Origin of the sequence: Legionella maceachernii, from assembly GCF_900167045.1 — a bacterium.
In the GTDB taxonomy this organism is placed as follows: domain Bacteria; phylum Pseudomonadota; class Gammaproteobacteria; order Legionellales; family Legionellaceae; genus Tatlockia; species Tatlockia maceachernii.
The window spans coordinates 1-51,424 of record NZ_FUXJ01000021.1; the positions used below are offsets into that span (position 1 = coordinate 1).

The following is a 51,424-nucleotide window of genomic DNA, read 5'->3' on the forward strand; positions in this document are numbered from 1 at the left end:
CTTAAAGACCTTTTAAGCGTCTGGCACACGGGTGGGAAAGCGCAGCAACGAGCGGTAGAGACTGTCTTATTTGCAAAGGATGGTGTCGAATTTTACCCAAGCCAAATCAAGATACTCACCCTACTCGCCAACGCACCCTCGATTTACAATAGCGATAACAACTATTTGCATGACTTAGCAAAACAATTTGCTGAGAAGATGAAAAACCCTCGATTAAGCTTATCCGAGCGATTACGAGGATTGAAACTACTGGGCACTATTTGGCACGTTCCTCCTCCAGACATTACAGCAATAGTATCCAAACTTAATGATCAAGATCCCGAAGCTTGCCAAGCCGCATTATATTGTTTAACAGACATAGTCTCTGCTTTAGAGGAAAAAACGCTAGCCGCTGTTGTTGAACCGGTTAGTAATAAACTTAATGACGAGTACGAGAATGTGCGCGAAGAGGCATTACATTGCTTAGCAGCCATGATCCCCGCCTTAGAGAAAAAAATCCTAGCAACGTTTGTTGAGCCTGTGAAAAACAAACTCAATGATCAAGATCCTGATGTTCGCCAAGCCGCATTAGATTGCTTAGCAGCAATGGCTCCAGCGCTAGAGAAAGAAACACTAGCAACGCTTATTGAATTGTTTAAAAAATTTCTCAATCATAAAGATCCATCTTTTTGCCAAGGGGCATTAGATTGCATCGCAGCAATGGCGCCAGGACTAAAGAAAGAAACGCTAGCAACCCTTGTTAAACCTGTTACAAACAAACTCAATGCTCAAGAGTGGCAAGTTCGCAAAGCAGCATTAATTTGTTTAGCCGCTATAGCACCGATTCTCGATAAAGAGGCTCTAATAAACCCTGTTGAATTTTTTAAAAATAATCTTAATCATGAAGATCCAGATATTTGCCGGGCCGCATTAAATTGCTTAGCAGCAATGGCGCCAGCACTAGAGAAAAAAATATTAGCAACGCTTTTTGAATTTTTTAAAAATAATCTCAATCACCAAGATTCGCAAGTTCGCGAAGCTGCATTAAATTCTTTAGCAGCAATAGCGCCTGCTTCAGACAAAAAAACACTAGTAACGCTTATTGGACCTGTTAGAAATAAACTCGAAGACGAAGATGAGGATGTCAGCCAAGCAGCATTAAAATGCTTAGCAACAATAGCATCTATTCTAGATGAAGAAACACTAACAGCGCTTATTGAAAGTATTAGAAATAGACTCGGTGACAAAGACCCTGATGTGTGCGAAGCAGGATTACATTGCCTAGCATGCATGACAACTGCTTTAGAGAAAGAAACTTTAATAACTCTTGTTGAGCCTGTTAAAAATAATCTGAATAGCCAAGATCGAGATCTTTACCAAGCCGCATTACATTGCTTAAGCACCATGGCACCTACTTTAGAGAGAGAAACGTTAGTAATACTTGTTGAATCTATTACAAAGAAACTCAATGACCCAGATTTGTATGTTCGCCGAGCAACATGTCATTTTCTTTTCTTTTTATTAGCCAACCTTGATAACAATCTAAAAATAGAAATCGATAGTACTTCACTGAATACCAGTGAGGCATTACTTATTCATGCTGTCTCTGGCTGGATTAGCCAAATTCATCAAGTTTTAACTCAAGCAGAGGTGGCAATGCAACCAGAACAAGAGAATCTCCAAATGAATAGGTTTTGAGATTTAAACCATTTCCCTGCCCTCTGCCTCAAGCAGGAGAGGGGATTTGACTGATTTAATTACTATGAAAGGTACCACTTCATGACAAAGACGCTGACTGACTTTTTTTCGCCATTACCCCAAGAAGTTTTAGTACGCATTTATTCCAATCTAGGCCTTAAAGACCTTTTAAGCGTCTGGCACACGGGTGGGAAAGCGCAGCAAAGGGCGGTAGAGACTGTCTTATTTGCAAAGGATGGTGTCGAATTTTATTCAAGTCAAATCAAGATATTAACCATACTCGCCAACGCGCGCTCGATTTGCAATGGCGATGACAACTATTTGCATGACTTAGCAAAACAATTTGCTGAGAAGATGAAAAACCCTCAATTAAACTTATCCGATCGATTGCGAGGGTTAAAACTCCTTGGCATGATTCGGCACGTTTCGTTAGATATTACAGAGATAGTATCCAAACTTCATGATCAAGATCCGAAGGCTTGCCAAGCAGCATTAAATTGTCTAATAGAGCTAGTCCCTGCTTTAGAGAAAGAAACGCTAGTTACGCTTGTTGAACCCATTACCAATAAACTCCGTAACCCAAATTGGAAAGTGTCCCAAGCCGGATTGGATTATCTAATCACCGTGGCCCCCGTTTTAAAAAAAGAAACGCTAAGAACACTTGCTGAACCGGTTATAAGCAAACTCCATGACTCAAATCCGATTGTTTGCCAAGCCGCATTATATTGCTTAGAGGCCATAGCGACTGCCTTACAAAAAGAAACCCTGGCCTCATTGGTTAAATTAATTACAAATAAACTCAATGACCAGGATTGGTTGAAAATACGTAATGCAGCATTCGATTGCTTAAAAACACTAGAATCTGCTTTAGAAAAAGAAGCTCCGGCCGTGCAGATTGAACCAATTACCAATAAACTCAATGACCAGAGTTTTCATATCCGCAGAAAAACATTTGTTGAATTTATTACCAACAACCTTAATAACCAAGATCCAATTATTTGGCAAGCAGCATTATATCGCTTGTCCGCTATAGTCCCCCTTTTAGATAAAAAAACGCTAACAACGATTGTTGAGTCTGTTATCAATAAACTCAAAGACCAAGATTCAGATGTTTGCCATGCATTAAATTGCTTAAGCACTATAGCGCCTGCTTTAGAAAAAGCGACGCGAGTAACGCTTGCTGAGTTTGTTACAAACAAACTCAATGACTCAAATCCAGTGGTTTGCCAAACCGCATTAACTTGCTTAGCCACTATGACACCCGCTTTAGAGAAAGAGACGCTAGTAACGCTTGTTGAACCTGTTATCAACAAACTCAACGACTCAAATCCACTGACTTGTCAAACAGCATTAACTTGCATCACCACTATGACACCCACTTTAGAGAAAGGGACACTAGTGGCGCTTGTTGAACCTGTTATCAACAAACTCAATGACCCAATTGAGTATGTTCGCAATGCAGCATTCACTTGTTTAGTTACTATGGCGCCTGCTTCAGAGAAAGAAAAGCTCGCTTCTATTGTTGAGGCTGTTAAAAATAAACTCGATAACCAAAATGAAAATGTTTGCTATACGGCATTAAATTGCTTAGCCGCCATGACCCCTACTTTAGAAAAAGAAACGCTAGCGACGCTTGTTGAGCCTGTTGCAAACAAACTCAATGACCAACATGATCATCTTTGCTATGCAGCATTAATGTGTTTAACCGCTATGGCCCCTGCTTTAGAGAAAGAAAATCTAACAACGCTTGTTGAACCTGTTACCAACAAACTCAATGACCTAAATTCAGATGTTCGTCAAACCGCATTAACTTGTTTAGCCGCTATGGCCCCTGCTTTAGGGAAAGAAAATCTAACAGCGCTTGTTGAACCTGTTACCATCAAACTCAATGACCTAAATTCAGATGTTCGCCAAACCGCATTAACTTGTTTAGCCACGATGACATCTGTTTTAGAGCAGAAAACGCTGGCAACACTTATTGCCCCTATTACCAACAAACTCAATGACGAAGATCAGGGTGTTCGCCAAGCAGCATGTCATTTTCTTGTCTTTTTATTCGCTAATCCTGAGAACGATCTAAAAATAGAAATCGCTGGTGCCTCACTGAATACCAGTGAGGCATTACTTATTCATGCTGTTTCTGGCTGGATTAACCAAATTCATCAAGTTTCAATTGAAGCAGAGGTGGCAACGCAACCAAAAGAGGATCCTCAAATGAATAAGCTTTGAGATTTTAGCCCTCTCTCGCTTGCAGTAGAGGGGATTTTTAATCCAAACCTATACAAGATTTGATTTAACTGACTTAAAAGGTACCGTTCATGACAAACAAATTGGCTGATTTTTTTTCACCATTACCTCAAGAAGCTTTAGTACACATTTATTCCTATCTAGGACTTAAAGACCTTTTAAGCGCCTGGCACACGGGTAGAAAAGCGCAACAAAGGGCAGTAGAGACTGTCTTATTTGCAAAGGATGGTGTCGAATTTTATTCAAGTCAAATCAAGATATTAACCATACTCGCCAACGCGCGCTCGATTTGCAACGGCGATGACAACTATTTGCATGTCTTAGCAAAACAATTTGCTGAGAAGATGAAAAACTCTAAATTAAGCTTATCCGAGCGATTGCGAGGATTGAAGCTGCTTGGCACCATTTGGCAGGTCCCTCTAGACATTACAAGGGTAGTATCCAAACTTAGTGCGCAAGATCCGGAAGTTTGCCAAGCAACATTCAACTGCCTAACAGCCATGGTACCTGCTTTAGACAAAAAAACGCTAGCAACGCTTGTGGAACTTGTTAATAACAAACTCAAGGATCAAAATTCAGATGTTTGCCGAGCAGCATTAGGTTGTTTAACTGCTATGGCAACTTCTTTAGAGAAAGGGGCACTGTCAACGCTTGTTGACCCCATTACAAATAAACTCAATGACCATGATTCAGGTGTGCGTTATGCATCACTAATTTGTTTAGCTACTATGGCGCCTGTTTTAGATAAAAAAACCCTGAGCATACTTATTGAACCTGTTATAAACAAACTCAATGACAAAGATAGGGATGTTTGCAAAGCGGTAGGAACTTGTTTAGCCGCTATGGCACCTGTTTTAGGGAAAAAAACATTAGCAACGCTTATTAAATTGGTTACCAACAAACTCAGTGATCAAAAATGGTATATTCGCGAAGCAGCACACGATTGTTTAGCAGCCATGATACCTACTTTAGCAAAAGAAATCCGAGCCACTTTGATTGAACCTGTTACCAACAAACTCTATGGCGAAGACTGGACAGATCGCAAAGCAGCATTAAATTGTTTAGCCGTTATGGCGCCCGCTTTAGAGAAAGAAAAGCTAACAACGCTTATTGAATCGGTTACCAACAAACTCTATGACCACCATTCAGAAGTTCGCAAAGCGGCATTAAATTGCATAACCACTATGATACCTGTTTTAGAGAAAAAAACGCTAGCAACACTTGTTGAGCCAGTGAAAGACAAACTCAGTAACGAAGATTGGGGAGTTAGCAAAGCGGCATTAAATTGCTTGGCAGCAATAGTCCCTACTTTAGAGAAAGAAACGCTAACAACGCTTGCTGAATCTGTTAAAAATAATCTCAATTACCAAGGTTGGCAAATTCGCGCAGCAGCATTTAAGGGTTTAGTAGCAATAGCGCCGGCTTTAGAAAAAGAAACACTGATATCTCTTGTTGAGTCTGTTAAAAATACTCTGAATCACTTAAGTCCATCTTTTTGCGAAAGTGCATTAAATTGCTTAACCGAGATAATACCTGTTTTAGAGAAAGAAACACTGGCAACGCTTCTTGATCCTGTTAAAAACAAACTCAATGACCAAAATCGAGATGTTAGCCAAGCAGCATTAAATTGCTTGGCAAGAATAGTACCAATTCTCGATAAAGAAACAATAGAAACTCTTGTTGAGCACATTAGCAATAAACTCAAAGACGAAGATAGGGATGTTTGCGAAGCGGCATTAACTTGTTTAGCCAAGATGCTACCTGTTTTAGCGAAAGAAATGTTAGTAACTCTTGTTGAACCTGTTATAAACAAAATTAATGACCAAGATTTTTTTGTTCGCGATCAAGCATTAATTTGTTTAGCAGCTATAATGGCTGCGTTAGATAACGAAACACTATTAATATTTTTTGAACCTATTAAAAATCTATTAAATAGCCAAGAGCAAGATGTTCGTCATGCAGTATGTCATTCTCTCATTTTTTTATTAGCTAATCCTGATAACGTACTAAAAATAGAAATCGATGGTGCCTCACTGAATACCAGTGAGGCATTACTTATTCATGCTGTTTCTGACTGGATTAACCAAGTTCATCAAGTTTCAACAGAGGTGGCATCGCAACCAAAAGAGGCTCCTCAGATGAATAGGCTTTGAGATTTAAGCCCTCTCCCGCAAGCGGAGAGGGGATTTTGATTTAACTGATACGAAAGGCACCGTTTCATGACAAACACACTGACTGATTTTTTTTCGCCATTACCCCCAGAGGTTTTGGTACGCATCTATTTCCATCTAGGCCTTAAAGACCTTTTAAGTGCTTGGCACACGGGTGGAAAAGCGCAGCAACGAGCGGTAGAGACTGTTTTATTTGCAAAAAATGAGTTCGAATTTTACTCAAGCCAAATCAAGATACTCACTCTTCTCGCCAACGCGCGCTCGATTTGCAATGGCGATGAGAACTATTTGCATACCTTAGCAAAAAAATTTGCTGAGAAGATGAAAAACCCTCAATTAAACTTATCCGAGCGATTACGAGGATTGAAACTGCTTGGCAACATTTGGCACGTTTCGTTAGAAATTACGCAGATAGTATCCAAGCTGAATGATCAAGATCCGAAGGATTGCCAAGCAGCATTAAATTGTCTAACAAACTTGATCCCTGCTTTAGAGAAAGAAACGCTAGCAACGATTGTTGAACCGGTTATCAACAAACTCAATAGCAAACCTTTTTTTGTTCACCAAGCAGCATTAACTTGTTTAGCCGCTATGGCACCTGCTTTAGAGAAAAAAACGCGAGCAACGCTTGCTGGATTTGTTGCAAACAAACTGAATGATCAAGATTGGTATATTCGCTATGGGGCATTAAGGTGCTTAGCCACTATAGCCTCTGTCTTAGAGAAAAAAACCTTAACAACATTTACTGGACCTGTGATCAATAAACTCAATGACTCCAATTCACATGTTCGCGAAGCAGCACTCGATTGTTTAACAGCCATGATCCCTATTTTAGCGAAAGAAATCCGAGCCACTTTTATTGAACCTGTTAGCAACAAACTCAGTGACCAAGAGTGGGGAGTTCGCAAAGCGGCATTAAATTGTTTAGCGTTTATAGCATCCGCTTTAGAGAAAGAAACGCTAATAACGCTTGTTGAATCGGTTACCAACAAACTCAATGACCCCCATTCAGACGTTCGCCAAGCTGTATTAAATTGCATAACCACTATGATCCCTGCTTTAGAGAAAAAAACGCTAACAACACTTGTTGAGCTAATAAAAAACAAACTCAATAACAAAGATTGGGGAGTTAGCAAAGCGGCATTAAATTGCGTAGCCGCTATAGCACCTATTTTAGAGAAAGAAACGCTAAAAATGCTTGTTAAATCGGTTATCAATAAACTCAATGACCCAAATTGGTATGTTCGCGAAGCAACACTCGATTGTTTAACAGCCATGATCCCTACTTTAACGAAAGAAATCCGAGCCACTTTTATTGAACCTGTTATAAACCAACTCAATAACGAAGACTGGGGAGTTCGCAAAGCGGCATTAAATTGTTTAGCCGTTATGGCACCTGCTTTTGAAAAAGAACTGCTAACAACGCTTATTGAATCGGTTACAAATAAACTCAATGACCAAAAGGGAGATATTCGCAAAGCAGCACGAACTTGTTTAGCCGCTATGGCACCTATTTTAGAGAAAGAAACGCTAGTAACCTTGGTTGAATGGGGTAAAAATAATCTCAATAACCTAGATTGGAAAGTTCGCGAAGCAGCATTAAGGAGCTTAGCAGCAACAGCACCTACTTTAGAGAAAGAAACGCTAGCAACGTTTGTTGAATCAGTTACAAACAAACTCAATGACCCAAATTGGGATGTTCGAGAAGCAGCATTCGATTGTTTAGCAGCCATGATACCTACTTTAGCGAAAGAAATGCTGAGAACGCTTGTTGAACCGATTACCAATAAACTGGACGACCAAAATGGGAATATGCGCAAAGCAGCATTAACTTGCTTAGCAGCCATGGCACCCGCTTTAATGAAAGAAAGGCTAGCAATGCTTGTTGAATCTTTTAAAAATAGTCTCAACCAAGATTGGCAAGTTAGCGAAGCAACACTAACTTGTTTAGCTGCTATGGCACCTATTTTAGAGAAAGAAAATCTAACAACGCTTGTTGAACCTGTTACCAACAAACTCAATGACAAAAAGCAGGATGTTCGCCGAGCAGCATGTCATTTCCTTGTCTTTTTATTAGCTAATCCTGATAACGAGCTAAAAATAGAAATCGATAGTGTTTCACTGAATACCAGTGAGGCATTACTTACTCATGCTGTTTCTGGCTGGATTAACCAAATTCATCAAATTTCAATTCAGGCAGAGGTGGCAATGCAACCAGAACAAGAGAATCTCCAAATGAATAGGTTTTGAGATTTAAACCCTCTCCCGCAACCGCGAGAGGGGATTTTGATTGATTTAACTGATACGAAAGGTACCGTTTCATGACAAACACGCTGACTGATTTTTTTTCGCCATTACCCCCTGAGGTTTTGGTACGCATCTATTTCCATCTAGGCCTTAAAGACCTTTTAAGTGCTTGGCACACGGGTGGAAAAGCGCAGCAAAGAGCAGTAGAGACTGTTTTATTTGCAAAAAATGAGTTCGAATTTTACTCAAGCCAAATCAAGATACTCACTCTACTCGCCAACGCGCGCTCGATTTGCAATGGCGATGACAACTATTTGCATACCTTAGCAAAAAAATTTGCTGAGAAGATGAAAAACCCTCAATTAAACTTATCCGAGCGATTACGAGGATTGAAACTGCTTGGCACTATTTGGCACGTTCCGTTGGATGTTACTCTGCTAATATCCAAACTGGATAATCAAGATGAGAGTGTTTGCCAAGCAGCATTAAATTGTCTAACAACCATGGTACCTGCTTTAGACAAAAAAACGCTAGCAACGCTTGTTAAACCTGTTACCAACAAACTCAATGACCAAAATTTAGATGTTTGCCGAGCAGCATTACATTGCTTAGCCGCCATGATACCTGTTTTAGAGGCAGAAACGCTAGCAACGCTTGTTGAACCGGTTATCAACAAACTCAATAGCAAAGCTTTTTTTGTTCACCAAGCAGCATTAACTTGTTTAGCCGTTATGGCACCTGCTTTAGAGAAAAAAACGCGAACAACGCTTGCTGAGTTTGTTGCAAACAAACTGAATGATCAAGATTGGTATATTCGCTATGCGGCATTAAGATGCTTAGCCACTATAGCCTCTGTCTTAGCGCAAAAAACCTTAACAGCACTTGCTGAACCTGTGATCAATAAACTCAATGACTCCAATTCACATGTTTGCCGAACCGCATTAGATTGCTTAGCAGCAATGATACCCGCTTTAGAGAAAAAAACGCGAGCTCCCCTCGTTGAACTTATCACCAACAAACTCAATGACCAGGATTGGCAAGTTCGCAAATCAGCATTAACTTGTTTAGCCACTATGGCATCTGCTTTAGAGAAAGAAATGCTAACCACCTTTGTTGAATCTATTAAAAATAATCTCAATAATCAAAATTCGAAAGTTCGCGAAGAAGCATTAAAGGGCTTAGCAACAATAGCACCGGCTTTAGAGAAAGAAACGCTAATATCTCTTGTTGAGCCTGTTAAAAACAATCTGCATGACCAAAATCCATATTTTTGCGAAATAGCATTAAATTGTTTAGCCGCGATAGTACCTACTTTAGAGAAAGAAGCACTGACGACTCTCGTTGAACCTGTTAAAAACAAACTCAATGACCATTGCCAAGAAGCATTATATTGCTTAGCAGCAATAGCACCAACTCTAGATAAAGAAACGCTAACAACTCTTGTTGAACTTGTTAGAAGTAAACTCAATGATCATTGCCAAGCATCATTACATTGCTTAACAGTAATGGCACCTGCTTTGGAGAAAGAAACGCTAATAACTCTTGTGGAGCCTGTTAAAGACAAACTCAATGACCATTGCCAAGCAGCATTACATTGCTTAACAGTAATGGCACCTGCTTTGGAGAAAGAAACGCTAATAACTCTTGTGGAGCCTGTTAAAGACAAACTCAATGACCCAAAGCAGAATGTTCGCCAAGCAGCATGTCATTTTCTTGCCTTTTTATTAGCTAATCCTGATAACGAACTAAAAATAGAAATCGATAATGCCTCACTGAATACCAGTGAGGCATTACTTATTCATGCTATTTCTAACTGGATTAACCAAATTCACTACGTTTCAAGTCAAGCAGAGGTGGCAATGCAACCAGAACATGAGGATCCCCCAATGAATAGGCTTTGAAAAGTAGCCCTCTCGCAAGGAGCTGTCTCTTGATCTTGCTTACGGCCAGTGGCTTGTCCGCCTAGTCTAAGCCTTTTAGCGCAGTCACCTGGTTCCTGAAGACAAGCCGCGGACCTCGAGAGCTGAGCTGGACTGGGTTTTCACAGGATGTGTAGAAGATTCGGCACAAAGAAGGAGAGAGAAGATTTTGAACCCAAACCTATACCAACATTTGATTTAACTGATTTAAAAGGTATCGTTCCATGACAAACACACTGACCAATTTTTTTTCGCCATTACCTCAAGAGGTTTTGGTACACATCTATTCCCATCTAAGTCTTAAAGACCTTTTAAGCGCCTGGCACACGGGTGGGAAAGCGCAGCAACGAGCGGTAGAGACTGTTTTATTTGCAAAAAATGAGTTCGAATTTTATTCAAGCCAAACCAAAATACTCACCCTACTCGCCAACGCGCGCTCAATTTGCAATGGGGATAACAACTATTTGCATGCCTTAGCAAAAAAATTCTCTGAAAAGATGAAAAACCCTCAATTAAGCTTATCCGATCGATTACGAGGATTGAAACTGCTTGGCAACATTTGGCATGTTCCATTAGATGTTACACTGATAGTATCCAAACTTAGTGCTCAGGATCCGGGAGTTTGCCAAGCCGCATTCAATTGTCTAACAGCCATGGTCCCAGTTATGGAAAAAGAAACACTAAGAACATTGGTTGGACCTGTTAGAAATAAACTCAATCACTCAAACCCCTTGGTTTGCCAAGCCGCATTATATTGCTTGGCCGCCATAGTCCCTGCTTTAGAAAAACCTATCCTCACAACCCTTGCTGAATCCGTTAAAAATAGATTAAATGCCCCAAATGAATATGTTCCAGAAGCAGCGTTAAACTGCTTAAGCGCAATGATACCGTTTTTAGAAAAAGGAGCATTGGCAACACTTATTGACCCTGTGGTCAACAAAATCATCGACAAAGATCCTGAGGTGCGCTTAGCGGCATTAAATTGCTTAGCCTTTATAACGACTCATTTGGAGAAAGAAACACGAACAGCGCTAGTGGAATTTATTAAAAATAAACTCAATGATGAAAATGCGGATATTTGCCGAGTAGCATTAAATTGCTTATCCGCTATAGCCCTTATTTTAGATAAAAAAACGCTAGCAACGCTTGTGGAACCTGTTAAAAATAAACTCAATGACCAAAATGAATATGTCCGCTACGCAGCACTAACTAGTTTAGGCGCTATGGCACCCGCTTTAGAGAAAGAAACACTGGCGACACTCGTTGAATGTGTTAAAAATACCCTTAATGATCGAGGTTCGGATATGCAAATCGCATTAGATTGGCTAACCGCAGTGATACCTAATTTAGAGAAGAAAGCTCTCGCCTCACTTATTGAACCTGTTATCAACAAACTTAATGACGAAGATTTGTTTATTCATCTTGCAGCACTGAAGTGTTTAGTAACTATGGCCCCTGCTATCGATAAAGAAACGCTAACAACGCTTGTTGAATGGGTTAGAAATGGCCTAAATGACGAAGAGGAAGAGATACGCGAAACAGCATTACATTTGTTAGGCGACATAGCACCTGCTTTAGAGAAAGAAACGCTAATCGCCCTTGTGGAACTTGTTAAAATTAATCTGAATGACCCCAATCCTGATGTTTGCCGAGCAGCATTAATTTGCTTGGACACCATGGCACCTGCTTTAGAGAAAGAAAAATTAGCAACACTCGTTGAGCCTATTAGAAACAAACTGGGTGACGAAGATGGGGATGTTCGCAAATCAGCATTAAGTTGCTTAGCCACCATGGCCTCCGCTGTAGGGAAAGAAATGCGAGTAATTCTTATTGAATCTGTTATAAATAAATTCAATACCGAAGAGGAGGATGTTTACCAAACAGCATTAGATTGCTTAGCGACAATAGTCACTTCTTTAGAGAGGGAAAATATAGCAACTCTTGTTAAACCTGTGACAGACAAACTAGACGATCCGTGCCCGGCTGTTCAACAAGCAGCATTGTATTGCTTAACCACAATGGCCCCAGCTTTAGACAAAGAAATTCTTATAACGCTTGTAAAACCTATTGTTGGCAAACTCAATAGAGAAGAATGGCATGTCCGTCAAGCAGCCTGTCGTATTCTTTTCTTTTTATTAGCTCATTTTGAGAATGATCTAAAACTAAAAATAGATAACGCTTCGTTGAATACAAGCCAAGCATTGTTTATCCATGCTGTTGCTGATTGGATTAACCGCATTAACGACGGCTCAATTCAAGTAAATGAAGTAGAAAAAGAAAAAACAGAAACAATGATAAGTGAACCTCCGCCAAAAAAAATCAAACTCTCGGAGACAGCAGTGTATCCGTTTGTAAAGGAATGGCAACTACCTAATAACACCCGTGAAAAGAATGTGAAAGAAGAATTAGGCCCCTACTCTTTACCCAATGGATAAGAACCGAAGGTAATTGAAAACATCCAAATTTCTTATTAATTAATCCGGATAACGATGTAAAAATAGAGCTTAATAATACTTCACTCAACACGAGTGAAGTATTACTGGTTCATGCTGTCTCTGATTGGATAGGAAAAATTTATAAAACAACATTAAAGCAGACAGAAATCACTCTGCAACCTCAGCAAGAGTATCTTTAAAGGCTCTTTCTTAAGGTTTTTAGATTGGATGCTCAGTAACTATAGAGCAATAAAAGATGTAGGTGAGGCATTGGATCAATCTACTGCAAATTTGTTGTATTATGAATTGATTCAGTCTTTTTAATATCCAACTTATCAACAGCTTGTTTTTTGACTAAATTATCGACATGTTTTTTTAATAGGGAATTGATAATTGCGGCTTGAGCAGGATTGGGGTCGAAGTTCATTTTGTTAAAAGCCGCCGTTAAATTCTTTTCCAGTCGATGTTTTAAGTAAGAATGGCTAATCCAATGAGCAAGCTGCTCTTCATCTTTCTTCAGGAGAATTTGAATTAATTTATTGCCCTTTAGAATTTCAATACTATTTTCAGTAAGATAATTACTATACTCTAGCGATTTTATCACATAATGCGCTAGTTGAATTGACGTTAATTTCATATCAACAACATCAGCTGCATATATTGTTAATTATAGATGATAAGTTCTTTAGTTTTGCGGTGCTAATGGAAAAAATTGGCAAGTTCTCCTATATTTTTAGGTGAATGCAGTAGCAAGAGATAAGGGAAATGACTGCCTCTAAACTGCTCGCGGGTTTACTTACACCATTATTCTGCTTCGCACTCTATGCAGATAATCCCCATATGGCATCGCCATGTTCCAAACCTAAAGTCCTTAAACCTTTACTTGATTGGGCTATTAGCGCGCCTAATACGGCCATTATTCCCACAAATCAAGCTTTTACGGGAACAAATTTAACCTTTACGGTAACCGCGCAACCGTTTAACCCCAAAAACATTGTGTCCATTAATCCACTAACAGGAGAGACGCATATTAATGCCAAATTTGAAGATCAATTTAATGTGACAGTCAAAGCGAGTAATTATTGTGGTATGGCCTCAACCACTTTTAATGTGATTATTGATCAAGACGATGAAACAATAGAATAATCAGAACCCAATAAATCAGTGAATCGATCCTATCAATAAATGCAATGGCCAATGCATCGTATAACGTTGCTCAAGCTTTCCCCACGTCGCTTCAAGCGCTTTAAAGATAAAATTAATTGGATTGACTTGATTTTTTAATTGATATTCTTTGACTGCAGACCAGGTATTCAAATACCCAATAAACTCTGAAAAATTCAGATCTTTTTCGATAGTAAGTGATGGAGGGGTCATTTTATTAAATGGAAAAGGAATCGTACGGTATTCTTCGTCAATGTAACGGCGCTCGGCTGGCCAATAGTTATCTCCTAAAATATCATGATAAAGTTTGCCTATGATCTCGTCTAATGGAGAATGAAATTGACCTAAAGAGTAGCACCATGCAGCAATAACAGCCGAAGATTTGCCGACTCTTCTCACCTCGTCATAAAACGCATCGAAATTAAACCAATGCAAAGCTTGCGCAACGGTTATTAAATCAATCGAGTGATCTAAAATAGGGATACTTTCCGCAGGGCAACAAAGATAGCTAATTTTTTTATTTTTCGGCGCTGCCTCAAGTTGGGCGTGATTAATATCAGTAGCAATGACCTGATCGAAGTAATGCGCCAAAACAACTGCTGCTTGCCCATTGCCCGTTCCGCAATCCCAAACGTTTTGGTGCTCTTTCACTAAACTGACAAGGTAATCATACAACGCTGCTGGGTAAGTGGGGCGAAAAAGCAGGTAATTTTCAGACTGCTGATTAAAATGCTTGATGTAATCCTTCACAATAATCCTCCTTTACGGAAAGCTTAAACCGATGACAGTGAAATGCTTGGTTTACCCATAGCATAAGCCTCATGCTGCTCTCGCAGTGCCTCTTTTACTTGGGATTTATCAGCGTGATAAAAATGGAAGTATTTTAACAGCTGTCCCGTTTGTTTGATGTCATGAATTTTAGCCTTTGAAGCAGTGTATGGAACGCTTTCATTGGCCAAGGCCGGGTTAAGGCTACGCTCCAATAATTGGTGCTTTTCTGGTTTATTTTCAGGTAAAAATTTCTTTCCCTTAAGGGTTATGCGCTTGGCTTGGTAGTATTCCTTAATTTCACTATAAGTAAAGGTTTCAGTCATTTGATTGGCATAGATATCCATTTCCCTGTTTCTTGGAAGTTTAGGATCATGACATGTGGCTGGTTTTACGTCATTCCAACCCAAAATGATTTGGATGGCATTTGCTAATTTATAAGCGAAAAACAGGGTTATTGGGATAAGACCTATGGTGATCAATGCAACGGTAGCGACCGTGGGGAGTAAAGGTGGCAAAAAAATACTAGCCAATATAAACGTCAAAATGAATGCTGAGGCTAATTTATTATTTAACACAAAACGAATCGTGGGTAGAACAAAAAGGCGATAAGGCTGATGACCCAAATAATAACCAAGCCCGCGAAGCAAGGTAAAAACCCAAAAATTTCGTTTTCTTCGTTCTTCATTGTCCTCTGTAGTATCAACGCCAACAAATTCTGTTTCGGCAAAACCAGCATAATTCAGTGCATGATCCACAAATCCATTAGGTCCTCGTTTATCTGGAGGAGGTTTAACGTGAAGGATATGCCAATCTTTTTTCCAAAAACCATATTCTGAAACGACATCATCACCTTGCTTTTGCACATAAGTAGGCGGTTTTTCTTCTTCATTAAATTCATCCCAATTGTCAAAGCTCGAATCCCAGCACCAAGGTTCATGCAACCCGGGGGGATTCAATGCATCCACACGAGACAGTTTATTGCCTTGATCGATTGCCAAGAGTAAGGACAAAGCTCCCCCTAAACTGGTACCACAAACATGCGGTTTCTTCTTTTGCTGCACTTGCCGATTAACCCATGCGAGAATCCTATCCCGCCCATTTTCATATAAAAAATGACCCGGCGTCTCCCAAGCCTCTAAGTCGGTATTCACCTGTGTAGTAAAGCCTTGACCCGCAGGATAAGTTGTCCCCATAAAAATGAGGTGCGGTTCACCTTTATTGTTGTTAATCGGTTCAAGTCCGTAGGCAAAAACACGATCCTCATCTTCAATAAATAACTTGCTAAACCCTTTGTTGGGTGTGAGCTCGATGGGAGTCACTTTGTATTCGACCATCTGCCATTCGCCGTCGATCCGCTGAGGAATAGTAAATGATTCATAAGGATTGGGATCGGAAAAAGGTAAAAGCGTCATGCAATTGGAGATAAATAATTGCGCTTGATTTAATTGTTCTACAGAATGGTTTTTGTCCTTTAATTGCTCAAAAACATGATTAAAACCTTGTTGAAAAGCAAGGCGCATACCCCTAATTAATTCATGATCGCGTTCAAAAAAAATCGCCTTTAATACACGTTTTGATTGCAGGTCCTGCCAATTTTCTTTCCATCCCATCATTAGGATTCGTAAGGCATCACGTGCGATGCTTGCTGAGTCTTCCTTGTTGTTTTCGAATTGGGCCGATTCAAAAAAATTTAACTCCAACCCAACCGCATACACTTCACCTTTCTTCATTCACAAGTACTCTTTTCTCGGTGTTCAAACAAGGTAACAGTTACATTTTGATAACGTGCTAAAAATTAGTCAATTTTCAAATGCAAAAGCTCACGCCATTCAACTACGTCCCGCGACCTGTCAACAGGATCCAGGAATCTTGCATCCGGGAACTTAGGGATAGGATGAACCTTACGCTTAAATGTTCCCGGAAGCGCATTTATTGCGCAATTATTATACAGGAATTTGTGTCAAAAAAAAAGAATAATTGTGTAAAATTTCGCTAAGCAATGATAGAGAGTCCCAAAAGAACTCCGTGTTGAATGGGAATATTAGACACTGAACCCGATTCGGGGAAGGGATGAACATGAAACCGCGGATTACTACCAAAAACACCCTGATACAAAAGATTGAGATTCGTAATCTCGGTTAATGGATAACCAAAACCGGCTTGGACTTCTCCGGCTATTTCAGCCTTATTGTTGATCCTAAAACTATTAATTTGCCAATAGCGATAAGCAATCCCGCCTTTTAGTTGGGTAAAAAGCAGGCTTTCAGTTAAAGGATTTGCATTTGCTGTAACTAATAAATCAAACATCGGTCTCATGGTGGTTTGGACTGCATAACCTAAAGCAGCGATGGGACCTTGCGGAATTGCAAAACGCATTCGATTGCCAGTCTGTACACCTACCTCAAGACCAAAATTAGCTTGGGTTGCGGTAAGTAACTCAGCGGCTAATGCTAATCGCCCAACTGCCGTTTGCCCCTCCGAACGATGCATGTGTTGGTAATCGCTATACCCCAAACTAGCGACCAGAGTCCAGCGATTATCGAGGCTTTCAGGTGGTAAATAAGAATTAGCAAATACATTAAAGGATAAGAAACATCCTATTGTCATTAAGCACATTCTTTGTATCATGCTTTCCCCTTCCTTCACTACCGCTCGGTGAATTTCCGTCTTCACGGAAATAACAGCTTATTTAACGTAACGATGCCCAAATTAAAACCATTCACGAAACAGTTCTCATTTTATACCCAAGATACTTTAAAATGCTAGGTTTTAAGCGACTTGATTTTGAGGTTTCGAAGGCTTTTTCATCGTTGCAATACCAATTAACCTGGGTCTCATACTATACTTATTTTTAAATTTGTCGACACTCGCTGCATACATTCGATTGATCATTAATTATCAAGAGGGAGAAATAACATGAGCAACGCATTAGCAGGAAAGGTTGCCTTAGTAACGGGTGGTTCACGCGGAATTGGTGCAGCGATTGCCAAACGTCTTGCTCGAGATGGAGCAACAGTAGCGCTAACTTATGTCAATAGCAAGGAAAAAGCAGAAACTGTCGTTGCAGAAATTAAAGCAACAGGCGGCAGAGCTTTAGCCCTTTATGCGGATAGTGCAGATCCTAAGGCTATTTATTCAGCGGTGGAGAAAGTCATCGAAAATTTTCACCAACTGGATATTCTAGTGAATAATGCGGGTGTATTTATCATGGGTTCTGTCACTGATCCTACTTATAATCCCATCGATTTTGAAAAACAGTTTGCCATTAATGTCAAAGGAATAGCCGCCGCTGTTTTTGCTGCAGCCAAATACTTGCGTGAAGGCGGGCGAATTATTTCCATTGGATCAATAGCAGGTGATTTTTCCATTATTCCGGGAGTGGGTGATTACTCAGCCACCAAAGGTGCTGTCGCCGCCTATACAAGAGGATGGGCGAGGGATTTTGGTCCTAAAGGAATTACTGTTAATGTCGTGCAACCTGGACCTATTGACACCGATATGAATCCAGCAGACTCCGAGCTGGCCGAAACTCTAAAACCAACCATACCGCTCGGTCGCTATGGAAAACCCGAAGAAGTCGCCGCAGCAGTCGCCTTTCTAGCGAGTCCAGAGGCTTCTTTTATCACAGGGACAACCTTAAATGTGGATGGCGGCGTTTTAGCTTAGTTAGAGTCTTTAAAAGCGCAAAGAGAGTCTTCCGGTCACGTCACTCGCGATTCGCTTGATCTTCCGCGTAAGAAAAGCGATGATTTTCAATTTGGATTAATTTGGGAGACAGTGTGGAGCACGAATCAATGGAGTATGACGTCGTCATTGTCGGCGCCGGTCCCGCTGGATTATCAGCTGCTATCAAACTAAAACAATTAGCCGCAAAGGCAGGTAAAGAAATAACCGTTTGTGTTCTTGAAAAAGGAGCACAAGTCGGCGCTCACATTCTTTCTGGAGCAGTGCTGGAGCCACGCAGTTTAAAAGAACTACTTCCTGAGAATTGGCAAGAAGCCCCTCTGAATACCCCAGTCGCTGAGGATTTCTTTTACTTTTTGTCTAGCCAGCGCGCTTATCGCCTCCCCACACCACGGCAGATGCACAACCATGGCAATTATATTATCAGTCTAGGAGAGCTTTGCCGTTTTCTCGCAATACAAGCCGAAAAGCTCGGTTGCGAAATCTATCCTGGCTTTGCAGCGGCCAAAGTCCTTTATAATGAAAATGATCAGGTGATAGGTGTTGCTACCGGCGACGTTGGAATCGACAAAACCGGAAATAAATCATCCAATTATCAGCCTGGTATGTATTTATATGCCAAACAAACCCTTTTCGCAGAAGGTTGCCGCGGACAACTGAGTCAAATGCTGATGCAGCACTTTCACCTGCGCGATGAAGCGCAACCGCAAACCTATGCCCTAGGCATTAAGGAAATATGGCGAGTCTCAGAAGCTAAGCATCAACCTGGCAGAGTGATTCATACGATTGGTTGGCCCTTGGATAATCAAACATACGGTGGTTCTTTTATTTATCATTTCTCCAATCATCGCGTTGCTCTTGGCTTTGTTATCGGTCTGGACTATCAAAATCCTTGGCTTAATCCTTTTGGCGAATTTCAGCGTTTCAAAACCCACCCACTGGTTAAAGATTTACTCACCGGTGGTGAGCGCATAAGCTATGGGGCTCGAGCATTGAATGAAGGCGGTTGGCAATCCATTCCTAAGCTTACTTTTCCGGGTGGTGCTTTAATTGGTGATGCGGCAGGCTTTCTCAATGTACCCAAAATCAAAGGCACACACACCGCCATGCAATCAGGTATGCTTGCTGCTGAAGCCTGTTTCGAACTGTTAATCCAAGAGCAAAAAACTGAAGTCGAACTTAAAGCCTATTCTGAAAAAATAAAGCGCTCCTGGATCACTAAAGAATTATATAAAGTGAGAAACATTCGCCCTGGGTTTCGTTACGGATTATGGTTTGGATTAGTGAACGCTGCCTTTGAAACTTACCTCAGTTTTGGTAAATCCCCCTGGACCTTGAAAAATCATGAAGATTACACCAGCCTAATTCCTGCCGATAAAGCAAAAAAAATAGAATACCCCAAACCCGATGGCGTTTTAACCTTTGATAAACTTTCATCAGTTTATCTGTCGAATACTTATCATGAAGAAAATCAGCCCTGCCATCTAAAATTACGTAACCCCATTCTCGCCATTAAAGTGAATTATCAACAATATGCCTCGCCTGAAACGCGCTACTGCCCCGCCGCTGTCTATGAAATTGTTGAGGAAGAGAAAGGTCCAAGACTACAAATTAATGGGCAAAACTGCATTCACTGCAAAACTTGTGATATAAAAGATCCGCGTCAAAATATTGTGTGGCAAGCACCCGAAGGCGGCGGCGGACCCAATTACGTTGATATGTAGGTTGGCTGTACGAGAATTGTATGAGGGAAGTTGTTATTTCGTAGCAACAGAGTTAGACTTGCAGCCGTTCGTCCCGGTGGCACAGCTGGATAGCGCAGCCCCCTCCTAAGGGGCAGGTCGGAGGTTCAAATCCTCTCCGGGACGCCACTTAAATCAATGGGTTGCAACTTTAAATCAAGATTATTTTAAGTTAATTATTTTCTGGGGCCTACATGGGGGCCTAAAATTTTTAACTAAAGCAATATTAAAAGGAGTTGATAGACAAATGAATACAAATCTATCAGACATAACATTGGATGATGCAACAAAATTATTAATTAATTGGCTACGCACACCCGATCATGGTAGCTATCTCAAATATGGCTATGACATATATCTACCATCGTTACTTACTGTTTACTTAAACAAAAGATAAATTGATCATTTAGAAATAGATAGAAGATTAATATCTCTTTCTCCTCTCTTTTATAATGCGGCCTGGCGACGTATACCATACATAATCTCATTTATTTTTTTATCTCGTTTCATTCCTTGTCCTATTGATAAATACATTCTAATCGCTTAATTCATATAACTTGTTTTTGAATAAAATCACTCCATGCTATCCAGGCATTTTTTTGCTCAGTTAGATAAGTAGCCCTTTGATATACCGCAACTAATTTATTGACTGGTTGGTGATTCAGCATTCGCTCAATCACATGTGGTTCTGTCTTCAAATACTCGCCCCAAGCAGTCGCAGCAGTCCTCCTTAGATCATGAATACTAAATGGAGCCATATCCGTAAGAAGCGCTGTATCTAATTTTTTCTTTTTGGCACCCTTTGCCACACCACGTAACCGCCCAATAAGCCCTGTTAATGTATCCTCATGAATATGACCTTTACTCGATATTCGACCTCCGTAAAAAACAAAAGGATGTGAACTGGATATAAGGCTTAATTGTTGAATTAGCTCTACTGCCAGAGAAGATAGATATATTGTATGACTTTGGCGATTCTTTGTTTTTTCAGCAGGAAGACTCCATACCCCATCATTGAGATTTAATTCATCCCATCTCATAGAAGCTACCTCCCCACGACGTGCGCCAGTGAGAATTAATAGTTTAATTGCTGTAGCAATAATGATTGAAGTTGTTGATGATTGTTTAGATGTAGAGGTTGTGTCGCTTGCTTGATCTAGGGCTAGCCAGACTCTGCGTAACTCATCCAAAGATAGAACCCTGTCACGAGGTCTATTAGCCGTGGCAGCGAAATCTTTTGGTTTTAAAGTTCGTGCTGGATTTTGCTCTATCAAATTGCGCGTCAAAGCATAATCAAGCATTAAATTAAGTGTTGTAAGCGCTTTCCTAGTCTCTTCCCTAATACCTTTTCTGGTCATTGCATCTAGCACCATTGCCAAATGAGCACGGGTAATATCACGCGCTAAAAGCTTACCTAGTGAATTCTTAAGATGAAGACGCCATCGATCTTCATGGCGTTTAATCCATTTAGCAGTTACTTGTTCTGCTACTTTTTCAAAAGCAATCCAATGCTCAAAAAGGACTTGCATCGTTACCGCTTGCGTATTTTCCGCAACAGCAGCGGCCCGTGCAGAGCGAGGATCGATACCTGAAGCAACATATTTGCGCAACTCAAGCACTTGTTCGCGAGCATCCTCTATAGAAACATCATTTACTGAACCAAGCGTCATCTTATTTAAACGCCGTTCGCCGGGAAGACTAAAAATGAAAATCCAACTTTTAGCACCACTAGGACGCACACGTAAAAATAACCCATTGCCATCGTGTTTTTTGTATTCTTTATCCTTTGGCAGTGCTTCTTTAATATCTTTCTTTTTTAATTTACTCATAACTACCCAACATCATATTAATTTGTGCAAGCCTGCCTTGCATAATTATGGCTTATGTAATTACCCAATTCGGGAGGACACTGTCTCCCGAATCTAGGTAAATATTGCTCATGCCTTATTTAGCTCTCTCTCTAACTCTTCAATTGTGGGTAAACTGGTTTTTATTTCTTCAGGCAAAGCTTCTGTCAGTCTATATTCAGCTAAGCCAATTGGTTTATTGATATCACGCAAGGCGTACTCAGCAACTACGTTGTCCTTGGTTTTACATAAAATGAGACCAATAGATGGGTTATCAGTAGGATGTTTAACGAGGTCATCCACAACAGAGAGATAAAAATTCAATTTTCCGGCATATTCTGGCTTAAAGTCTTTGTCTTTAAGCTCAATGACTACAAAACAACGTAGCTTTAAGTGATAAAAAAGCAAATCAATGTAAAAATCTTTTTCTGCTACCTCAAGATGATATTGCCTACCTACAAATGCAAAACCAGCGCCTAGCTCGAGTAAGAACTTTTCCATATGTTCTATTAAGCCTTTTTCTACTTCTCTTTCGTGAGCTTCTTTGCCAATAGTTAGAAAATCAAAAATATAAGGATCTTTTAGGGTATTATTTGCTAAATCAGAAAATGGCGAAGGTAACTTTGTTTTAAAATTAGTAACAGCCTTTCCCTCTCTATTATATAAATTTGTTTCCACTTGAATAGATAAAATAGTACGGGACCAGCCATGCTCTATAGCTTTGCGAATATAAAACTGCCGTGCGTTTTTATCTGAAACTTGATACATAAGAAGAATGTTATGCCCCCAAGGCAATTGGTCAACAGCCTGTTGACCAATTTCATCCAAGCTATATTCCTCCGCAAAACGTCGCATGTATTTTAAGTTTTGAGGACTAAAACCTTTCATTTCCGGAAATTCATGGCGTAAATCTTTACTTAATTGAGCAATAACTTTTGTGCCCCAACCATGTACGGTCTGGGATTGAATAATTTGAGTTCCAATATGGTGATAAAGTAAAATTAACTCCTGATTAACCTTGAATGCCGCTCTCATACGAGATGCTGCTACTCTATTTTTCAAGTTGCTCAGGAAATCTGTATAAGAGGCATCCATAAATTGTTGTGTCATCATAACTCCTTATGTATTGCAGGTTGGATTAAATGCATTCAGGGCCTACATGGGGGCCTAAAAATAAATAGATTAAAGCGGATCTTACTAGACGAACATGGACAAATCAATCAATAATAGCAATGATTTTAAAGGATAATTAGACAAAGAAAGATAATCGGAGATAATATTTATTGCCCCTCCTAAGGGGCAGGTCGGAGATTCAAATCCTCTCCGGGACGCCAATAAAATTAGGTCTATTCCGAAGACATCGGTTACAAACTATACCGGAGATATCGGTAGCAGAGGTTAAACAAACTTAGCTCATCAAATTTAGTTAAGATTGCAAGAGGCTAACCTCTACCCGCTTTAGGGCCTTTAGGACCTCTGGGCAGTGGAGGAGGAGATGGTGCTGCCGGATTTGTTGGAATTCCATAGCCACCTGCTTCCTTCCCAACGGGTTGGATTAAGTTTATCTTTAATTTTCCACCTGCCAATCGTTCTAGTTTTTTGTCCGATAAATTCCTAATATTCTCTTCAAATGTACATACCAGATGCTGAATAGTTTTTTTACGGTTCATAGCTTCATCCTCATATTTGGGCTATTGGGACATGATTATAATTTTAGTCCAAAAAGAGTATAGAATTGGTAGAAAAGCTGAGGCAATTGCAATGGAGCCTTTGATAAAAAGTCGTAGGGGAAAAAATATAGCTGTTCTTATACAATTTTTTACAGCAAAGTAACTAAATAGCAAGAGTATTTTGATTCACTTCTAGGCGGTTAAGTGAATCCTGGAGACATAAATAACATTTTAGACTAAGGCTATTATTTAAAAATCGTTTCCTTCACCTCAAACACTCTTCTCTCCGCCGAAAATTTATTTTTAAATAGAGTAACTCCTTTTTCCCGCATTATTGGTGCAAATTCGGTAAAATAATGGTCCAACGCTTGTCTATTCTCTAACTGGTACTGAATGGTCAGTTTTTCCTTATCAGAGATTACTTTCTCTGGCATTAGAATACTGGCTTGAATAAATCCTGGAAATTGCACCATTTCTGTAATATGACTCTTTAACCATACTTGAAATTCAGGATAAATGTCAGCATCAATTGATAAATTCACTTCGTAAATAATCATATTTTCCTTATACACTAAGTAATCAAAAACGCTAATTTATATCTGAGAAGATGGTTAAAGTAACTTGGTTTGGCACACCGAGTGACTATGCTTTTCTCATCGTATGTGAAAACACAGCAAAATTCATCATACCAATGGTATGAACCCTCTGTTCATGCTACCAAGAACCCATACTCGGGACATCCCCTGCTTGGTATGAACGGGCAAATTATCGACGCCGAATGGTTTACTGGCCACGCTCACTCTTAGCGGAGTTTGGTACAATTATACCCGACGATTTGGAGAATCAGGACGTAATAATACTTTGATCCTAGCAATCGGCCTTAGCCCAATTTTGATCTGCGCTGCATGGTCAGTTAAATCGAAATGCTTTTGCGCGATTATTCTTTTCGCCCCATTAAATAGAATGGTCTTATCCTTATTTCCGAATGTGTTGATTATAATAGACAGGAATTTTTCCTAATGCATAAGAGGCTGCTGAATTTTGTTTTTGCGATCTTTTCCCAGAAAAAACAACTGTTTCAGAGAATAGAATGGCTTCCGACTTCTTTTTAAATAACCAAGCAAAACAAATGGTACCAGGAGGAATCCCGTCTATAGGCTTAGAACCGGCAATTCCGGTGGTAGCGATGACAATATTTGCATTCGATAATTTCGCAGCGCCGTGTGCCATTTCTTTAGCTACCTCCTCGCTGGTTAAATTAAACTGCTTGATTGTTTTCTGTCTTACACCCAGCACTTTTACCTTGGCTTCTTCTGAATAGACTACAAACCCAGCATCTAACACTTCGCCACTATTAGAAATTTTACTTAAACTATTAATGATATATCCTGCAGTACAGGACTCTGCTGTACTTAATTTTAATTGATGCGTTTTTAAATAAGAGATCAGTTCTTTTAGTTCTTGTTGATTCATTTTCAATCCTTTGATTCATTCTAAAGTTTAGTGAAATTACCATTTTCAACACGATACTAACGGGATTCAAATCCAAACACACTTCGGCCGCCATACAGAAATGAGCTTTCCTTTTCATGAGCAATCATTTCTTCTACCGTGGGGCCACTGAGGATCTGGTGCTCCAATTCAAGTGCTTGTTGATCGAGCCGTTTAATGGCATCCATTTTTTCGCTTTGGCCAAGCTTTGATTGTTGAACAGCCGTTTTGAGGACACGGATGGTTTCATCGTAGACCTTCACAGGAACAGGAAAGGGATATGAATCTTTGCCGCCATGCGCTAATGAGAAACGGGCGGGATCGGAAAATCGATACGGGGCACCATGAATGACCTCTGCCACCATGGCAAGCGCGAGAATTGTTCTTGCACCAACACCGGGTATTAAAAGAAGCTCTGAAAAATCTTCTGGCCCACGGTCAATCGCAGCCGCTATATTGCCGTGCAAGCGACGTAAAGAAATATTTTCCGCTCGCACTTCATGATGAGAAGGCATCTCCAGATGGAGGAGGGGAAGTTGCCCGCTTTTTAGCGTGTTTTTCTCCGGATCGGGCCTCAGATTGGAATCACTTTTGGAAATTTCTTTAAGGATACTCTCAGGAGAACGTGTTTTTAATAGATCAATTTGCATGGTCCGCGACAACTGGGCTCTTTGATCAGTCAGATTGATAATTTTACCTTGATGACGTCCCTCTATTGCAGCATGAGGCGAATCAATGAAACTCTCTAACCCTTCTGATAACCAATGATACCGTCGTGCTTGTTTGTTTGTCGTGTTCATGCCCTGTTGAATGACTGCCCAATTTCCCTCGTCTGTAACAATAAAGCTATGTAGGTAAAGGTCAAATCCGTCTTGGACAGCTGCGCTGTCTACTTTCGCCACCAGTCGGCTAGATTGCGCAAGTTGCTGACCGTCAAAACCCACCTTAGATCCTATGGTTAAAAGTTCCTGAGGAGTCTGGCGAGAATATTTCCCCCTACCCCCACACACATGAATGCCTAGTTCTTTCGACAGAGGATTTAAACCCCGCTTGAGTGCACCAATAACGCTAGTCGTAATGCCTGATGAATGCCAATCCATACCCATGACTGCACCAAACGATTGAAACCAGAAAGGATGAGCTAGACGTCTCAGAAATTCGTTGCGCCCATAATGGTAGATAATGGCTTGGCTTATGACAGTACCTAATTTTGTCATACGCTCCGCTAGCCATGGGGGCACATGACCATAATGCAGAGGCAGATTAGCGCTACCAGTTTTTTGGGCCATAGTCGTAAAAAATTTTGGAATAATGGGATTATAGCGGCGTGTGCTGATTAATTCCAATGCAAAGGCAGGAGAATCCTGCCAAAAATAAAACAAACTATAAACCTCCGATTTGCATCGGAGGTTTATAGTTTGTCGCTCTGGCTTGCATCTCATTCTGAGTTGATTTATTAGGACTTGCCTATAAATCGGGGCGTTTATGACTTGGCTCTTCTGGCTCGTTGGCACTTCTTCCTGGCCAAACTCTATCTAATGGCTTAGGACCCATTAAATGATCTAGACTAAAAATTAGGCCAAAGGTTATTGCAGCTTGAGGACTCCTAACAAGCACTTCTTTTAATAAATTTACCTTTAAAAAGGACATAGTCGCCTCTTTAAAACCTACTGACTTAACATGCAATTTTGCATTATTAAACATAGTAAAAGGAGTCACTGTTAACAAACGGCCATCTACGACTTTCGATGCTAAAACCTTTCTGTCAGAGTAGGAATTAGGAATCGTAGTTAATAACGTTGCCACTACGCCTGAGGTCGCACCTCCTAATAAATTTTTGCAAAACTCGTTATTCAATTTATAGAAAGAACTGATGTAATCTCCCATAAAACCTATAGCAGCAAAATTAATAAAACCGGCAATGGAACGCGAACCCCAATTAATCTTCGTTAATTTCCATGCATTCTCAAAAGACCACCTAAAATTGGTCTTGTCAATTATTCCACCTCCTTGCAATTTAGCTTTGTTAGTCAAAGCGCTACTTAAGCCAATATCAAGCTGCGAAAAAAGAAAAGTCCCAAGCCACCGTTGACTTGTAGTACCCTTTACCTCTTCTTCTGCAGGTTCACGGCTTGTTTGCTTAGCTGTTACAGCCACAGCACCTCGTTTTTGCCCCGCTATTGCGTAAGTTAAAAAACCACGATACAAACCCAAAGTTCCCTTGTTTAATCCTGATTCAGCTTTAGATTGTTGCAATCGCGTCAATGCAATCTGAAAAGGCTGTGTTACCAACGAGACGCAAAAAGAAATTGCCATTGTCTTAAAAGTCAAATTGCCTACATCATATGGTGTGAACTGTAAAGATTGTTTTTTGCCCGAATTATTATCATCTAATTCATTTTTTTGCTTCATCGTTAATTTCTCATACTAATTACCTGAATAGAGATAATAAGTAGTCAATCTTAAGACAACATTAAATAAGTAAAAAAAATACCAATAGTGATCACAAATTACGCTCAAACCTAACTCTGCCTTTTAAAAGAGCGGTTTAAGATTAAATAATTTTTATGTGAATTACTGGAAATAAGAGAGTAAAACTCAAATAGAGAAATGCTTGCTTTCCGCTACAAGCACAATTTATAGAACGAATTATTCATCAATAGGATGTGGTCTTTTATAAAAGAGCTCACACTGTCGGGAGCGCAGCTCTATTTAATCGTTGCATCTATTTGGGCTTAGAAGAGATGGATAGGTCAAGCAGCTATGGCGGAATAAATCACTTATCGCTTAAGTTAACACTTAATAGTATAACCAGATAGCTAGTTGAGCCTGATCCAATGGGTTAAATAGCTGAACCATTTTAAATACACATTACTTTAAAGGGCCCATTCCAGGCAGTGAGTCAGCATCCAAATCTGGTTCATTGATTTGAGAGGTCTGCTTTTTAGGACCAAAAAAGCTATGGTTAGATATCGCATCAAACAAATAGCATCCTCCCCATAGTAGCCCAGCTCCTGCAGATACTCGAGCACCATCTATAACACTTGATTTTGCAGCTTGACTTAAAACGCTAACTGCCGCCTTTCTCCAAATTGATATCATAACTCCCTCCGATCTATTGAAACCAATTAAATTTCCTAAACTTACACGCTACCACAAAAAAATTGGCGCCATTGTAACATAAATCGCATTAATGAACCTAATTAGCCTTTGCCCTAAGAAGGGACCCGCTGAATCATTAAGAAATCGTGTCTAAATTATAAATAAGTAACGGTTGCTTTCTCTTTCGCTCTAAAAACAATTATTGCCATTTTTTATAAAAATTAATTAGTTAATTTAGACATTTTTTTTGCGATTATTTAGCAAAATCAACATTTTTTATGTGATATATGCCACAAATAGTTTATGCAAGAGTATATTTTAAAGAACAACAAGCAGTAGATTATCTACAATAAGATTTATCTGGATATATCGAATTGATAATTGAATTCAAATAACGGATTAGAATTACTGATTTATAATTATAAATGCCTTCAGTTGCATTAATTTCAAAAAAATTTGCGATATGTGCTTTTTTAAGAATAAGATAAGTTTATCACGGACTGTATTGTGATACTTACACATTTATTCCTTTCTTATATGGAGATAAGCATGGACTCATCGATTAGTGTAGGGGAACGACATAAAATCTTAAAAGAATGGAATCAAACTGAATCTCAATATCCCCACAAAATTATATCAAAATTGTTTGAAGATCAAGCTAAAAAAAAATCACATCAAATAGCCTTAATCTATAAATCACATACACTTCTTTACGAGGATCTTAATCATCAAGCTAATCAATTAGCACATTATTTAAGAGAAGTAGGAATCAAAAGAAATACCCTTGTTGCCATCTGTATAGAACCTGGCTTTAAGTTATTAATCAGTATATTAGCTATTTTAAAGGCAGGAGGAGCCTACATTCCCTTAGATCCGAACAATCCAGTTCAACGTCAAAAAATGATATTATCGGATTCAGGTACGGAGATCATAATTACCCATTCGCAGCTAACGGATCAGTTTGAAGAATTACCCATACCTCAAAAGATATATTGGGACGCCATTCAATCAAAATTAGCCTTCTATTCCACGGCAAATCCCAAGCCTATTAACACCATGAATGACTTAACTTATGTCTGTTACACTTCAGGATCGACTGGCAAGCCTAAAGGGGTAATGATAACGCATCAAAACGTTCAGCATTTCGTACACTGGTTTAGTAAAGCTATTCCAATTACCTCGGAAGGTATTTTTGATTTTTCTTCTTCCATTTCATTTGACTTTTCGGTGGCATGTACTTTATTCCCCTTATTAACAGGAATGAAAGTAGCCATTTGTTCTGAAACCGATAAAAAAGATCCCTATTTATATTTAAGCCATTTGCAGAAAACACACACCTCTATTGCCAAACTTACGCCCAGTTATTTTAGAAAAATTAAGAGCATTGTTTTAAATGAAAATAAAACGCTTGATTTAAAATATCTTGTCTTTGGTGGTGAGACGTTGTTTGCAAGAGATATCAAAGATTGGTTAAAAAAATTTCCAGAGCAGAAACTGTTTTGCGAATACGGACCTACTGAAGCCACAGTTGCTTCATCAGGGATTATCATTGATAGCAATAACATCAATCACTATAAATATCGCATCCCCATCGGAAAACCAGTACTGAACACGAAGCTATTTATACTGGATAAAAATAGGCAACCGGTACCTATTGGGACTTTAGGAGAATTGTATATAGGCGGTGACGGTATTGCTAAAGGGTATCTCAATCAAAAAAAATTAACTCAGAAAAAATTCATTGATAGCCCTTTTAGCTCAGGTAAATTGTATAAAACTGGTGATTTATGTCGTTATTTACCAGATGGCAATATTGAGTTTGTTGAAAGACAAGATCATCAAATTAAAATTCGTGGATTTCGCGTTGAAACTCATGAAATTGAAAAATGTTTGCTATCACATCCAGGCATTCAAAATGTTATTATTCGATCAAGATTTGAGAATAAAAAATTTGAAGAAAAACAATTGGTGGCTTATTGCATTAGTAAAGGATCTATAGCAATAGATACGAATGAATTGCGTGATTATCTAAAAAAACAGTTACCAGATTATATGGTGCCAGCTTTTTTTGTATTTTTAGATGAGTTTCCATTGTCAGCCAGTGGAAAATTAGATATTCACAAATTACCTGAACCTGATATAAAAGAAACTCGCCAAATTATAAAACCTCGAAATGAAATGGAAAATATACTTAAAACAATTTGGTCAGAAACATTAAATGTAAAAGAGATTAGTATCAATGATAATTTTTTTGATTTAGGTGGAAACTCATTGTCGGCAATTAGGCTAATCGTTAAGATTCGAAAAATAACGCGAAAGAATATTCAATTACAAGATTTATATAACGCAGGAACAATCAGTGAGCTTTCTAATATTGTTATGGAATCAACTGATATTTCTGAAGATAACAACAAAAAAAACACTCCAACGGACTTAAAAGAAATACCATTAAATGAATTGCAATTTTTATTCTGGTTAATGAGATTGTTTTATCCCAAATCAAAAGTATCTAATATAGTAATTAGAAAGCGATTGGCAGGAAATTTAGATAAAAACAAATTAGCTATTATCTTTGAGCTACTCTGTAAAAATCATCCCATTTTATGCTATCGAATTGCGAAATACTCCCCTTTACAGTATCCACAGGAAAAGATTCGTCAATTTGAGGTCATTGAAAAAGATATTAGTGGGTTAAAGCCGCAAGAGCAGGAAACAAAGCTCCATCTCTCATTAAATAATTTAGAAAATCAGAAGTGGCGGAATGGTTTACCATTAATCACAATAAAATTATTTCGCATGGCAGATAATTTGAGCGAATTACAAATCGCCTTGTCCCATTTTATTAGTGACGAAATCTCAGCCAATATTGTATTAAATGAAATGTCTAATGCCTATGTGGAATATAAAAAAGACCTGGAGCCGATTGTTCAACAGGAACTCGTTTTTCGCGATTATGTCTTACACGAACAAAAAGTGCTTAGAAAAACCTTATCAAAAAACATTAATTTCTGGGATGAATATTTAAAAGACATACCCATGCTTATTTTTCCAATAGAGCAAAGGTTAAATGGCATTAATTTGTCCTGTACTTCTTATTTTGAAATAGCCGAAAACACCGTGGAAAAATTGCATTTAATTTGCAAGAAAAATAGACTCAGTATGGCAGACATACTGTTAGCCGCAACGGGTTATACTTTGACCAACTATCTGAATCATAGTAATAAAACAATCATCATTAATTTTGTTAAATCAACTCGAGACTGTGAAATTTATGATAATGCAGTAGGTCTTTTTGTTCGCAATGAGGTAATAAAAATAGACTTAAATAAATCGCTAAGTTTATTTGAAGTTGCACAGCAAATACAACGCGATAGAATTGAAAACAATTCGCATCAATCTTGTCCGGCTATTATAAAAATTTCATCCATTCTTAAGAAAAATTGGAAGAATAAAAAAATAGGAAATTTTTTTATTCAATTATTTGCAAAAATATACAGCACTGTTTTTTACAAACATCAATTAAATTATGAAATTTTATTAATGTTTGGTCGAGTATTCCTATCAAGAAAAAATAATCATTTTTTTGTTAACGTTAATATCATGAATAATTTTATTCATAATGACTATGAAAAAGAATTTTTTGGGTTTAAACAAAAACCATATGTTCTTTATAAAGGGGATAAATTAGTTGAGAAAAATGTCTTAAACGTTTGGTTTAATCGAGATGAAAAAGGGAAACCCTATCTCATACTATCGGGTAGCTTAAAGCCTGAATTTAGAAATACACTGGGTTCTAATCTGTTAAAAATAATTACCTCGTATACCTTACAGGACACTTTAGAAAGCTAAAATGGCTAATCTTCGGTTAGATAGTTCGTTTTGTCCACAAATGCAATTTTTTTGCCCATTGTTTAAAATGATGTAGGTATTTAAATCCCCTACTCCAGCACTCCAAACGAATATTTGGATTACTTGAAACAGCAGCATAAATAGTCTCTAACGCGAAAACTTTTTCATGAGTAACATAGTAGCATTGATTATTTTGCAATGAGGAAATAGTCTTCACTAAATTAAAATTTTCAAAATGCAGCATGCAATCATTCGGCACAGCATAACCCGATGGTAATAATCCTTGTTTTACAGCAATGACATAGGCCTCCATACGCTCTAAATATTGATTCTTACTGTAATCGCAAAGCGATTTTTTTTTCGAATTCGCATGCGGACAAAAACTTTCTTTTAACCACCCTAAGCCGAGCAATGCTTTATATTGTCCTGGCATAACATCACTTAACACAGAGTAAAAGGGATACATTCCGCCGGCACTTACGCCCGCTAGAACAGGTAATCGCTTTTCGGTTTTGAGTTTATTTAGGACAGAGGTAAATCCTGATTTTTCCCATATTTCCAGCATTTTTTCTGTATTACCGCCCCCAATAAAAAGGATATCTTGTTGAGCAAGATAGCTTTCGAGCTGCTCTTTTGTTAACTGCGATTTTGTCAAAACCAACTCTGAAGTAATAACTTTTTTTCTAAATTTTGAACTTACAAATCGAGTAAAAAATTTTCGCTCGATCAAACTATCATTACTGGCCGTTCCGATATAACAAAATTGAATAGTTGCTTTTTCAATTAAACTGAAAGCATACTCTAGAAATCGATTGAGGGTCCGATTTAAATTCATGATATGACTATCATCAAAGCTCATTAATAGCATGTGACTCATTGTACAGTCCTGAGATGCTTTGCTATCCGGCTTTTATCTGATTTTTAGTATTCGAGAAGAAATAAAATGCGGGATACGTTATCGGGTGCAAACACATTCTTCCAAATAATTATAGCCTATACTGAAACAGTTAGTAACAGCCTCATAACTTGCTAAAGCTTATAGCTGGATGCATGCTATTTACGTTTTGGCAAAGCGATAAATAATGAGCCTGGATCGTTTAGGGCATTAGCCTCGATGCCAGCTTGGATTCCTTCTCCCTTGTAAATGTCAACATGAGCCCCCACAATAGCACCGCCTGCATCTTGGGCCACACACCATGAAGCCATTTTTTTGCAATAATAAATAAAACTCATTCCAAGAGGAATGACCTGGTGATCGGTTGCACATGAAGCGTGTGGAGTGAGAGGAATATTTTCTGAACCATATGGCCCCTCCTCTTCTTTAGAAAAAAACACAAAACTTTGATCCCGATTTCTCAAGTTGGCGGCCTTATGACGATTCAAAGGGTTATCCAGGTATTGGCGAATGAGTTTTTCGGATGCGGCGCTATGTCGAATTTCTTTAGAGACGTTACAGCGTAACTGTGCTTCATCATAACAATTAGGATCTTTAGCACAACGTTCCATAGCGTCAAGATTACCTCCGCATGTGGGATCTTGAGCGCATTGGACAATGCGTCCAAGCATAGTGCGTGGCCTGCCGTTGGCACTATCGTAATTGATATGAAATAATGTGCCATCGAGCATGAGTGAGCCTGCCCCTTGAATCATTAAAAAAGGAGGGTCATTGGGGTCTTTAACGTAACCAATGACGTATTTTGGATTTAAAGCGCCCTGATCAATTTCCTCGCGATCAGGTACGACAGTGTATTTTCCATCCGCACTTTTCATACAAAATCCACGCCCTAGTTTAGTCAGTGGATCACTGCCGCATAGAGGCCCTTTTAAATGAAATTTCTTCGATTCTGAAGCCGCATTCACAACCCCTGGGTTACTATAAATTGGATATAAAAAAGGGGCAGCACGTTTCGTGCGTGCTTCAATAGCAGCCGGGGCGTAATAGGCAGTAAATTGAAATTCACCCTTTTTAAAATCCGCATGATTTTCCGGCCATCCTTCGCTTTTATACCAATCAAATTCGGTTTTAATATTGGATAAAAATTTTTTAAAATCGCCATGAGCAGCTTTTGCAAGAGCGAGCATTTTTTTGTTGGTGCTATGGCACCATTCATGCCGTTTGAATGTATGGCCAGCAATAGTCACTTTTTTAATTTCACCTTGATAATGCTGACAATTTTTAATCTGATTCGTTAATGCCTTGATGACTTCATCCATATTACCGACTGGGTTATCTAGCGGTAATTCAGAGGCCGAAATTTTATGAAACTTAAAGCGAAGCACTCCCGGCTCTTTGGCAGCCATTTTCTGCCTTGTAGTAAAATCAGCGAACCGTCTAATATCTAAACAGCGCTGGATTGGATCAGCGGGCAAGGCTGCGTGAGTAATGAGTGTAAACGTCATTAGGGAAAGGATTAAAATGGATTGAACCATGAGCGTTACCTTTAAAATTACCCTTTTAAATTTGCTTTTTTTATTATTGCCTGAACACATTATTCACTCACATAAATAGCCGTTAAGTATTAAACTCCCTGGATATCGCCTCATAAAACCCGGTGATACTCTTAAACTCAGATGCGATCACAAGACTCATGCTTTCATTATTTAAAAGTTGGGTCATGGCATTTCCTGGACCTAAATCAATAATACGATCATATTGGTATTCGTTAATCAATTCACAGACTTTTTGCCACTCTAATGGGGTATAAATTTCTTGATCCAGCCATTCTTTTTCTTCCTCAAACTCATACACTTTACCTAATTTAATCGGACTTATGATCGGATAATGGAGATTTTTTGGTCCTAACGCATTGATGAATTGATGAAATTGGCCTCGTAGGTTTTCATAGAAAGGGGTGTGCGACGGCAAATGGATATTTAGAAACTGCGTTTTTTTAAGGGGTATATGCGATAAGCGAATTAAAAGTTTTTTTAAATCAGTAACTTTTCCCCCAACCACTACCCGTTGATCCGAATTGATAATAGCCAAATAGCAATGCGCCTCGGTCACTAATGCGCGCATTTCTTCCCCATCAAATGTACCATTAATGTACAGCAAATCATAATCCGATGTCCCATGTTTGTTTATCACTGACGTCATTAGCTTAGTACGATAAGCAAGGACTCGGCTCATTTCATCGGGTGAGGCCTCAATACTCGCCAAAAAGGCAGCTACCTCACCTAAACTGTATCCGGCAAAGTTAAGTTGATGCCCTTCAAATAGAGGTTTTAACCGCGCAAATAAAGTCAGTTGATAACAGCCGATTATCAGTTGAGCATAAAAAGGGTTTTTACTATTTGTGGAAATGGAGTCCTTTGGAAGATTCATTGCCGTAACATATCGATGCAATATTTCCTGGGCAACTGGATCGTCATTAAAGAAGTTGAATAAATTATCCTCTTGGTAACCTTGTCCCGCAAAAAGGCATAAGACATTCATAATGATGTTCCAGAAAAAATAGAATGTAAAAAATACAATACACTGAGCAAGTCTGCGACACCACCCGGGCTGATGTTTTGCTGCGAAAAGACATCATGTAGCTGAATAGCGGCCTGAATAGACTGCTCCCTGTTATCCAAGGAAATGGCCTTCTGGATTTGATCACGCGCAAATTGAAGGCCATTTAAACCTACTCGATACAATACATTAATATCATCAAGATGTATTAAAAATCGTTGGTAAGCGAGCAACCCCAAAAAGACTTTATCATGGTGGAAAGCTTGTAAATTGCAGTAAGTTTCAAAAACAAGACGGTATCCTCCAATAGCAATTTGCTTTGCATCGGCAACGGCATATTTTTCTTTGACTATCGCGCCATGCGTGTTGTCATTGCGATGGTGCAAAGTGAGGTATGTGGCCCAATCCTCAATGATAGCTTGATGGAGATCATCCATCGAAAAGTCATTTTTTTTGACGCTTAATTTACAGCAAGAGGCACATAAAATACCTAAAGCAAAAATAGCACCTCGGTGAGTATTAATCCCTTTAGTAATACGGTACATGATTTGTTCTGCCTGTAACCCCCAACGAACTAATTTTTGCGGAGCATGCCCCAAAGACGCATAGAGTCCCACTTGAAAAAAGTAATGCCTCAAACCAAAAAGACTGCGAAAAAATAAAGCCCCGTCCATATCCTGATGAGCGCCATTATCCATAAAACTCACTAAGCCCGGCTTAGGGTATAAAGCAACTTCCTCGTATAAAGCACGCACGGCCAGTTTGGCGTAAAAACGGGCAACTTTATGAGGATCATGCCCTGAGTGTTGGAACCTGAGCATACAGATAGTCCCTGGAGATAAGTTTTATGTGTTGTGCCGATTTATAAAGAATGGTTGCACTGCTATTAGGTTGAATGAGTTCTAGCCAGGAACAATCACCGAAGTGAGGAAAACGAATCTCCCCATCCAGGCGTGAAATCGCTAAGATTTGCTTGAGTTTCCAATAGAGCTCGGCGAGTTCGGTTAAAGAGTGTTTTTCGTATAAAAGTAAGAGATCAAGATCAGAATTGGGGTGGACGTAACACAGTTGGGTTAGGTGTTGCCAACCATACGAGCCGTACACTTTAATATCTGTATTTAGCTTAAGAGTGACTTGTGGAAAAACCTCTTGAAACGTTGGAAGCGATCTCACTTCCCTAATCATGATTGAATCAAAGTGGGCTCTAAAACGGCGTTTTTCTTGAGAAGATAAATCGAAAAAAGGGAATGCTAACTGCACTAGCCCTGGTTTGAGCTCCTTGGGTTGAGACGTATAAATCAGTGGAAACTGATGCTCCAACCAGTAGTCTAGTAATTCACGCTCTCGCTTTTGAATTGGCGAGAGCGGTTTAGCCCCTTTTTCTAAATAGCATAAGGTATGGCGATGATAAATCATAAGCGTTTAATGGCTCGAATGAGATCATAAGCTTGGGTCCGCCCTCCATATTGTTTACCCAATTCCGCCCGATGATCTTGATTAATTTCTCCAGCCTGTGTCACTTTTAATAGTGCCTCTGCTACATGGTTCAGTTCTAAGACCTCGTGGATTCCACCGAGTTGTTTAAAATTTTCGACTCCTGGGGCAAAAACAGGAGAGTCTTGACTGATGCGGCGTAAGATCTCGATATCGATTTTAGTTACCTTAGCCATACCCTCGAGCCACATCACCGCTAATTGTGCATTTTTTAAGGCAAAAATACGATCTGCCATCATCCCAAAGGCAATAAAACTACCACCGATCGCCTGGTTATAAATTAATGAAATGATTGGATTACCTTTTCTTCTTACAAGATGTAAGCATTTGAGTAAATGGGCAAAGTAGGCATACATGCCTAGCCATTCATCGCGAATGGAAAGTTTTTGTCCAGCCACATCCGTCGGAAGGAAAATAGGATCCGTATTGCTACTCTTCAGTAAATTTAATACATGCTTCGCCATTTCCATGGCTTCGTCAATACCAAAATGGGTGTCTTCTACTGTGCCAATAATATTAAATCGAGTGTCTTTAATCTGGCCAGTACCAAAAACCACGTTTTGCTTGATTTCAGTTTGAGTTTGAGTAAAAACACTGGCAAGCAATTCCTTTAATGCTATTTTATCGCTAGGCATTGTTGATTCCCTTCTTAACTAAGGAAAGAAATTCCTTATCCGTGCAATTAAACACATCATGTTCTTGCAATTTGGGAGCGTGGTGCTCTATCCATTCTCCTTCTTCATGACATTCCTTTGCCGAGTCCATTCGTTGCTGTAATAATTGATGTTCCGCAAGCACCCAATCCGGATTAATAGAGGGCTGTTTTTGTAATTGTTGTAATGCATCGATAATGCTTTGGCGAATATCGCTCATTTGATTTGTCGTATAAGCCTGTGCTGCTTTTTGCATGAACCGAGTTCGTCCGCCATAGACCCGCCAAACTAAGGCCCGATCTTTACTGTCAAACACTTCGGTTCCTTTTACGGCTTGGATTACTTCCGCACCGGATATGCCAATACGAGCCACTTGATTAACAATGAGATAATCGAGGCAACCACTGATAATTCCCATGCCACCATAAGCCCCATTGCTTCCACAAATGACCCCAAGGGTTTTAACACCTGCCGAACGGGCATCAAGAATGGAGCGAATAATCTCTGAAATTTCAATTTCACCTACATTGGCTTCTTGTAAACGAACACCGCCACTGTCGATCAGCAATACGATGGCTGGTAATTGATGTTTCACCGCGTATTGAATTAAGCCATTCAATTTGGCACCGTGCACTTCGCCAACAGAGCCACCGATAAAATCCTTTTGTTGTGAGGCAATTGCCACTTTAGTGCCTGCAAATTGTGCCGTCCCAATGACAATGCCATCATCCGTTTCCACCTGCATTCCCAGCTGAGGCAATGTAGGGCTGGGAGTTTCTTGTTCCAATAAGAACTCAGAAAAACTACCTTCATCCACCAAAGAATTAATGCGGTTACGCGCCGTGGCCTCTGTATAACGGTCTTTTTTGTGATAGCCGGTTTCGTAGGTTTCAATGGCCTGACGCAAGCGTAGTGATACGACAGCGGGGGTAGCACCCGCGTCATTGAGCGTTAGTTCAAGTTCCTGATAGGGATAATCCTCAACAAAACGTTGAATGACATTATCCCAAGTTGCTTTAAATCCGCTGACTATCGTGTGCACCGTGATCTGAGTTTGTATTGAATGGGTATTGGGTTTAATAATCACTTCCAAATTGCCAGAACCAGCGACTCCGACTTTAGTCACAGCACCTTTTTTTATTTTTCTTGCTAATTCAAAAGTATATTCATAGGTGTCCATAAGTCACTCTACCAGTTTCTAAATTTTTTAGGGGGGCAATACAATCCTTTTGAGATCGTTACTAAATCCTGCATGGTTTGTGCTGCGAGTAAATCCCTATCGGCTTCTTTTAGAGAAATGTTCAAATCTTCGGGTCTTTGTATGACACCCCGGGAACGCAGCGCATCGACCATAGCTTTATCCCGTTTTAACCCAATGGGGGTGTATCCTGCGACGCCACGTATCGCTTGTTCTCGTTCTGTTAAACTTTGACATAATAAAAGATTGGCTATTCCTTCCTCAGTAACCAGGTGCGAAACATCATCACCATAAATCATCACGGGTGGCAAATCAGCCTGCATTTCCTTTTGTAATGCCCAAGCATCCAATTTCTCCACGAACGTGGGTTTACCCGCACTTTGAAAGGTTTCAACCATTTGCACCACCAACTTACGCCCGCGTGGCATCGCTGGTGATTGATGACCGTATTTTTCACGGCCCGCTTTAAGCCAAGCATAAGAAGAATGCCTTCGGCCGGTGGTATCGCAACCCATGTTCGGAGCACCACCAAATCCCGCAATTCGCCCTTTCGTTGCTGTAGAGCTATTACCTTGCAGATCAATTTGTAAAGTAGCACCAACAAATGCATCGCAGCCATAATGTCCTGCTAGTTGCCCATAAAGACGGTTAGAGCGTAGGGATCCGTCTCGGCCAGTAAAAAAAATATCGGGTTTAGAGCGAGTGTATTCATCCATGCCTACTTCACCCCCAAACGAGAAAATAGACTCCACGAATCCTGCTTCTATTGCAGGAATCAGCGTCGGTAAAGGGTTCACTACCCAGTGTTTACAGATTTTTCCTTTAAGTCCTAGAGATTGAGCATAGGTGGGCAAAAGGAGCTCGATTGCACAGGTATTAAAACCCACGCCATGATTTAGGCGATTCACTTGATAAGGCGCGTAAATTCCCTTAATAACCATCATGGCCATCAAAATTTTGACTTCATCAATATGGGCTGGATCACGGGTAAATAAGGGCTCAATATAATAAGGCGTTGGTGCTTCAACGACCGCATCAATCCAATCACCAGGAATATCAATGCGTGGGAGCTTAGAGACCATTTTGTTGACTTGAGCAATAATTACTCCATTCCTAAACGAAGTGGCTTCGACAATACTTGTGGTTTCTTCTGTGTTAGCCCCCGTGTACAAATTACCTTGCGCATCGGCTTGCTCGGCAGCAACTAATGTGACATTAGGGGTTAAGTCGATTAAATAGCGAGCATAGAGCTCGTTGTAAGTATGAATATTACCGATTTTGATCTGGTCTTTTTGGATCATCAAAGCCAAACGAGTGGATTGCGGACCCGCATAGGCGAAATCAATTTTTTCTGCAATTTTACGTTCAAATAAATCGAGGTGCTCCGGCAGAGCGACGGCTGATTGGACCATATGAAGGCGATTAATCTTTTTGGGGTTTACTTGACAAAGACTGCGAGCAAGAAAATCCGCCTGCTTTTGATTGTCTCCTTCAAGACAAACAATATCACCCGGTTTAATCGCAGCCTCCAGCAAGCCAACGATGTGCTTGGAAGATACTTTTTTCCCTTGCTCAAAAAAACCGTTTATTTTCGCGATTCTTTGTTCATAATCCTTGAGCCTCTTAGTCCAATCCATGAATTCTCAACGCGATGGTTTATAGTGAATTTACTATAACATGTTTCTTCACTTAGATGTTATTAAAGCAAAACGTAGACATCTTAACGGATAATATTCGATTAGATACGGATATCCTGAATGAGTTAGGTCTACTGAAGGATTTACTTAAATCTAAAAGGCCCATAAAATCCACCTTCTCATATTAGGGAGGATATTGTGAAGCAAATACTTTCAGTCGCATCCATAATTGTTTCCATTTTGGCAACTAGTCACTCTGTTCATGCAATGGATGCCCGGACAACGAATATCCCATGGGCTGGGTATTATATAGGAGGCAATCTCGGTGCGGCATTTGGTGGGTTAAAAAATACCCTTTCTGTGGTGAATACCTCTCCAAACCCATTATTTCATCAGCCCGCTATTCCGAATATTAATGCGTCCGGCTCAAAGACACTGACCTCCTCTCAATTTTCAGGCGGCGCTCAACTTGGCTACAATAAACCTGTCCTTTCCAACCTGCTCTTAGGATTTGAAGTAAGTTACGATTATATTAATTTACATGAATCTTCTGGAGGCATATTTGCTTACACGGCGAATAGTAAACATTATTATTCCTTATTTACTTGCGCTAAGCTTCATCATATAGGCACTTTACGCCCTCGTTTGGGTTACATTCATAAGAAATTTCTACCTTACGTGACCGGGGGCAGCGCTGTATCAAAACTCACTTACAGGCAAGTTTTTACTGATTTACAACACTTAGTGGTTCATCCAATCCCGTTCGATAAAACCATTTGGGGTTGGACAGCCGGCGGGGGATTGGAGTACGCTGCATTTGATCGTTATTCATTCAAAATAGAGTATTTATACTCAGGTTTTAGAGATCGTTCTGCGCACAGGCCATTGATTACTACTGGCCGTTTAGCAGGTCTTAGCGCAAACCTCGATAACACGCTGCATACTATTCATGTTCAAACCGTGTTGTTTGGGATCAGTGCGCATTTTGCATAACCTTCGCAAAGAGTAATAAGGGCATATATGAACATCAAAACCATCATTAAACACTTAGCTGCTAGTGTCGCAAGTACGTGTTTGCTTCCAACCGCCTTACTCCATGCCTCCCTTTCTTTTATACCGCTCACTACAACGACTATCCTCATGCCCAATAACGGGCACACTGTGGTTGAGTACTTGGTCACGAACCAAACAGGAAGTATCCATACTTTTTTCATGTTACCTACCGACATTGGCGTGGTGCAAAATTACTCGGATTTTAGACACTGCACAAATCCTTTCGTTTTGCTCCCTCAATCCTCTTGTGTGCTCTCGGTACTCATTAATCGAAACCAATTGTTACAGCTTAATGGTGGTCCACAGGTATGTATCATGCCCGGCATGTCTTGTGTACAACCTAATCCGCCGCACACATTACAAGTCATGTCACTCGACCCCAATTTTCCTTATGGAAGTTCCCCTTCAGGTAACGTGTGTGTTACTTCTGATAATTTTGCTACCCCTGAAACCATGCTCGGCTCCTGGGCGATGCTCACCGCCGTATCTCTGGATTCAGCAGGAGGTGTTTTGCCCTCTTTTATGACGCCTTCAAATGTCGTTTATGCGGTAGGTACAGCAGCACTCGGCGACCAGCTGGGCATAGCGAATTGTTCAGGGGGCTGTAACCAATTGAATGGCTATTGCTTTGCTCTAAAATTTAACGGCAAATCCACTTACCCCTATATGATTTTTCAATCGGTTAATATTGCTGCGAATCCTAATTCATTTGATATTTACATGGCCGGAGGCGGCTCTGGTGCTTTTCCTCAATTTTGCTCAACTTTCTGGGGCACTGGCTCTAGCATCAATTGGAGTAATAACATCGAAAACTCCCCTTCCCCCTTGTGCGCAAATTATTTTAATAACTTCTCGACTATCAATGCCAATTACTCTGTGACTTACAATGGCCAAACTTATTATGCAGCACAGACTTTACAAAATGCCTGTCAAGTCGCCACGACCACAGGCTTTAACTCCCAAAATTTCAGTAATGTTTCAGTGGTCCCTGTGACTTGCCCCCGATCGCTCACTCAAATTACTGGTATTGAACTCCCTTCAACGATAACCACTGTTGGTAACCAGGTTATTCAAAATCTGAGCACACTTACTGATAATAATTTTGCTACAACAGCGATCACGGGTGTATCAACAACGCAAATGGAAGATTGTAAGACCCCTTCATCAGGATACTGTGGCAACGTTGGCGCTAGCGTTGCTCATTATCAAGCCTCTATCTCTGCCACCACTACTGGCCCTATATTGACCGCCTCGCCCCCAAGCACTAGCTATTGCCAAAGCAATCCTGGTGCAAGCTTTTGTAGTTGGAATAATGGGCAATCGAGTGGCAGTGCATATTGCAATGCGAGCGCCTCCCAATGCATCAGTTGCGGAAATGGAGCAAAATGGTGTACCTGTAATGGGGCAACACTTATAGGCTGTCAATCGAGTATTTTGGGGTAGAAATCAATCGGCCAAACAAGCCAAGCATAGTGGCGTTGTTGGAATTAAAACCTAGCAGATAAAATTGATTTTATCTGCTAGAACTGTCTCTGGAAGTCACTGAATTTGTCAAAGATCATCCCTATCTCCTTGTTCCACATCGAAAGGGGCTAACGATGACATTGCTTCTTTACAAATACGTTCTCTCCGCTAGGGAACAGCGACAGTTGAAGTACTTTGCGAGAAAACCGACTCTTGTCGATATAGAGGCCTCTGCAATAAAAACTCTCTTACATTGTGTTTGACGACATCTTCAAAAGAAGCATTTTGACTAAAAACCTTTTTTTGCCTTTCAGAACTGGTTCCAGATTCCATAATTGTTCTTAGGAAAGAGAAGTAGTGTTGATAATTAAGTTTATCCACATAAGGTTCAAGCTTACCAATCCATTCATAAATATCCTCACGCATGAGTTTAATTTTACCTTCTGTATTCATAATAAGCTCACTATCCAAACCATAGCGAATAGCACGCCATTTGTTTTCACGCGAAAGCCAATGGGGAGGGCACGCGACTGATTCCAACCAGCCTCCATTATCAGCAAACCAGTAAGCAAGGGTATGAATAAATGCAACAAGAGCTAATGTTTCCGCTAAGGTCGCTGTACCATCACAGACTCTTATCTCCAAAGTACCAAAGCTCGGACTTGGTCTTAAGTCCCACCATAGATCTTTTAATGATTTAATTGAGCCACAGGCTTTCAAGCTTTTATAAAGATGTTCAAAATCTTGCCATGACTTCACCTGATAGGGTTGTCCTGCGGTGGGCAACGCTTCGTATGCGGTGGGCCGACAAGAGGCAAGTCCTGTTTCAATGCCTTGCCAAAAAGGAGAGCTGGAGGAAAGAGCCAGTAAGTGAGGCAAAAAATACATAAAAAAATTATTGAATCGGATGCAATCCTCACCACTTTTCATGCCAAGATGAACATGAAGGCCATAAACACTCATACGTCTTGTTAACCATTGGTTGCGATCAATTAAATCAAGGTAACGTGCCGTTGGCGAAACCTGCCAATCGGAATACTTGGAAAAGGGATGAGATCCAGTGGATGCAAATAATAGTCCAAGATCTTTTGTAGCACACTGAAGATCAGACAAAGATGTATAGAGATCATCTTCTACTTCTTTGACGTTATCACACTTGTCTGTGGTGATTTCGATTGTGCTTAAATAAAATTCAGGCTTGATTTTAGGTAAATCAGCAGTTGCATGAAGTACTTCCTCTGATTTTGAAGATAAATTGAGTGTTTCGGGATCAATAAGCTGAAGTTCAATTTCAACCCCTAAAGTGAGAAATCCGTTACTCAAAAATTGAATATCCTCATTGTTAGTAGGCTCTAACGCATTAGCGGATGGGTATATGGTTTGTTGAGTTAATTCATTAGGCATAACCTCTCCTCTTTTTTATGATTGTTTTGAAAAATGTTTTATTGGGTTAACAACCCATGCTTGTAAATTCTCCTCCTCTACAGCTATTCAGAATTGTTTGATAAAGCAGTAATCACTAATCTGTTGAAATACCTCTACAGAAGCAATTTTCGATAGTAACCCCGTATGGAATAGATTGCAAATCCACGAAATCGCTTAATTGGTTGAAATTAAAATGCTTTAGAAGTCACCAGCATCTCGAACCAGTGTTCCATAGAAAATTGCGCTGTATGGTCGCTATAGAGCTAAAAAAAGGTAAATTTAAACCTGCAGATAAGGGACAAATAGAATTATATTTACGTTGGCTTGAAAAGCATGAAATGGAGCGAGGAGAGAATCCACCTATTGGAATTATCCTTTGCTCAAAAAAATCTGATGAACGAGTTGAATTGTTACAGCTAGAACAAAAAGTGGGATTAGAGTTTCCCATTTTATTACGGAACTTCCACCAAAAGAAATATTTGGAAGAAGATTACACGAAGCAATAGAGCGTGCTAGAGAAAGGGAAGTAAGCCGAAAATTGCTTGATTAATTTGCTTTTCTCATTCCGCTTAACTTCAAAGAATAAGTCTGATTATCACAAGTAATCAGACTTAAGATACTTTCTAGCTCTCAGCAAAAATACCCTACTATCAATATGAAAATACCTTTGGAACGCTTTAATTCTTCTTGGGTTTCACCCATTTTTACCAGGCCTGAGCCTATCAAAATGTTAATTGGTGCCCAACTTTAGCCGAAAGATCTCACCTTTCAATTCAATCGTATCTCCTGCAACCATCTTTTTTCTTTTCTGTTTTTCTATTATGCCGTTTACCAAGACAATGCCAGCAGCTATCATATCCTTAGCTTCTGCTCCACTCGAGGCGATACCTTCAAATTAAGAATTTTAAAGAGTTCAACAGTTCTTTATTAATGAAAACATCCGTCATATTATTTATTACATCCAGTAATGATGAGTTGTCGCAATCTTTACTTTTTAATGAAGCAAGATAAAGGCGCAAGAAGATGAGCCGTTATTTATTACACGCTATGGGACGCGCTTACAGACTTTAGATGTTTATCGAATATGCCAAAGGGTGTTAAAGCAAGCCTTAGCATTTTTACCGGACCATGAGAAATTTAACTTTACTCCTCATAAACTTCGACATACTTTTTTAAGGAAAGTCACTGATAAGCATGGAGTGCACTTCGCTCAAGAGCTTAGCGGCAATGTGTCGATTAAGGAAATTTTTCGTTATGCCAAACCGAGCCAGGAAGAAATACAAACAAGTATTGAAGAACTGTTTTGTAATTAGTCTAATCGGAGACAAGAAATGAATTACACAAAATTCTCTATATCAGATTTTCGTTGTTTTTCACAAGAGCAATCACTATGGTTTGGTATACCTGTAGCAGATAAAATTGGGTCTGGCATCACGTATATTGTTGGCTCAAATAGTTCTGGAAAAACCACCCTCATTGAAGGTTTGTGGATAAACGAGCAGGTAAAAATAAGATCCTCGGAGAAAAGAACTCACAGTGGTCCCCGATTTTGTTTATATGATATAGATGAGAATTTAAACAGAGAAGTGAGCTTATTGCGAGAAGACTCATACACATTAAAAGAGGATCCTAAAGTTCCTCCTAATGAATTATTTGAAATAATTTCCTCAAGAAGACATTGGCAATCAACAACCGCTGGGGAGCAATTGAGTTCGGCAGTTCTTGATACCACACGCGAATTGAATCCTCGAAATCAGCAAAATAATATAGCTACAGCTAATATTTTAAAGGATATAGAGAAAGACAGTGAAAAATATGAGCAATTTACGGCTTTAGTAAAAAGAGTAATTCCCGAATTTACTAAGTGGGCAGTCGCTTATGAAGAAAACGAATATATTGAATATACCTCTAGCGAAGGAATAAAACATAAAACAGATTTTTTAGGGGATGGAGTTATTTCAATTATTAGAATTCTTGCCCATCTTTTTGAACCTAGAACGTCAGGTATTATCATAGATGAACCAGAACTTTCTTTACATCCACTGGCGCAGAAGAAGTTAATTAAGTTAATTGCTGAATATGCACAAAATAGACAAATTATTATTTCCACCCATAGCCCTTATTTTGTAAGTTGGGAATATATACAAAATGGTGCTGTGCTTAATCGGGTTGCGAAAATAAATGATACTAGCTCTAAAATTTATACGATAAAAGATTTTAACAAATATAAGAAACTAACGAATGGCTCGAACTGGCAGCAACCATATTTAATGGATATAGTTTCAAGGGAAATTTTTTTTCAAGACAATATCTTATTTGTTGAAGGACAGGAGGACGTTGGTCTTTTAGAGAATGAACTTAAGGATAAAGATATTAATTTTTTTGGTTATGGGGTGAGGGGAATTCAAAATTTTGAATTTGCATTTCAATTGGCAAAGGACTTAGGAATAAAAAAAGCTTGTGTCTTGATAGATTCACCGTCTGATCCCGCGGTAGGTGAGGAGAATAAGGTTAAGGAAGTTTTAGAAAAAAAATTTAAAAGTTACAAAGTGGTACAGTGGGAACGTACTGATATTAGAGATAAGCCAGCTCAAACCAAACCCGCAAAAGAAAAACTAGGTTATTTCACCGCTAAAGGTATAAAAAAGAAGGACGAGGAGTTAGGTGACTTTTACAATAAAATTGAACAAATAATTGATTTTTTTAAAAATTAAAAGTGTCTAGCTTAATATGGTATAGAAAGTTTTCTTATTTTAACAGTTCATCTATTAGTTTAAGCTTCTCCTCATTCCGCCAGTTATGGAAAGCTTTTATCATACTTTGAAAGTCGAGGCGATTTATGGGACTTCTTTAAAACAAGAAAAGAGGCTCAATTGGCTCTGTTTGATTATATTGAAGTGTTTTACAATCGCAAGCGTATCCATTCAACCTTAGGGTTTCTAACTCCTAATGAGTGGGAATGGCTGCATAATGTTGGTGTCCGGTTTTTTGAGGAAGGATCAAGTCGAGATTTGTAAAAACATTGGTACTAAGCTGAAAGAAGGTATGCCTCTTGACGAGTATGAACACCACATTATGGTTGATGTATTATTGCTACATGCCAGACTTGGTTCTTAATTAATATTTTTGCCAGCCTTCCATCTCAATAAATGAAAAATATTTTTACCATTTTGTGCTAGTATGTTAATATGTACATGTACATATTTTTAGGTGATCCATGGAAACTTTGACTTATACTTCTTTCAGAGAAAATCTTGCTGACGCATTAGAGCGTGTAGAGAAAGGAGAAACTATTGAAATTACCAGAAGAGGTCATCAATCTGTGTTTCTTACACCTACTCCTAAGGTTGAAGGCAAATTAGAGGCTAAAAGTATTAAGTTTGCTGACAACGACCGATTTAATGCCTCTCTCAAGCGCATTCAAAAAAAACACGCTAAGAATATTCAGGCTTTAGCTGATAGATGAGTGACATAGAGTTTTTATCTGCTGAGCAAGTTTGCGATATTCAAAAAGTAACTCTTTCTATGGCTCCATCAAGCAATATTGGGTTGATTGAAGGAGCTGTAAATCGAATTATTAATGAATATCTATATAATGGTACATCAGATATTTTCGAACTTGCTGCATTATATTTAATAGCTATAGCCAAAGCACACGCTTTTCCTGATGCTAATAAAAGAACAGCATATCAAGCTGCGTTGATGTTTTTAGATTTAAACGGCATTTTTATTTCCGAAAGTGATAGCCTTATTGAAATAACCGTAAAAGCAGCAAAAGGTACCACAAATATTCAGGAAATAGTAAAAGTACTAAAACATAACACGGAGCAGATGGATTGAGCTAAGAAACATATAAACTACAATACCTCTATTAAGGGTATCAGGAAGAATCGTCCGTAAATACACGCTAAGCTAAAAAACAATAAATTCTATACAAAAAGAAAACTTTTTTCACCATACTCTTTTAACAAATCTTGATAGGGATGTATAAAAAGGCTGCCTCCTGCATGTTCAAAGCGAGCAATGATGGCAATAAGATAATCAGCAGAGGCCGAAATAATTTTCAGTTCATCTGGGGTAAACTTACATTTACGATATTCTTCATAAGACTTAACGAATTCCCGTGCCTCATCTGGAGTTGGCGTTATTTTAAAACCAGAGCCCCAATCAGCTGTAAACTGAGCAGCTGCTCTTCCTAGCATTTCAAGCTCATTCATAGTGCCTAACGAATCCCAATCAAAAATACCTTTTAGCTTTCCTTGTTGAAAAATAGCATTTTTAGTTCCCCAATCTGTATGGGCAAGCTTCTTTTGTAAATTGATTTTGTTTAATAACTTACGAGCTGAGAGGGCTTTTTTAGCAATCCATCCAGCGCCATTAGCTGATTTCTTTAGGTTAAATAAGGCATTATGAGGCATAGGCCAAAGCTTTCTATCATTGGCTTGTTGAAAAATATTTTGTAGTGGCATTAATTGAAATTTGTCTACAATAGCTGAGAAATTTGCTAGCGCTTTAGCAAGCTGTGAGCGAATAATAAATTGATGGCCATTTTCTTTTTGGCCTTCTATCAGTTCATATAATCCAGCATGCGTTTGATTGAATTTAAAGATAGGGCTTAATACTTTGGGTGCTGGAAAATCTTGTTTATAAAAGAGGTTCTGTACCTCGTTCATCTTCTTTAAATAAGTTTCGGGAATTTTAGGCGAATATATTTTCAGCACAATTTTTTGATGATTTGACAAAATAAAACCAAATACGACCCCAATACTGGATTCAATAAACAAAATATCTTCGATACTTGTTTTTAGATGCTCATTAATCAGTTGATATATTAAATGAAATACTTTATTGGAATCATCAAAACCAATGATATCTTTAAAAATCTGTTTTAATTCAAATATCTCTCTAAATATTGCTCTAATTTCAGAGAGAAAGTCATTACTTTTTACCTGCCAATAGATTTTTTCCTGCCTCTTTTAATGAACCATCTCCATTAAGATAGGTGTAAAGTGTCGCGGTTGTGATATTTAATCTTTTAGCAATTTGAGATGCGACCGCTTTATTATCGGACATAACAGACATGGCAATCTGTAAAGTTGATATATCCATTTTCCGGGGACGTCCTCCCATTCTGCCACGAGCTCTCGCTGCTTTTAAACCAGCATGAGTACGTTCAATAATGAGTTCTCGTTCATATTCTGCTAATGCTGCAAATAAGCCAAAGACTAATCGACCATTAGCGGTGGTGGTATCAATTTGTGCGCCATGTCCTGTTAGCACTTTAAAGCCAATATTGTGTTGCCGTAATCCATCGATAATTGTAATCAGGTGCTTTAAATCTCTGCCTAAACGATCAAGCTTCCAGACTATCAATATATTACCTGGCTGTAATGCTTTAAGACAGGCTTGCAATCCAGGTCTGGCTTCTTTTTTACCAGAAACGGTATCTTGATAAATACGCTCTTCATTGACCCCTGCTGCAAGTAGGGCATCTTTTTGTAAATCTAAATTTGAGAGCCATCACTTTTGGATACTCGCATATAACCAATAAGCATAATTCCCTTTGTCGACTTAGAAACTTACTGGCATACTAGCAAACTTAGCTTTGTTTTTTCAATGGGTTTTTAAGCAGAGATTCAAAGTACATAGCCTATGTTTAACAACCGCTAAGAAAACGCTCGTTTTTTGAGTGGTTTTAAAAGAAAAATTATAGGAATAGGATTTGAGTCAACAAGAAGTTATCTTAGCTTTGCCTGAATCGATCATCGTTCAGCTTGCCACATTACCACAACAGGATAGGCTCACTATTCAAAGATGTCGGGGACAGCATAATCGCCTTGGATTTGCCTATCAGCTCATGTTCGCTAAAGTGTTTAATAGATTTCCTAATCAAGTTCCACTTGAAATTCAATCACAGATACTGACTTTTGCCGTTTTGCAGCTTGGTATTAAAACAGAATTGATTGATGCCTATCAAAAACGCCAACAAACCATCTCAGAGCATCAGCAGCAAATTCGGATTTATTTGAATTTAGCAAATTTCGATAAAGACACTATGGCACAAGTCATGGACTTTTTGTTTATCGAAGCACAACGAATAGAACACATTAGCATATTATTGGCTAAGACCGAACAATTTTTGAAAGAGCAGAATATTTTACAGCCTGCCCGCGATACTTTGGAGCGGTTAATTATTACCCAAAGGCAAAAAGCACGACAGTTTATTTATGACAAGATGTTAAATCATTTAACAGAAATACAATGTATCGCATTGGATAATTTGCTTAAAGTGGATGAGAACCGATTATCTTTATTACAGCAATTAAAGCAGCCCCCTTCTCAACCTTCTCCAAAAGCACTCATAGCCTTGACCAAGAAATTAGAATTAGTTGAGACGATTGGCATTGCAAAAATTGATACTCACTGGTTAAACAATAATTATCAACGCACGTTAACAAAATATGTCATGGGCTACTCTGCTAAACGTTTAAGAGATTTACAGCCATCTTATCGATATACGGCCGGTAATCCCCCCATTTTAAGTGATGCTAAAAGTAGAGGATTAAGCAACTAGTGCCAATTTTTGCTTTGGAGGATCCCTCCGATAGCAGTATTAGGTCGTTCATTATTATACGTCCATAGCCTTGTGTCGCATGGTGTTGTACCTCGGCAATACTTTCAAATAAATGTTGGCTTAACCAATCATATCGAACTGTACGTTATACCGCTCAATGAAAGCATTTTGCTGCGGGTTTCCCGGTTGGATAAAAACTAATTGAATCTGATTTTTATCAGCCCACTGTTCCAGTACCTTACTGATATATTCAGGCCCATAGTCACAACGAATTTGTCGTGGCTTACCACGCCACTCAATGCTCTGATTCAGAGTTCTTACAACGCGTTCTGCTGGCAAGGAAAAGTCCACCTCGATAGCAAGGCCTTCTCGATTGAAATCATCAAGTACGTTTAATAATCGATAAGAACGGCCATTGTCTAATTGATCGTGCATAAAATCCATCGACCAACATTC

At 39.3% G+C, this 51,424-nt stretch carries 42 protein-coding genes, 1 tRNA gene and 3 pseudogenes; 21 read left to right on the forward strand and 25 right to left on the reverse strand.

Going from position 1 to position 51,424, the window contains the following annotated elements:
• The 6 genes from B5D33_RS14290 to B5D33_RS14315 all read left to right on the forward strand — a co-directional run.
• Positions 1-1,677: HEAT repeat domain-containing protein (locus tag B5D33_RS14290; RefSeq protein WP_078767478.1), on the forward strand; the 1,677-nt coding region annotated here is incomplete at its 5' end.
• Positions 1,678-1,758: 81 nt separating this feature from the next.
• A complete protein-coding gene (locus B5D33_RS14295; protein ID WP_078767479.1) occupies positions 1,759-3,906 on the forward strand; it encodes a HEAT repeat domain-containing protein in 2,148 nt (715 codons plus the stop codon).
• Between the two features lie 89 nt (positions 3,907-3,995).
• The gene (locus B5D33_RS14300; RefSeq protein ID WP_078767480.1) at positions 3,996-6,077 is read left to right on the forward strand and encodes a hypothetical protein; all 2,082 of its coding nucleotides are present in this window, start codon (positions 3,996-3,998) and stop codon (positions 6,075-6,077) included.
• Between the two features lie 66 nt (positions 6,078-6,143).
• Positions 6,144-8,345: a hypothetical protein gene (locus B5D33_RS14305; protein WP_058453450.1), complete on the forward strand. Its 2,202-nt coding sequence runs from the start codon at positions 6,144-6,146 to the stop codon at positions 8,343-8,345.
• 71 nt (positions 8,346-8,416) lie between these two features.
• Positions 8,417-10,243 (forward strand): HEAT repeat domain-containing protein, encoded by a 1,827-nt coding sequence (locus tag B5D33_RS14310; RefSeq protein ID WP_078767481.1) that lies wholly within the window; start codon positions 8,417-8,419, stop codon positions 10,241-10,243.
• A gap of 242 nt (positions 10,244-10,485) precedes the next feature.
• Positions 10,486-12,696 carry a hypothetical protein gene (locus tag B5D33_RS14315; protein WP_058453448.1) on the forward strand — a complete coding sequence of 737 codons (2,211 nt, stop codon included), beginning with the start codon at positions 10,486-10,488 and terminating at the stop codon, positions 12,694-12,696.
• Positions 12,697-12,976: 280 nt separating this feature from the next.
• Here the strand turns inward: B5D33_RS14315 and B5D33_RS14320 are convergent, their stop codons facing one another.
• On the reverse strand, positions 12,977-13,333 hold the full coding sequence (locus B5D33_RS14320) for a hypothetical protein (protein WP_058453447.1): 357 nt from the start codon (positions 13,331-13,333) through the stop codon (positions 12,977-12,979).
• A 128-nt stretch (positions 13,334-13,461) separates the two neighbouring features.
• Between B5D33_RS14320 and B5D33_RS14325 the strand changes: the two genes are divergently transcribed.
• Positions 13,462-13,842: a hypothetical protein gene (locus B5D33_RS14325; RefSeq protein WP_058453446.1), complete on the forward strand. Its 381-nt coding sequence runs from the start codon at positions 13,462-13,464 to the stop codon at positions 13,840-13,842.
• Between the two features lie 15 nt (positions 13,843-13,857).
• On the opposite strand, the gene B5D33_RS14330 is transcribed toward B5D33_RS14325, so the two are convergent.
• The 3 genes from B5D33_RS14330 to B5D33_RS14340 form a co-directional block, all read right to left on the reverse strand.
• On the reverse strand, positions 13,858-14,610 hold the full coding sequence (locus B5D33_RS14330) for a class I SAM-dependent methyltransferase (protein ID WP_065240040.1): 753 nt from the start codon (positions 14,608-14,610) through the stop codon (positions 13,858-13,860).
• Positions 14,611-14,633: 23 nt separating this feature from the next.
• Positions 14,634-16,361, reverse strand: coding sequence for a hypothetical protein (locus tag B5D33_RS14335; RefSeq protein WP_058453444.1), 1,728 nt, complete (start codon positions 16,359-16,361; stop codon positions 14,634-14,636).
• Positions 16,362-16,623: 262 nt separating this feature from the next.
• Positions 16,624-17,259 carry a hypothetical protein gene (locus B5D33_RS14340; protein WP_058453443.1) on the reverse strand — a complete coding sequence of 212 codons (636 nt, stop codon included), beginning with the start codon at positions 17,257-17,259 and terminating at the stop codon, positions 16,624-16,626.
• Between the two features lie 288 nt (positions 17,260-17,547).
• Between B5D33_RS14340 and B5D33_RS14345 the strand changes: the two genes are divergently transcribed.
• The 3 genes from B5D33_RS14345 (at position 17,548) to B5D33_RS14355 (ending at position 20,186) form a co-directional block, all read left to right on the forward strand.
• Positions 17,548-18,297: an SDR family NAD(P)-dependent oxidoreductase gene (locus B5D33_RS14345; RefSeq protein WP_058453442.1), complete on the forward strand. Its 750-nt coding sequence runs from the start codon at positions 17,548-17,550 to the stop codon at positions 18,295-18,297.
• Between the two features lie 113 nt (positions 18,298-18,410).
• Entirely contained in the window at positions 18,411-20,039 is a 1,629-nt protein-coding gene (locus tag B5D33_RS14350; protein WP_058453441.1) for an electron transfer flavoprotein-ubiquinone oxidoreductase, read from the forward strand.
• 70 nt (positions 20,040-20,109) lie between these two features.
• A tRNA-Arg gene (locus B5D33_RS14355) sits at positions 20,110-20,186 on the forward strand.
• A gap of 419 nt (positions 20,187-20,605) precedes the next feature.
• On the opposite strand, the gene B5D33_RS14360 is transcribed toward B5D33_RS14355, so the two are convergent.
• The 4 genes from B5D33_RS14360 to B5D33_RS14375 all read right to left on the reverse strand — a co-directional run bounded on the left by B5D33_RS14360 (position 20,606) and on the right by B5D33_RS14375 (position 24,131).
• Positions 20,606-21,886, reverse strand: coding sequence for a tyrosine-type recombinase/integrase (locus B5D33_RS14360; RefSeq protein ID WP_058453440.1), 1,281 nt, complete (start codon positions 21,884-21,886; stop codon positions 20,606-20,608).
• Positions 21,887-21,994: 108 nt separating this feature from the next.
• Positions 21,995-23,017, reverse strand: coding sequence for a PDDEXK nuclease domain-containing protein (locus B5D33_RS14365; RefSeq protein ID WP_202972394.1), 1,023 nt, complete (start codon positions 23,015-23,017; stop codon positions 21,995-21,997).
• 329 nt (positions 23,018-23,346) lie between these two features.
• The gene (locus tag B5D33_RS14370; RefSeq protein ID WP_058453438.1) at positions 23,347-23,574 is read right to left on the reverse strand and encodes a hypothetical protein; all 228 of its coding nucleotides are present in this window, start codon (positions 23,572-23,574) and stop codon (positions 23,347-23,349) included.
• Between the two features lie 245 nt (positions 23,575-23,819).
• The gene (locus B5D33_RS14375) at positions 23,820-24,131 is read right to left on the reverse strand and encodes a DUF4286 family protein (protein ID WP_058453437.1); all 312 of its coding nucleotides are present in this window, start codon (positions 24,129-24,131) and stop codon (positions 23,820-23,822) included.
• 155 nt (positions 24,132-24,286) lie between these two features.
• Here B5D33_RS14375 and B5D33_RS16880 point away from each other — a divergent pair.
• Positions 24,287-24,439 (forward strand): annotated as a pseudogene (locus B5D33_RS16880) (nitrile hydratase subunit alpha); the annotation flags it as partial.
• Positions 24,440-24,549: 110 nt separating this feature from the next.
• Here B5D33_RS16880 and B5D33_RS14385 read toward each other — a convergent pair.
• The 4 genes from B5D33_RS14385 to B5D33_RS14400 all read right to left on the reverse strand — a co-directional run bounded on the left by B5D33_RS14385 (position 24,550) and on the right by B5D33_RS14400 (position 28,167).
• Positions 24,550-25,047 carry a CinA family protein gene (locus tag B5D33_RS14385; protein WP_058453436.1) on the reverse strand — a complete coding sequence of 166 codons (498 nt, stop codon included), beginning with the start codon at positions 25,045-25,047 and terminating at the stop codon, positions 24,550-24,552.
• A 56-nt stretch (positions 25,048-25,103) separates the two neighbouring features.
• Positions 25,104-26,447, reverse strand: a complete 1,344-nt coding sequence (locus B5D33_RS14390; RefSeq protein ID WP_202972393.1) for a DUF763 domain-containing protein — start codon at positions 26,445-26,447, stop codon at positions 25,104-25,106.
• Between the two features lie 85 nt (positions 26,448-26,532).
• On the reverse strand, positions 26,533-27,477 hold the full coding sequence (locus B5D33_RS14395) for a hypothetical protein (RefSeq protein WP_058453435.1): 945 nt from the start codon (positions 27,475-27,477) through the stop codon (positions 26,533-26,535).
• 459 nt (positions 27,478-27,936) lie between these two features.
• Positions 27,937-28,167 carry a hypothetical protein gene (locus B5D33_RS14400; protein ID WP_058453434.1) on the reverse strand — a complete coding sequence of 77 codons (231 nt, stop codon included), beginning with the start codon at positions 28,165-28,167 and terminating at the stop codon, positions 27,937-27,939.
• A 642-nt stretch (positions 28,168-28,809) separates the two neighbouring features.
• Here B5D33_RS14400 and B5D33_RS14405 point away from each other — a divergent pair.
• Positions 28,810-32,016 carry a non-ribosomal peptide synthetase gene (locus B5D33_RS14405; protein WP_214608093.1) on the forward strand — a complete coding sequence of 1,069 codons (3,207 nt, stop codon included), beginning with the start codon at positions 28,810-28,812 and terminating at the stop codon, positions 32,014-32,016.
• A gap of 16 nt (positions 32,017-32,032) precedes the next feature.
• Here B5D33_RS14405 and B5D33_RS14410 read toward each other — a convergent pair whose 3' ends face one another.
• The 8 genes from B5D33_RS14410 to mdcA form a co-directional block, all read right to left on the reverse strand.
• A complete protein-coding gene (locus B5D33_RS14410; RefSeq protein ID WP_078767484.1) occupies positions 32,033-32,893 on the reverse strand; it encodes a Type 1 glutamine amidotransferase-like domain-containing protein in 861 nt (286 codons plus the stop codon).
• Positions 32,894-33,069: 176 nt separating this feature from the next.
• Positions 33,070-34,446 carry an MltA domain-containing protein gene (locus tag B5D33_RS14415; RefSeq protein WP_058453466.1) on the reverse strand — a complete coding sequence of 459 codons (1,377 nt, stop codon included), beginning with the start codon at positions 34,444-34,446 and terminating at the stop codon, positions 33,070-33,072.
• A gap of 82 nt (positions 34,447-34,528) precedes the next feature.
• The gene (locus B5D33_RS14420; protein ID WP_058453431.1) at positions 34,529-35,452 is read right to left on the reverse strand and encodes an acyltransferase domain-containing protein; all 924 of its coding nucleotides are present in this window, start codon (positions 35,450-35,452) and stop codon (positions 34,529-34,531) included.
• Positions 35,449-36,291, reverse strand: a complete 843-nt coding sequence (locus B5D33_RS14425) for a triphosphoribosyl-dephospho-CoA synthase (protein ID WP_058453430.1) — start codon at positions 36,289-36,291, stop codon at positions 35,449-35,451. The genes B5D33_RS14420 and B5D33_RS14425 overlap by 4 nt, the downstream gene beginning before the upstream one ends.
• Positions 36,263-36,886, reverse strand: coding sequence for a malonate decarboxylase holo-[acyl-carrier-protein] synthase (gene mdcG, locus B5D33_RS14430; RefSeq protein WP_058453429.1), 624 nt, complete (start codon positions 36,884-36,886; stop codon positions 36,263-36,265). Before mdcG ends, B5D33_RS14425 begins: the two co-directional genes overlap by 29 nt.
• The gene (locus tag B5D33_RS14435) at positions 36,883-37,599 is read right to left on the reverse strand and encodes a biotin-independent malonate decarboxylase subunit gamma (RefSeq protein WP_058453428.1); all 717 of its coding nucleotides are present in this window, start codon (positions 37,597-37,599) and stop codon (positions 36,883-36,885) included. The genes mdcG and B5D33_RS14435 overlap by 4 nt, the downstream gene beginning before the upstream one ends.
• A complete protein-coding gene (gene mdcD / locus B5D33_RS14440) occupies positions 37,592-38,797 on the reverse strand; it encodes a biotin-independent malonate decarboxylase subunit beta (protein WP_058453427.1) in 1,206 nt (401 codons plus the stop codon). Before mdcD ends, B5D33_RS14435 begins: the two co-directional genes overlap by 8 nt.
• Positions 38,798-38,805: 8 nt before the next feature.
• Positions 38,806-40,452, reverse strand: a complete 1,647-nt coding sequence (mdcA, locus tag B5D33_RS14445; RefSeq protein ID WP_058453426.1) for a malonate decarboxylase subunit alpha — start codon at positions 40,450-40,452, stop codon at positions 38,806-38,808.
• A gap of 198 nt (positions 40,453-40,650) precedes the next feature.
• On the opposite strand from mdcA, the gene B5D33_RS14450 reads away from it, so the two are divergent.
• Together B5D33_RS14450 and B5D33_RS14455 are read left to right on the forward strand one after the other, a co-directional pair.
• A complete protein-coding gene (locus tag B5D33_RS14450) occupies positions 40,651-41,445 on the forward strand; it encodes an outer membrane protein (RefSeq protein WP_058453425.1) in 795 nt (264 codons plus the stop codon).
• Positions 41,446-41,472: 27 nt separating this feature from the next.
• Complete coding sequence (locus tag B5D33_RS14455) at positions 41,473-42,948, forward strand: hypothetical protein (protein WP_058453424.1); 1,476 nt, start codon at positions 41,473-41,475, stop codon at positions 42,946-42,948.
• A 189-nt stretch (positions 42,949-43,137) separates the two neighbouring features.
• Here B5D33_RS14455 and B5D33_RS14460 read toward each other — a convergent pair whose 3' ends face one another.
• A complete protein-coding gene (locus tag B5D33_RS14460) occupies positions 43,138-44,373 on the reverse strand; it encodes a carboxylate-amine ligase (protein ID WP_058453423.1) in 1,236 nt (411 codons plus the stop codon).
• Between the two features lie 245 nt (positions 44,374-44,618).
• Here B5D33_RS14460 and B5D33_RS14465 point away from each other — a divergent pair, with 245 nt between their 5' ends.
• On the forward strand, positions 44,619-44,900 hold the full coding sequence (locus B5D33_RS14465) for a PDDEXK nuclease domain-containing protein (protein WP_267889341.1): 282 nt from the start codon (positions 44,619-44,621) through the stop codon (positions 44,898-44,900).
• A gap of 224 nt (positions 44,901-45,124) precedes the next feature.
• Here the strand turns inward: B5D33_RS14465 and B5D33_RS16885 are convergent, their stop codons facing one another.
• A complete protein-coding gene (locus B5D33_RS16885; RefSeq protein ID WP_234802521.1) occupies positions 45,125-45,250 on the reverse strand; it encodes an RNA-binding S4 domain-containing protein in 126 nt (41 codons plus the stop codon).
• 151 nt (positions 45,251-45,401) lie between these two features.
• On the opposite strand from B5D33_RS16885, the gene B5D33_RS17000 reads away from it, so the two are divergent.
• The 5 genes and pseudogenes from B5D33_RS17000 (at position 45,402) to B5D33_RS14495 (ending at position 48,234) form a co-directional block, all read left to right on the forward strand.
• Positions 45,402-45,707: a tyrosine-type recombinase/integrase gene (locus B5D33_RS17000; protein WP_324610546.1), complete on the forward strand. Its 306-nt coding sequence runs from the start codon at positions 45,402-45,404 to the stop codon at positions 45,705-45,707.
• 18 nt (positions 45,708-45,725) lie between these two features.
• Complete coding sequence (locus tag B5D33_RS14480) at positions 45,726-47,108, forward strand: ATP-dependent nuclease (RefSeq protein WP_058453420.1); 1,383 nt, start codon at positions 45,726-45,728, stop codon at positions 47,106-47,108.
• A gap of 147 nt (positions 47,109-47,255) precedes the next feature.
• Positions 47,256-47,411: pseudogene (locus B5D33_RS14485) on the forward strand (IS3 family transposase); the annotation flags it as partial.
• A 200-nt stretch (positions 47,412-47,611) separates the two neighbouring features.
• The gene (locus tag B5D33_RS14490) at positions 47,612-47,860 is read left to right on the forward strand and encodes a type II toxin-antitoxin system Phd/YefM family antitoxin (protein ID WP_058453419.1); all 249 of its coding nucleotides are present in this window, start codon (positions 47,612-47,614) and stop codon (positions 47,858-47,860) included.
• Positions 47,857-48,234 carry a type II toxin-antitoxin system death-on-curing family toxin gene (locus tag B5D33_RS14495; RefSeq protein ID WP_058453418.1) on the forward strand — a complete coding sequence of 126 codons (378 nt, stop codon included), beginning with the start codon at positions 47,857-47,859 and terminating at the stop codon, positions 48,232-48,234. The genes B5D33_RS14490 and B5D33_RS14495 overlap by 4 nt, the downstream gene beginning before the upstream one ends.
• 89 nt (positions 48,235-48,323) lie before the next feature.
• Here B5D33_RS14495 and B5D33_RS14500 read toward each other — a convergent pair whose 3' ends face one another.
• Together B5D33_RS14500 and B5D33_RS14505 are read right to left on the reverse strand one after the other, a co-directional pair.
• Positions 48,324-49,178 carry a phosphotransferase gene (locus B5D33_RS14500; RefSeq protein ID WP_058453417.1) on the reverse strand — a complete coding sequence of 285 codons (855 nt, stop codon included), beginning with the start codon at positions 49,176-49,178 and terminating at the stop codon, positions 48,324-48,326.
• A gap of 154 nt (positions 49,179-49,332) precedes the next feature.
• On the reverse strand, positions 49,333-49,851 hold the full coding sequence (locus tag B5D33_RS14505; protein ID WP_324610547.1) for a recombinase family protein: 519 nt from the start codon (positions 49,849-49,851) through the stop codon (positions 49,333-49,335).
• A gap of 265 nt (positions 49,852-50,116) precedes the next feature.
• Here B5D33_RS14505 and B5D33_RS14510 point away from each other — a divergent pair, with 265 nt between their 5' ends.
• Positions 50,117-50,968 carry a DUF4158 domain-containing protein gene (locus B5D33_RS14510; RefSeq protein WP_058453416.1) on the forward strand — a complete coding sequence of 284 codons (852 nt, stop codon included), beginning with the start codon at positions 50,117-50,119 and terminating at the stop codon, positions 50,966-50,968.
• Here B5D33_RS14510 and B5D33_RS14515 read toward each other — a convergent pair.
• Positions 50,957-51,424: pseudogene (locus tag B5D33_RS14515) on the reverse strand (DDE-type integrase/transposase/recombinase); the annotation flags it as partial. The gene B5D33_RS14510 and the pseudogene B5D33_RS14515 overlap by 12 nt on opposite strands.

What these genes read in the sequence shown, in the direction of transcription:
- B5D33_RS14295 (WP_078767479.1), top strand. Translation starts at nt 1,759, where the DNA reads ATGACAAAGACGCTGACTGACTTTTTTTCGCCATTACCCCAAGAAGTT.
- B5D33_RS14300 (WP_078767480.1), top strand. Translation starts at nt 3,996, where the DNA reads ATGACAAACAAATTGGCTGATTTTTTTTCACCATTACCTCAAGAAGCT.
- B5D33_RS14305 (WP_058453450.1), top strand. Translation starts at nt 6,144, where the DNA reads ATGACAAACACACTGACTGATTTTTTTTCGCCATTACCCCCAGAGGTT.
- B5D33_RS14310 (WP_078767481.1), top strand. Translation starts at nt 8,417, where the DNA reads ATGACAAACACGCTGACTGATTTTTTTTCGCCATTACCCCCTGAGGTT.
- B5D33_RS14315 (WP_058453448.1), top strand. Translation starts at nt 10,486, where the DNA reads ATGACAAACACACTGACCAATTTTTTTTCGCCATTACCTCAAGAGGTT.
- B5D33_RS14320 (WP_058453447.1), bottom strand. Translation starts at nt 13,333, where the DNA reads ATGAAATTAACGTCAATTCAACTAGCGCATTATGTGATAAAATCGCTA.
- B5D33_RS14325 (WP_058453446.1), top strand. Translation starts at nt 13,462, where the DNA reads ATGACTGCCTCTAAACTGCTCGCGGGTTTACTTACACCATTATTCTGC.
- B5D33_RS14335 (WP_058453444.1), bottom strand. Translation starts at nt 16,361, where the DNA reads ATGAAGAAAGGTGAAGTGTATGCGGTTGGGTTGGAGTTAAATTTTTTT.
- B5D33_RS14340 (WP_058453443.1), bottom strand. Translation starts at nt 17,259, where the DNA reads ATGATACAAAGAATGTGCTTAATGACAATAGGATGTTTCTTATCCTTT.
- B5D33_RS14345 (WP_058453442.1), top strand. Translation starts at nt 17,548, where the DNA reads ATGAGCAACGCATTAGCAGGAAAGGTTGCCTTAGTAACGGGTGGTTCA.
- B5D33_RS14360 (WP_058453440.1), bottom strand. Translation starts at nt 21,886, where the DNA reads ATGAGTAAATTAAAAAAGAAAGATATTAAAGAAGCACTGCCAAAGGAT.
- B5D33_RS14365 (WP_202972394.1), bottom strand. Translation starts at nt 23,017, where the DNA reads ATGATGACACAACAATTTATGGATGCCTCTTATACAGATTTCCTGAGC.
- B5D33_RS14370 (WP_058453438.1), bottom strand. Translation starts at nt 23,574, where the DNA reads ATGAACCGTAAAAAAACTATTCAGCATCTGGTATGTACATTTGAAGAG.
- B5D33_RS14375 (WP_058453437.1), bottom strand. Translation starts at nt 24,131, where the DNA reads ATGATTATTTACGAAGTGAATTTATCAATTGATGCTGACATTTATCCT.
- B5D33_RS14385 (WP_058453436.1), bottom strand. Translation starts at nt 25,047, where the DNA reads ATGAATCAACAAGAACTAAAAGAACTGATCTCTTATTTAAAAACGCAT.
- B5D33_RS14395 (WP_058453435.1), bottom strand. Translation starts at nt 27,477, where the DNA reads ATGAAGCAAAAAAATGAATTAGATGATAATAATTCGGGCAAAAAACAA.
- B5D33_RS14400 (WP_058453434.1), bottom strand. Translation starts at nt 28,167, where the DNA reads ATGATATCAATTTGGAGAAAGGCGGCAGTTAGCGTTTTAAGTCAAGCT.
- B5D33_RS14410 (WP_078767484.1), bottom strand. Translation starts at nt 32,893, where the DNA reads ATGAGTCACATGCTATTAATGAGCTTTGATGATAGTCATATCATGAAT.
- B5D33_RS14415 (WP_058453466.1), bottom strand. Translation starts at nt 34,446, where the DNA reads ATGGTTCAATCCATTTTAATCCTTTCCCTAATGACGTTTACACTCATT.
- B5D33_RS14420 (WP_058453431.1), bottom strand. Translation starts at nt 35,452, where the DNA reads ATGAATGTCTTATGCCTTTTTGCGGGACAAGGTTACCAAGAGGATAAT.
- B5D33_RS14425 (WP_058453430.1), bottom strand. Translation starts at nt 36,291, where the DNA reads ATGCTCAGGTTCCAACACTCAGGGCATGATCCTCATAAAGTTGCCCGT.
- mdcG (WP_058453429.1), bottom strand. Translation starts at nt 36,886, where the DNA reads ATGATTTATCATCGCCATACCTTATGCTATTTAGAAAAAGGGGCTAAA.
- B5D33_RS14435 (WP_058453428.1), bottom strand. Translation starts at nt 37,599, where the DNA reads ATGCCTAGCGATAAAATAGCATTAAAGGAATTGCTTGCCAGTGTTTTT.
- mdcD (WP_058453427.1), bottom strand. Translation starts at nt 38,797, where the DNA reads ATGGACACCTATGAATATACTTTTGAATTAGCAAGAAAAATAAAAAAA.
- mdcA (WP_058453426.1), bottom strand. Translation starts at nt 40,452, where the DNA reads ATGGATTGGACTAAGAGGCTCAAGGATTATGAACAAAGAATCGCGAAA.
- B5D33_RS14455 (WP_058453424.1), top strand. Translation starts at nt 41,473, where the DNA reads ATGAACATCAAAACCATCATTAAACACTTAGCTGCTAGTGTCGCAAGT.
- B5D33_RS14460 (WP_058453423.1), bottom strand. Translation starts at nt 44,373, where the DNA reads ATGCCTAATGAATTAACTCAACAAACCATATACCCATCCGCTAATGCG.
- B5D33_RS16885 (WP_234802521.1), bottom strand. Translation starts at nt 45,250, where the DNA reads ATGATAGCTGCTGGCATTGTCTTGGTAAACGGCATAATAGAAAAACAG.
- B5D33_RS14480 (WP_058453420.1), top strand. Translation starts at nt 45,726, where the DNA reads ATGAATTACACAAAATTCTCTATATCAGATTTTCGTTGTTTTTCACAA.
- B5D33_RS14490 (WP_058453419.1), top strand. Translation starts at nt 47,612, where the DNA reads ATGGAAACTTTGACTTATACTTCTTTCAGAGAAAATCTTGCTGACGCA.
- B5D33_RS14495 (WP_058453418.1), top strand. Translation starts at nt 47,857, where the DNA reads ATGAGTGACATAGAGTTTTTATCTGCTGAGCAAGTTTGCGATATTCAA.